The organism is Nostoc sp. 'Peltigera membranacea cyanobiont' 232, from assembly GCF_002245985.1.
Lineage (GTDB): Bacteria > Cyanobacteriota > Cyanobacteriia > Cyanobacteriales > Nostocaceae > Nostoc.
Window position 1 is genome coordinate 1 of record NZ_NOLK01000065.1, and the last position, 42806, is coordinate 42806.

Here is a 42806-nt window from a genome sequence, read left to right on the forward strand (position 1 = left end):
CCAGTTCTTTGACCAGAATCAATGATTTCCAATACCTCAATGATGTGCGGCATTACTTTTGTGGTTGTGGCTGTTCACCTGCTGCCGGCTGCTGCACTAGATAGCCAAGAATAGCCGTAGCAATGCCCCCAATAGTGCCAGCAGTGGAGTGATTGAGAATACCAGCGCTACCGAGCAAACTCGAACCACCTGCAATCAAGCCAAAAATTGTGCTTAAAGTGTTCAAAGTAGATTTAGACATTTTATTCTTCCTCTGTGTTTTCTTCGTATTCTCGAATTGTGAAATTCCCGCCTTTCTGTAGAAAGCGCTGAATATCCCTTGTATAAAAGAGCAGCCTTTTGAACTTATGATTAATCTTTTGATCAAGCTGTCCGAGTACCATTTGAACTACATCTTTTCGGTTTACATATTCCTGAATATGTAAATCCAAAGTCCGGTCAAGTCGGGCAATCTTTTCAGTATTGCTCGCCTGCTCTTTAAGCGCTTTCTCAATTTGGGTAATTGAAGATGAAATAGTGTTCATCTTACTGATGACTCGGATAGCTACCCCAGACAAGATGGATATACTAACAAGAGTTGCTAAGAATATCTCTGTAGTTTCTAGGGTTATAACTATCCCTTGCTGTGGATTAGCGGTAACTGCAATAGTGCTTTTTGGAGTGTTCATCATTGTATCCAAACTCCAACGGATACAGTTTTAAAGTAAGTGGGAAAACTAATATCTATTGAGTAGTTAGAAATCACTTGAGGGAAAACGATGATGTTTCCCCCAAGCCCAATCTTTTTAGAGAAAGTAATCCACGGAGTTGAGCCATCTAGCCCGGTCAAGACTTTCTGATCCAGCCATGCCCCGGTGTACCAAGTCGGTTTAGCATTCTCTGTCGAAATCTTAATTGCGACAACTTGGGCATTTAGAAGGCTTGGTACACCGGGGCATGCGGGAATGTAGCCACTAGAAGAGGTAAAATCACCATTGCCCACAGAAGTCCAGCCACTAGATAAATCCATACTTACTAGCAGATTTTATTTAATGAACTTAATCAACAATCATTTTCCTAGTTTCGATTACTGCTCCAACTGGTTTACCATTGAATTTACCAGTGCCTTTCCAACCTAAGCCAACAATTCCACCATCAGCTTTCTTTTCTTCAACAGTTGACGATTTAGATGCGGCATAGCGAACTCTTTTGATTGCGACAACTTTTCCGTTATCAGAATCTTTAAGTTCAACTTCGGCAGTTCTGACAATCTCATGTAAAATCAAGTCGCCTATATCAGTAAGTACAACTTGTCCACGATGAGTTTCAGAAACATCGGTAATGCCTGTAGCGGTTTTCCAGTCAGGATCTTCATAAAGCTTTTTGGCACCCCGAAAATAAAAGGTAAATGGTTTTTCAGTTCCATCAAGTGCAAGTTGAGTACCAGTAACCGCTAACGTTGCGTAAAGTCCAGGTGTATCAGCCATATTAATTACTCCTATTAACTGCGATAGATTTTATACAAAATTACGATGCGTTTTCACGCTTGCAGATTTGACATAAAGGTTGCCAATCTGCTTGCCAATCATGTTTTTGAAAGGTTTAGTGGCAGGGCACATTACTATCTTGCGTTTTGTGATTTTCTCGGTTGCTGTTGTTGCAAGACCAACACTAATTTTGTGTGCAAGACCATTTTTTTCTAGTTCGGCAATTGAACTTTGACGTAAGCTAGCTGGGGCAGGGCTTGGCATATCACTCAACCCAACCATGTCTTTAATGCCTTCATAGACATTGCTGTCAAGATGCAAAGCATAATTAATTGAATCTATTGTCAGCAAATAAGATTTAAGAATTACTGCCATATACTAAGTTTCCGTTGTTGCACACTTATTACGTTGTCGCGGTTATTACATTGCATTCTAAGTTGCACAACGACTGCTCAACGGATTAGGAACCCTTAAGGGTTCCTATAGCTACGACTGCATAACGGAGCATGTCAGTGTCAGTCGTGTTGAGTGAGAGCGACAAACTGACCGTTCTTGAGCCGTCCTACTAACTCATACACTTTGTTTTCTGTCCCCCAAACAGTCATGTATGCCTTGTATGCTTTAACAGTTATATTTGGCCGCCATACAGGAGCATCTTGTTGTTTACCAAGAATGGTTATTTGTTCGGGTGTGACCAAGTTATTGCGTTTAGGTGTGGTGGTTTTAAATAAATTATCATTCCACGTTTTATCAATAGCTTGTACTACGTATTTAGCTACTCTTTCAGCTTCAGTAGAATCAATGCAATAAAGTTGCAGATGTAGCCCGTCAGTTGGGGAGTTATACCAACCAATAACTTTCCCCTTATTAAAATTAAATATATTATTTTGAAAAAACTTTTGAAAAACTAGTGTGGCTGCATTATTGATTTTTGTAAAAGTCAAGGATTGACTGGTTTCACCCATTAATCGCCAACTAATACGTGCATCTTTAGGCTGTTTCCCTCTAGGAGTTGCAATGAAATCTTGGCGAAACTCTATTGAGATTTCTGGGTGATAAGTAACCTCTGAATCATAAGTAGTTTTCGGCTGTCCAATAATAATTGGTTTGTTTTGAATTTTCAGAACTTGATAATAAAAGAATGATTGTCGTTGTGTAGCAACTTGCATTGAGTCTTGAGAGGTTATCAGACAAATATTTTTTGCAGCGTTACGCCCAGAATCAGCAGAAGTGTCCCCGAAGTGTGCATTAACTTCTGCATTATAAGAAGTGCCATTAATTAGACCCTGGCGAATTAATGCCCAGTTTCTAACACCACTCACGCTAAATCCTCCCAGGTGAAATTAGGGGTGGTTAATTGATTAATTTCCTGTGTTCGTTGAGTTGTCGCTTCAGTTATTGCTGTTTGGATAGCAGTATTGAGATTTGATGTCTCTGTATTAATTTGTTGTGATAAGGCTGTTCCTGTTTGAGGTGTTTCGGTAGCAACAGTTGCAGAAGCATCTAAGATGCTACCAGTAACTAGTTGAGCAATAATTCCTGATTTTAGAGATACATTGGGAGGGAAGTATTGCCAATTACCTTCTGACAAGATGCCATCATCCTGTAAGGCATTAAATCCCTTCCCGACAACGTTAATTGTTTGCTCTGTGGCATTCATCAGGCTTGATGCAATATCACGAACTTCATTCAAAAGGTTAGCGAAGCCACTTCCAGAGCCAATTTTGCAGGTAGCTCCATCAGCAATTGCAGCTTGTTCAAACTTTAATCTTTCAGCTTCTTCTGTTCCTTGAATTACTGAAACTGTTCTCGTGCTATATGTCGGGCTATTATTAGCATCACAGCCTGTAAATACTTGAACGGTTATTGTTGATGTTTGCACTGGTTTGTCTGGTTTATTTTCAATTTCATTTTGCAAATCAGTAACTGACTTTGCAAGGGCATTAATATTAGCATTACTCTGAATTTCATTTCCAAGTAATTGGCCTATTAATCCTTGATCGACGATGCTAGCTGTAGTCAGTGCGGCAAGAGTAGAAATTAATGCCGGATTAGTAGCAGATGTTGCCCCTACTGTTTTAAGCTCAGTTTCTGCCAGCTTTGCAGATGTTTCAAGCTCGGTTTGTGCAAGTCTGGTAGCTGTTGATAGTTCAGTTTCTGCAAGGCGAGTGGCTGCTTCAATCTCAGCTTTAGCAGAGGATTGAATACTATCGGCAGTTGCTCTAATCTCATCCTTTACTAAGTTACCCACACCTTCAAGTTCAGATTTCTCAGAATCAGCTACTGATTTAACTTCATCCTTTACTAAGTTACCCACACCTTCAAGTTCAGATTTCTCAGAATCAGCTACTGATTTAACTTCACTTTTGGCAGTATCAGCAACTCCTTTGAGTTCAGTTTCTGCCGATTCAGCAGTTGCTTTCACTTCACTTTTGGCAGTATCAGCAACTCCTTTAAGTTCAGTTTCTGCCGATTCAGCCGTTGCTTTCACTTCACTTTTGGCAGTATCAGCGACTCCTTTAAGTTCAGTTTCTGCCGATTCAGCAGTTGCTCTTACCTCACTTTTGGCAGTATCAGCAACTCCTTTGAGTTCAGTTTCTGCCGATTCAGCCGTTGCTTTCACTTCACTTTTGGCAGTATCAGCAACTCCTTTAAGTTCAGTTTCAGCCGATTCAGCAGTTGCTTTCACTTCACTTTTGGCAGTATCAGCAACTCCTTTAAGTTCAGTTTCAGCCGATTCAGCAGTTGCTCTTACCTCACTTTTGGCAGTATCGGCTGCTGCCTCAACCTCACTTTTAGCTGAATTAGCTGCTGCTTCAATTTCGGATTTAACAGAACTACCTATCCCTTCTACCTCAGATTTAACAGAACTACCGACTCCTTCAACTCCAGATTTAACAGAGCTACCGACTCCTTCAATTTCGCCTTTAGCTGAACTACCGACTCCTTCAATTTCTCTAACACCTATTCCTACTACCTCCCCAATTTCTTTTAGTGCAGCTAAAACAGCCGCAGCTATCGCTGCTGGCACGGCACTCTCTATTATTCCTGCTATTACAGGTGTCGCTGCGGCTAAAAGTTCTGGAAGAACGATCGCAAATAATGCCGCAGCTAAATCGGCAATAATTAATCCATCTATTTCCTGCTGTAATATTTCAATTCTTCTCAAAAGTTCGCCATCATTTATTTCAATTGCTCCACATCGCTCATTTACAAGATGTATTTGTGCTTGTAAGTTGGTGATTTTAGCTTCTAATTCAGCGCAACAATTACATTGATGCCCGGAGCAATTGCTGATATTTGAAAGTGAGGTAATTAAGGATTGACCAGCACTAGACATCTAACAAACCTCACTACCAATTTTAGAAATCAGGGCTTCAACTGAATCAAATTCGCCTTGGTCAATACATACCTTACCGTCAGGACAAAATGTTGTCGGGTCAACGCATTTTTTCCCGCTAGCGCAAGCACCACCGTTTGCACAAACGGCTTGGCAATCACTCAATGATTGATACAAACCCGGTGTATTGTAAGTTGTTTTTGGCGTACAAGTACCGTTGATACAGTCATAGGAAATGCTTGCAGTTGGTGATGAGCAATTTGGATCTGTTTTTGTAAACTATTTCGATTTCGTGTAAATCCGTGCCGAAGGCTGTCCATAAAGTCCAGGTGTTGATAATAAAATTCTTCCATCTGTTCCTGTTGCTTTTAAGTCAGCTGCACCACCTCCAAGCTGTATCCAAGTAGGATTGTCTAATTCATAGCCACTAACAATATCTGTGCCGTCAGAGGATGGGCTGCCAGACCACCCATCATCTAAGTACCAAGTACCGGCACAACCTCTAGGATCTGTTGCATTAGCCATTAATTTTAAACAGCGTTAGGGTCAAAGGTTGGAGCGGTATAAATCCCATAAAAGCGTTCAGAATATTGAAATTGAGTTCTAGCAACGCCATTTTTTGTAATCGGTGAAGAAATGGTTAACGCACTGTCAACTAAAACTGATTGGTCAGTATTTGCAGAAATCCAAGCATGAGCAAAACTAACGATCGCTGCATACAGTTCCAAAGCGGTTGGATTTGCACTAGTCAAAGCCGGTAATGATGTCAAAGGAATTTCTAATATTTTGGGAGTCCCAGAGAAAGTAGCGGTCGCACCAAACAAATCAGTGATTCCAGGTTGCATACAACAAATTTTTTTGAAGTGAATAAATCCGTTGTATGCGTTAATCAAATCCGTGTAAATGTTCCAGTTTTATGTAAAACAAGCACAATCACCGAGGACGTGTAAGCCTTGCTGTTAATAGGATTGAACCGAATATTTCTATTACTCAAAATTAGAAATATTCCGGTTTAACCACTCTCAATGGTTAAACCGGAACAGGCAGAAGTTAAAAATAATATGAAAAATAATCGAAATGGACAAGCCGCAGTTTTGACCGACGCGGATTATTCCAAAATTCGTAAGCAGATCCGCTCTCAAAAGTATAAGTTGCTTTTGGATCTTGCTTGGTACACCGGGGAACGCTGGGGGGCACTGGTAAAGTTAAAACTTCTTGATGTCTACAACGTTGATGGTACACCCAGGGATTATATNAACTTCCGGGCCAGGACTCGCAAGGCTACCCCGAATGGAAAGCGCCAAACTCGCCAAGTGCCGGTTCACGATACTTTGACTGAGTTGCTAGCAGCGTATAAGCCTGTACCTGGCTCCGTTTGGTTATTTCCATCCAGGGAACCAGATAAAGCTATGGGTCTGAGGGCTGCTGACCAAATTTTGCGTACANCTGTTGAAAGAGCCGGGCTTGGAGCTAAAGGCATATCGACTCATTCCACCCGCCGGAGTTTTATTACCAAGCTGGCGAACCGAGGCGTAAGTCTGGCAACTATCAAAAAAGCAACGGGTCACACCGATTTGAAAGTGCTTGCACGTTACATCGAGGTGAGTGACGACGATGTTAGAAACGCGATCGCAACTCTATGATCAGCAAACTCCTATTCCTGCAAATCGAAATCTTTCTTGAGTCCTTTGAGGCTGGCAAGTATGACCATCCACTCTTTCTAGCTATGACTCTGGAGTGTTTGGCGAATCATGCATGGGATGAAGTTGACCGAATTTACCCCAATCTGTGACAAAGTTTCTATGAGCAGGTAAGCTCAAATCACAAATTAGTCACAGCGCGATCGCACTTTAATCTCTTGATAAGTGCGCTCGCATTTATTAAATCGGAGAACAATATGCCTACTGCAATCAAAGAAACGACTGTCCAAGAACTGATTCAAGAATTGCAAAACTTTCCAAATGATGCACAAGTCCGCCTCAAAGATGGTGAGGATCTTGCATATCTCATCGTTGGCTTTCAAGCTGGCTCTGAATGCGTGACTATCATCCTTGCTGACGACGATAGCAACGAGGACGACGGCGACGGTGAGGAATAAACCCAAATACACAGGGGTTCCGCTACGCTAACAATGATGTAGTCTCATGCAAGCAACTGCTAACATGAGCTTTTTTATACTTGTCGATCGCACTCTACCGGATTATAATTAGCCGCTCAATTTTCTGAGTTGACTCGACTGGTAGGGGCCATAAGAGTCTGTGCCTGTCCTGGTTTTCCCCTCAATCCAGATACCACCTGGGTAAACAGCGCTAATTGTGAATACTCTGTCAATGAATTTCTTGTGTTCGCTCAGAACTGCGACCTCATCGCCAACCTTGAACTCTGGCAGGGGGTAAAGTTCAGACAACTTGACCCGAATTTTATCTGTAGGATTCCCAGCCTGGTAGACTTCGGCTTCTGGCAGGGATTTAAAAAGCTTCCGCACCATTACTTGGTTATTCAGCCTCGGCGACCAGTAAATACCCTTTTCCTGAAAATCTGCTTGTTTCAGGGGAGAGGGTGGCAGAGGATCACCCCCCGGATCACTCTGGAGAAAACTGCCAGAGTCCTTGGTTGGCAATGCTTTAACGGCTATTTGGCTAGTATGTATATTTTCGCACAGGATCACCAAAGGATCACCCACTGGATCACCTCCAAGATTGTTATCTGGTAAAGGGTTCAGCCAAAGGTGATCCTTGACCCCCCCCTTGTGTTCAGAAATTTCTGTGCTGGGAATTTTTTCGCTATTTTCACCACTCCGAGGATCACCTTCGGCTGTATCGCTTACCGTGTCTACATTTTTAGGGTGATCCGAGGGGTGATCCTGGGGTGATCCTCTCTTTTTTATACCAACTCCTAAATCGTTCTGTAAGCTAGTTTCAGCAAGACTTACAGGATGTGAAGAGGGGTGATCCGAGGGGTGATCCTTTGGTGATCCTTCGTAGGACAGGAAATAAACGTTCGCTTTCCCCGGCTGGCGAAAGACGCTGATTAACCCATCAGCCGATAATTCTCCAAGATAGCGACGAGCATAAGCTTTGGAAATGCCTAGCCGATGGGCTATCTCTTCACTGGTGAATTTGATATTTCTGTGAGATGACAATAGTTCTAAGGTGCTTTCTTTGGCAGATTGACCGGGCCCGCCGAGTTCGTCTCCCTCTTCACCTAGGAAGGTAAAGCTTAGGTCTTCGGAGTTGAACATGAGGCGATATTTCTTGCCGCTTGAGCGCGATCGTGATTTGTCGATCTCTAAAATGCGATCGTAAGCTGTGGCAGTCTGGCTCTTGTCCTTGGATAACGTCCAAACCTCACTTACTGCATTTCTAATTGCTGTTGTTCCACGAACACCACCTTCCTTATTCGTGTGGTGAACGATTACAAAGGTGACTTTGTACTGGTTGGCCAACCCGGTCATCTCCAAAATGGGGCGGGCATATTCCATTTCTGACTCGCGGTAAATAGAGAAGCGGTTGGCAGTTGATAGCGAGTCGATGAAAACAAGCTCTGGCTGGAACTCCTTTAAATCCTGGATGAGTGTTGGCATGTTTTCAGTACTCCAGCCAAAACGCACCCGCACATATTTACTGATGTCGTCTTCTGAGTAACCAAGTGTTTCGAGCGCTTGCAGCATGTCGCCCTCGCTTTCGTCACCTTGGTAGTAGAGAATGCGGCGCTTTTCTCCAGTTGCCTGAAACGGGCCGAACTTGGAACCTTGGATCAAAATCTTGCCAATTCCATAAGCAAGTTTTGTTTTGCCAACTCCACCATCTGAAGCTAATAAGATAGTTGTGCTTTTGGGGACTAAGCCATTAAGTAGCCATTCTCGAACTGTCGAGCCTGCCAACTCTTTTAGTTCTTCGTAAGTGAGTAATTTACTACATTGGTCAGTCAAACTTTTGAGATAAAAGCGCTCTAAGAAGTTTATAGAAACTTTGCATTCATTAGCTAAATGGTGGAGTCTGAAAAATCTAAAAGATGGCTCAACACAGGTTGTATAAATAGAGTACAACTCATTAAGTAATCTGCTGTGTTGTGCGCGTAAATTCTCTTCCTTTGTCTGAAAAGATGGAGTATCAGTTATTGACTTTAGTCTATCAGTAACTGAGGAAATAATTTCTGGTAGTCCTAGTTCTGTTGAATATCCTAATGTTGATATGTCATATCCCATTCGGATGATATCGCGTAGAACTGCCTTCTCTATAACCAATGCGGCTAGGTGATCTATGTTTAGAGCAGTTGGAATCACTAGGCTAGCAAGTTTGTTTCTTCCACCAATCTTACCAAGAATACCGTGGTCATTCAACCAGCTAGTAACAGTCAATAAATCTATTTCTTTAGACTTATTAGATAGCTTTAAACAAGCTTGATAAATGTCTCTATGGGCACTGAGATAGAAGTGTTCGGGCTTTAATCTATCCTTGATGCGATGCATAGCTTCAGGGTCTAATAATATACCACTTAACACTGCTTCTTCAGCTTCTATATTGCAAGGTGGTAATTTGTCTGAATTGTGGCTGAAGCTTATGCGTTCTTGGGGGAATGGGTAGATACCTTGTGTCATTTCTCTACCGCCCAATTAGCTAGCTTTGAATTATTTGATGTGATAGAATATGCAAAAGTGAAGGCTATTCTATCGCCTAATCTTTCTAAGTATTTGTTCATTTTTTACTAATGTTTTACTAGGTTTGATTCACCAATCTCTAAGTTGGTGAGTTTTTTTTGCGTGTGATAAATTGCTTAGTTCCTATTGAAACCTTGTCAATAATTGCAATCTAATCAATCGGAAAGTTGCAGGTAAAGAAGAAAATCGTCTAATTCTTGTTCAGTCAACAGCGAGCGCGATCGCACTCCGTAATATCTCACTAAATGCTCTCGACCCTGGTCAACCGTCCAGCCCAATCGCTGCATCTCGGCATCCGTCTTGTTCATTAGGTCGCGGAAGTTTGGGTAAGTTGGTTCATTGTCATTGGTCATTAGTCATTGGGGATTAGATATTCCGTCTTTTGCGCTTTATCTCTGCTCCTGCCTCCCTAAATCGATCTACTAGCGAGGCGTTCTCTCGGAATAGCTCTGGCAAGCTATGTAATGTAATTGCTGCTAAAAATGTGGCTTCATCGGGTTTTAAGTCTGGGTCAACAGTGCGGATGTAGTCGATTAGCGCTCTTTTATGACTCTCGTCGGATAAAAATCATCCACCCTTATTTTTAAGGACTTTGATGAATTTAGGCGTAGGTTGGGTTGAGGAACGAAACCCAACACCAACAATCTCTGGTTTTGTTGGGTTTCACTTCGTTCAACCCAACCTACGAATATTTTATTTTTTCGGAGTAATAAAAGAGCGTTAGTTGGTCTAACGCATAAATGGCTAGAATTCTTGCGTCAACCGCCTTTGCCGAGACTTTGTATTTTCTAGTCATTAGTAAATTGCGATCGCACTTAAACAGCAGTGAAGTCAACGTAATAGTCGGTGTCCACAGCAAATTGAGCAAATGCCGCAGGATTACAGATTTGGAGTTCAATGTGACCGGCTGGTGTGTACTTCCAAAAGGTCAGGTTTTCTTCACTGGCTGAGTTGGTTACTGGGGTGAGAACTACTGTTGCTGTTTGGGTTTCGTGGTTGAGAGTATTTGAAAGGCAGGTGAATTTAGCTCTGATCATTGGTTTTATTCCTTGGTGGTCTGGGAAAGATTAGGGAAGGCGGATCGAGTTGGCGCTTGATCCGCCATTTTGTTTACCGAAAGAGAACATCTAAATGAAAAATGCAATCATCTTGAGTGGCAATGAAGTAATCGGCATTGCTAAAGAAATGAGCTTTGTGAATGCCAATCTTTTAAAGTTTGAGGAGATAGACAGACACATCGGAGAAGCTATAAAGTCGAATTTTCCTAATTACAGGGTTTGGACTGCTGAACTTCAGGGATGCGATGGCGTTGGTGCTGAGGTTCTCCAACCGGGAAAAGATTGGCAGAAGGGGAGGCTCAAACTAGTGATCAGCTATCGTGTGGAATTTACTCCTGACAAAGTGCCTGGGACAGAATCTCCTTTAGACGGTCTCCGATCGCAACTCAACCCCGAATAATCACAGATGCGTCGCCGACTAAGGGAAGTAGGCGACATATTCCTGAGAAAGCCGTCCTTCCCAGAGCAGGCAGGGCGGCTTATTAGCTATTAGTTATCAAGTGTTGGCTCAGTCATTGGGGTTGGCGGCCCGAAGTGATCAGGTAATTCATCGGATGTAATTTCCAGTTTTTTGAGCAAGGTCTTGTACTGAAAAGGAGTAAGTTTTGGTATGGATCTTCCGCTCTCCCAGTTGCTTACGGTATTTACTGTTACTCCCAGAGCATCGGCAAGTTCTTTTTGAGTGACAAATCGAAGCGTTCTGAGTCTCATGAGTGCTGACAAGGGCTTTTTCGCCATCTTAACTTAAATCAATTGGTATGAACAGGTTGATATTTTTTCCAAATTGATTTAGAGTTGACGAGAGTCTTACCTAAATCAATTTGGATAAGAAATACAAAAAAATGCAGGCACAACATAGGTTGAGTGCCTAGAAATACCTGCATTTTTCCCTAGTCTCTCACTCGGAATGCAACCAAGTAGAGATAGCAGCCTACCGCCATTGACGCATTAAAAGACCTGCTAGCGCTGAGTAAGTATCAAAGACCTGCTAGGGGAAATTGACAAATGACAACTGCATTCACCCATAAGTCGTAGCGTCGCGGGGTTAGCAGTCTGAACACGTAGCTCTCATCCATGCTGAATGTATAAAACCAACAATCAACTACTAGTGACCAATGGAGGAACTGACACCAAACCAATTAAATGAAGCGAGAAATTGGATAAAAGATTGCTGCCCCTGGGGCGATCTAGAAGAACACCAAGTTGACGAGTTAACAGATGAGGAGGTAACAGCAGGCATTGAAAGACATTTTTCTGGTGGAATCAGCGAATTTAAAAAGTCTTTACCACCAGAGGGAGAGTGAAAAGGCGATCGCGCTCAGGGTATGAGGACTGCGATCGCCAAGTGCAAACAAAAAATTTGAAATGCGATTAAGGAGATTTTACCAATGTCTAGACCGTTAGGCTACTACACAAATTACAGCCCAGGAGATGATTCCCTCCTGGAGCGAGTGCAGGAAAAATACGGTAGCGGTTTCGAGAAAATGTCCAAGCGAGAAAAGCTCTCTATATTGATGATTCTTGCATCCAGCATTGGATGCCAATTGGAGGGCGGCGTTAGGGGTGAGATTTACGCTGTTGCAAGAGAGATGACAGATCAGCTTTCACTTTCCGACCAGGCAGGAATTATGGAAGCGATTATTTCCCAATTCAGATGGGGGCAGAATGCAGAACCTGTACACCACTCCTGATGCTGCCAGACTGACTGGCATCCCCGAAAGCACAATTCGCAGTTGGTTACGCCGACATCCTGGGGTATTCCAGTTTGAAGTTCACGTTGTCGCCGATGAGCATGGGGTCAAGCTGTGGACTGAATCGGGAATTGAACTGCTGCACAGCCGACGTGCAACGAAAACTGCAACGGATGACGATGCAGAAACTGATGCAGAAACTGATGCACCCGATTTACTTGAGTCACTCCTGGAAGAAGATGCACAGCGACTCGCCAACGAATATTGGCGACTGCTGCCCGGTCGAACATTGCAACGGATTAAACAGATGCGGGACAATCCCACACCTGAACAACGCCAAATAGTGCAATTATCAGTCCGCGCCGCAATCAACGCCGGAACAGAGCATCTACTCTTACCCACATATCAGCCGATGTTGCTAGAGGGAGGAGATGAAACAGACTAAACGGCAAGTCACCAGTAAAGTTGTCCCGTTCACTGGGGAGTTTTACCCAGATGTAACAGAACCCGCACCAGCAGGAAATAACCTAGCTGCATTTTTAGTCATCATTGCAGCTGCACTGGTTGCCGGCTTGAGCATGGGTGCAATCTCCACATACCAGAGCGCGGATCAAGTGCAACTGCGCCAGATGAAAGCTCAAAGCCAACAGCTTGAGAAGGTCAAAAGTCAGGTTTGTAATAGATAGGAGTAAACAATGGGAATCCTCGCACGCATTACCAACGCTGCAAAGTCCAGCAACAAGAGTAATGAATCATCCCTCTCTACAGGGGGCCACGGAATTGATAAAAATCGGGTGCTTGCCCCAACAGATCCAGATGTGGTAAACCCAGTGAACGCGGGAACCTGGGAGACTGTGAGGACAGCACCAGTAAATCATACACCACGGTACTTTAACAAAGCTGAGGCTGATGCACTCAAACAAATTGCAACTCAGAAGAGAGAGGAAGCGCGTCAGGCTAAACGCGCCTACAAATCTCTCAAAAAGCTCGAACAATCTGATGCACAGGTACACACTGCTCATCGCAACTACATTAAAGGAGTTGCCGACAGCGAACTGACTAAAAAACGGTCTGACGCTTCCACTGCAAGACATTTGCACACGCTCAGACCTGAGTATGCAAAGTTAGGTTTTGGTCTAGACCGCGCTGAGAACAAAGCCCAGCAACGCATTGAAGAGTTAAAAGCCAAAGTCAAGGACAAATACTAATGGCAAAGGCGGTACACCTGGGGGCTTGGTTCCTTCTGGGGTGTATCGCCTCTAGCTCTGTGGCTTGGCTAGGGGCGCTGCATCCTGCTTTGTTTCGAGTGATGTGGGTAGTGTACATCATGTGTTGCGCTGGACTGGTTATCGCTCTACTCACAGATGATGCTGTTAGGCCCTTTCTTAAACTGTCTGAACCGGATTATTACGCCCTGCTGATTGCGATCGCAGTTTCGATTGTTTTGGGAGGGATGCTGTCATGGCTGATAGGTGGGTGAAAACCAACTGTTTGTTAGCTAGTGCGACAGCTTTTTGGCTAACTGCACTTTCTCCAGTTCCAGCGATCGCAAAGGGAGTTAGCTACAGTTTGGCGCTTGTTGCATCAGTGCAACTCGTCCAGGAGTCGCGGCGGCTGATAGTCCAGGATGCTCGACGTGCAGCACTAGCGGCTATGAACCAAGAGCTAGAGCAAACCGAATTCGCACTGCATACCCAGCAGCAAGAGCAAGCGCTTTACGAAGTCTATGGCGATGCACCGACTTACCCGCCGGAAGTCGATCGGGAATTAAAAACCAGCCTAGAACACTTGTACAAAGAGCCGAGCGCAGATCGTAGCGGTGAAACTTCCACTTCCACTTCCCAGGAAAAAGCGTTCTATCTGGCGATTAAGTCACTTTTGGAAGTCAAAGGTAAAACCCATGTTATTGAGGAAATTTTCAAAATGGGTGGTCGTCAGTGGAACGAAGCAGAACGTCTGTTGCAGCAAATTTTAGAGGAGGGACAGAGGAATGGATGGTAAATATCGTGTGGAATTAACTTACAAAAATGGGGATGCAGATGTAAATAGGTCTTTTGAGATGAGCAAGGAGGAATTGGCAGTACATTTCCCAAAAGAAATAGCGATTCTAGAAAACTCCCCATGCAGCGCTGTTAGCCTGCCCGATCAGTATGGAGGAATCACCCTAGAAAAAGTGAAAAGCTAGTTAATTCAATTGCGATCGCGCTTTTTGGGAGTGCGATCGCAATTTCATCTACCAGTGTCAAAAATATCACACAACTGTTATGGGAGCTATTGACCGAGGAAAGGAAATTATCAAGGAGGCGATTCGAGCGACTCAAGCAGGTTTAGTGGCTCGAATCCCGGTTGCAGATGAACCAAATTTAGTTGTATTTGAACGAGCATTGAGAGCGGCAGATGTTCAGCGAATGCTTATCCAGAAAGGGGTTAGGGTTGAATTTTATTTTCCTGAAGCACCAGTGGAGCAAGCCAAAAAATCTATGTTGCAAGTTATCAGGAGTGCATCGGCTGAAATTCAAGAGATTATATTTCCTTATTTGGCTGAAGATTACGCAGATGCGGAGATAGCTTTAGCTAGTCCAGAAGTGCAACGAGCGCTCAATCGACGTGGTATTACTGCATCACTGAGGCTGGAATCTCAACCGCAAATAGTTATCGCTACTATCGACCAAGCCATTAGTAGTGAGTTTAATAGATATTTTCGTGAACGGGAATGAATATGACAGATAATTCATCATTCAATCAAGAGGAATCTGATAAATATAAAGCTGCTTTTAAACAGCTTAGTAATACAAATACCATTCCTCTACTAATTTCTGAACTAGCTGCTTTTATGCTAATTGCTCAACTTCAATTAGCATTTCGGCATCCAAACAATATTGGTGAAAGCAGGGATGTAGTAAGAAAATCAATTGAACCAATAGTTGATTATTTTACTGGTGATGTTAGAGAAATCTTAGAAAGAGGTTTTCATCCAGAATTTGACATAGACACTACACCACAACCAGATCCATCATGGGATTATTGCGAAACCTGGCAATTATTACACACTATCAAAAATAAAATTGATGCCGGAATAAAGTTTATATCTGGTGAAGAACTAGCAGACAACACAAGTGATGAAAAGCTTAAGCAAATACTTGAGCCAGCTTTAGAACAGCTAGAAGAGGTTATCGAAAATCACTTAACAAATTATTCAGATGACGATGAGTAAGCCATCAATGGATGAGTCCGTTACTATTCCCAAGGATTTGTATGTACTAAACACTTTAGCTATGGGAGTAGCTATACAAATTATTGCCAAACTAACTGGGGAAACTATAGAAGACTGGAAAGAATATGTAGGGGCAAAAGCTGGCGAACAATACCGCGAGCTATCTGCTGAAAAAATTCAAGAAATTGTTGAGTCTCTGGATAACGAAAGAACCGCCTGATGAATCGCAATTGCGATCGCGCTAACCATAGCGCGGGCTACCTGACACAGTAGCCGAAACGGTGGAATCAACCACCGTCGCGGGTTGTGTCCAAAGCACCCGCCCCACTGTTTTTATAGGGAGTGGGGCGTTAAACCAAGATTGCACCTCCATTTATGGGGTGTTGACAGTTTCAAGCGCACCCTCCCTAAAACTACCGGGTTAAACCCAGCGTTAAGAGTGAATCGCGCCCCTCGTGTGTGGGGTGTTAGGGGATTCAAGCGTACAAACTGGGCTTTGAAATGATTCGTGGTAGCAACACGAATGTCAAAAAAAACCCCGATTAATCAGCCGAACCATGACAATTAAATCTATTAGATCCTTGGGAGTTGATGTTAGTAAGTCAAGCGTAACTTGTCATATTTTAACACAATACCCCATAGGTGGATTGAAGACCTATTGGCAAAAAAATAGGACTAAAGCTAATACTTTATTCCCTAGTTTTTACTCCAGTCCGAAGCGTAAAAGCAAGCAGAAATCAGTTTTTGATTTTGCTGATTATGTAATAGAGAATAAGCCTGATGTGGCAATACTTGAGCCAACAGGGAATCATTACTCAAGGCTTTGGGCCAGAATCCTGGAAAGCTTAGAAATTAAGATCCTTTGGGTTGGTCATATTGAACTGAGGCGTTATCGCGGTGGTAAAAACTTACCCAATAAATCTGACGAGGCTGACGCTTTAGCTATGGCTGCTTACGGTGTGGATCAAGAAAATTATCTAGAATCTGGTGAACTTAACCCACGCCAGTTTCTAATGCACCGTCCGCAGATCATTGATGATCTGCGCGAACTGGTACAGCAACTCGAACATCTTGCCCGTGTTCAATCACCGATCGTTAACTACACTCGCCAGGTTTTAGCATGGCAATTTCCAGAAAAGGCACACAGCGAAAGTCGAAGCACCAAATTAGGTAACGTTCCGCCGTTATGGGGTTGGTTAGCAGAAAGGGAGCTAGAGGTACACCCACAGAGTTACAAATCCATATCAAAGATTTACCGGGAATCGGCGGCGGTGCAATTTGAGCTAGGCATAGATCCATCTGTCAGGCTTCATGCTGACTGGCTTTGCGATATCGACATCGAGGAGCAGCGACTAGAAACTAAACTCAAGTCGCTGGTCAATGATGAACAGTTCAAAACCTATAACCAGATTTTCGATCAGTTCAGTTTTGGTTTGAGAATTCGGGCCAGGCTGCTGAGTCGAATCTATCCGTTTGAAGCGTTTCTCAGCAATGGGAAACAGTTGATTGAGCGGGAAGTAAGGGAGGTGAAGAAAAAACAAGTCACCCGCGAGAATGGTAAATCTGTGGTGAAATTCCTACCAGGCGACGTGAAAAGGGTTAAGCGCAACCGTTCGCGTGACGCTTTTAAGCTCAGGCTGGGTATGGGAACTGTCTTAGAGCAGTCTGGTGACAAATTAGTTGAAAAAGGAGCCGGCAGCGCCCTTTGTCGAATGAACTTCTGGCAGCACGTAATCACCAAAATTGAAGTTGATGGGCGGCTGCCTGATAATGCCATCGGTAATGAGATTGCTGTTTACAAGGAAACGCTCAAAAAGAATGTTGACGGTTCTGGCAAGCAGCTGCTCAACGGCAAGCACTTGCAAAATAAGCTGATGTCTAAAGTTGCAAATCTTCTGTTTCGGGAATTGTCGAGAGCGATCGCGGTTCACGAGCAAAACTAGTTAAGCATCCAGTGGACGCGATCGCAGTGTTCACTGGACTAATAAAATGTGACAAAAACGGAATTATGCCTAAAGAAAAATTTACCTGTAGTGACTGTTCTGGCGAAGGCGAAGTCTCGCTTTCAAGCCGAAGCGGACAAGTAACTGTTCGATTCCCTCCTAACTGCCATGCTGACTGCTCGCTTGCAAAACTTTTACTGAATAAAAAGTGACGTTTTAGGAATTATGACCAATGCGATTTAAAAAATTTGATAATCCCTACCATGCAGCTATTGACCGGGTATCGCGTATTTTGTCGCCCAAGACAATCTATAGAATTTTAACAGAGGGTTATTTCTTAGGTTTTCAGAAATTACCCCCAGATGTTTTTGTAGCGGCTTGTATTATTGTTTGTTTACACAGGATTTGTCATAGTTTACATGCTTTGTTTAGTTTTGCGAATTCTGAATTATGAATTGGTACTACAGACTAGAAGGGCATACACCTGTTGCTGTTGATTTAAGGGAGGAGTGGAATTTATGGCTGGCATCAAGTAACACAACAGTTATGCTAAATGAAATCAAAGATTGTATGATTTCAACTGTTTTTGTTGGCATGGACTTGAATCTTGGTTGTGGTGAGCCGATGTTTTTTGAAACTTTAGTCATGGGCGGCGCACTCAATGGAAAAAGGAATCGCTACTCAGCTTGGGACGAAGCAATACAAGGGCATCTGAAAATATGCACTGAAGTTTTTAAGCTTTCTCCCTAAATTACTAGAGTGAATAAGATTAAACTCGAAGATATTACCCTAAACCACATCAAAATTTTAAAAGCAGTAGATGACTGTGGTAGCTTCTCTAAAGCAGCCCAAAAATTAGGGTATAGTCAAGCATTAATTAGTAAAAAAGTCAAACAAATAGAGGATTATTTCGGAGTAATTCTCCTAAATCGCTCTCCTGGCTCTATATGCTTGACTAATAAAGGCAAAAAATTGATTTCCCAGACATTTAATGTAGTATAAACTGTAGAAAATCTGCAAGAAGAATTTCAGACAACATTTAGCGCTGAAGGCGAAGATTTGATATTGGGGGCTACTAGTTTAATTTTAGAAGTTTGGCTCAAACAATATTTGCAGCGATTCCAGCTTTGTTTTCCAGGTAGAAATATTAAAGAAATTGCGGTTAAAGATAGCAGATTTTTTTCCAATTCTCAACTCTTAGAAATTGATCTCCTGCTCAACAATTACTCTGGATATAAGGAAGAACACCACTGCACTAGATTAACAACTCATAAAATGCTATTGGTTGCTTTTGGGGCTAGTAAATATCTTAATGAGCATAGCTTAGTTAAAATAAATGATATTAATTGGGCTGATATTGTGCTTTTAGATGAGGTTCATCAAGAACTATCTAAAAATGCGTGTTTGAGGAATAAATTAAGTGGCGTACATGTAATACATAATTATCAAGATGTACTCAAATATGCTTCAAAAAATCAGAAGCTAACGATTTTGCCTGACTTTTGTCGAGCAGAAATAATATCTCAATACCAAGTTTTAACTCTTCCTATTCAAGATGTTAATGAATATGGTATTTATCTGCATGTTCCTCGCTTTAGTGAGTTGTTAATATCCGCAGAGGGTTTGGTGAGAAGTTTTAGACTCGATCGAGACAATTTGGAAAGCTTACCTAATATAAACCTAATTTCAGGTAGCTATTCTCCCAAAGAGGAAAATATTCTTAGGATAGGTATTCAGAGAGATTCCATAGGACAGTTTATTGCTGGGTATGGGACTAAGTATATTTCTGATTTACAGAGAGCATCCTCATCACTGGAACAGCCTATTTTCAAAAACATTGAAATTAATCGAAATTTCGAGTTACAAATTCTGCCCTTTGACTCTGGCGAACAAATGAACCGACAGATGAAGCGGGGAGAACTAGATATTTGTATTTTAGATGATATTTCTCTCTTGAATAATGGTAGCCAATTCTTTGATGATTTAAGTTTTGGTTCTAAATTAATTGGAATTGCTTCATATAATATTTTAGGTCAAGATATAAATATTGTTCTACATAAAGATTCTTCTATAAACACTGTTCAGGATCTGAAAGGGAAACGAATTTCCACCTTATTTGGTTCTAATGCTCATAGGTATATCATCACTCTTTTTGACCTCTATAATATGGATGTCAGTAAAGATTGCAGATTAGTGAATGAAGATCCTCGTAAAGCAAGTAAGAGTTTGGCAAATAAAACTATAGATGCTTACGTGTGTTGTCACACGTTCGCCTCAATTCTAGAAACTTACGCTTTTGTGAGAAAGCTGCCTTTATCTCAAACAATTGGTTTAAGTATTCCATCAATCAGAGGAATTGTTTGTCGCTCACAGTTCATTAAAGAAAACCCTAAAATTTTAGTCGCTTATTTACACGATCTAGTAGTTGCTAACTATTGGTTTAATTCATCTCCAATCAAAGCAGCAGATTTACTAACTAAAGTGATTGATGTGAGAACGACTCAAGTAAATCAGTTTTTTAATCCGGTATTTGGGAACCGCGTCGATCCCACCCTCAAACCTCAATGGTCTTGGTTACTCAAAACCTTAAATCGCAGATTGGAAGGAAAATATGGTATTTCACTATTTGATGTAGATTTCTGGATCGATGATTATTTTTTAAGGCTTGTCTACAATCTACTAAATCTAGATTATCATTTTCATCAGGTTTCTTTTGCAAGTGAATTTTCTAGCAGCTATTTTGTCGAGGAACAGTTTAGCCGACATATAAAAGTTCTCTATGATAAATACGATTTACCCTTACAAAATGAAGATAGCAACTACACAGCAATATCCTTGTAGCAACTGGCGCAGCGCAGACAATAAAGTAGAGATGTTATAAGCTGCGTTGAAAGGGCTAGTACCGCAAGGCGGAATTCAAAATTCAAAATTCAAAATTCAAAATGAATACAGCGTAAGCCTTTCGTTGATTTGAAATGGTAGCTTTATTTACGCCGTGGTGTACTAGTCCTATAACTGGTTTCCGGTGCGAAACTGCCGAACAAATCAGATATAAAACTTTGTTAATGATGAACAGGAATCTATCTTAACGATAGGTGATGGAGATTAAATAACAACTAATCGATTAAAAGCGTTTATTGTTCTGAACAGGTAGCCAAAAATCTATGGTCATGCCACAAACCTGATTTTTGAGCCTTTTAACTCAAATTAAGTAGAACGACTTGAAAAAAACAAACTATGTAAAGTAATGTAACTTTAGCGAAAATCAGTTCGTAGTAAGGACTTTAGTCCTGATTTGAGAACTAAAGTTCTCACTACAAACCTTTAATTATTTATCCTGTTCTACTTAAGTTAAGTAATAGGGTATTAGCACGCACAGTTTTAGGAGGATTTTTGTAACAAGATTGTTAAATTTAGTTACATAAACCATAAATTGAGGGGCAATCTCCCTATGCTTGCTTTTACCAATCCAAAGCAGTCACAGGGCTATTGCCCCTAAATATTTTGAGCGTTAATCGCTCTTTCTCCAGAAACACCTATTAATTATCTTTCATTAGGCTATCTGGGCTTAGATTCCACACACCATACTCCGCAATCTCAACACAGTTACTAATTACTCAGCAGTGACGAGTTCAGTGCTGCCGCGTGTCCGTCGCCGTGTGAGGCTGTTGTACAACATTACCCCGATCGCCTTAATCAAATTGCCTTCCAATTCCTGGAACAGCTTCATGTTCGTGCCAAAAGCGGCGTTAGCTTCATCAACGATGCGATCGCTTGTCGCTTCGTCAAGGGGTAATTCATCCAAATTTTGACGATATTTCGCTTTGAATGCCTTCTCATCAGGAATTTCTGGAAACTCATAAAAAGCTGTTCCTTGCCCATCAGACAAATTCATCGCCGTTACAGCAATGTTTTTGAGAATTTGTCCCCCAGATAAGTCACCCAAGTAACGAGTATATGAATGAGCTATTAACAGTTCTGGTTCTGTTGCAGATATTTCCCGAATGCGCTGTACATAAGCTTCACCTGCGGGAGATAGTTTGATTTGCTCTCTCCAGTTAGCACCAAAGTAATAACCCAGGTCTTGCTCTAAGGTATACTTACGGTTTAGCTGGGGAAAGTTAATTTTAGAAAGAATTGGGTGCTGGCTATGCTTTTCCATTTCTTCTTCCATCGCTGAGTAGACGAAGTAGAAGTTAGCAACTAGTTTCCGGTAAGAGTTTTTCTCGACTACTCCTCTTAAAAAGCACTTGACAAAACCTACATTTTCTGCCATCGTGTGGGCTTTTTTAGTGCCTACACGTAATTTGGTTGCTAAATTGCTGCTCATGCTAAATTTCTCAACTTTAAAAAGGTAATTGCCGGAGTTTTAATTTCCGAACGGCTAAAAAAGCCATTAAAACGTTACCTTAAAACTATTTGATGAGAATTTATATTAAAATTTTTTAAGCCGCGATTATTTTGTAGTTTTTTACACAGCAGCAAGACTATGAAAATATAACTTTACATTTCGGCATTTTGATTTTTTTGTTGTTATTAGCTAACTTCTGCTTTCATTCTCAGCTTTCCTGAAAAACACTAGTGATAAAATAAAGTAATATTTGTTACAATTTGTTTTTTATTAATAGCATTGCAAAGTGTGAACTAATACAGATAATCAAAACTCAAGTTGATGGCATAAAACGAATAATTAGCTAAAATGTGGAGACTTTACTAATAATGTAAAAACTAATACTGACTTCATGGAATACTTACAATTCCAAAGGCAGTAATTCAGTACAACTACGTAAAGATAGTTTGACTAGAATGAATTTCTAAAGAGAAAAAGCATGTCAAAATTGCTGAATCAAAGTCTTAAGTGCTATTTTTCAGTGTGATTGTGTGGAGTGTTTAAATATATGGTTTCATCTATAACTCGGACACCGGGCATTCCTGGGGGTTCTGCTTCCGAACCTGAAGGATTAGGCAAAGGGATTGAGAGCAGTTTTGGGCTAAATTTAATCCCACTACCAGCGAATCCCTTATTTGGTACAGATGGGATTCGCGGACGAGTCGGAGAATTACTAAGTGCGCCTTTAGCATTACAAGTTGGTTTTTGGACGGGGATTGTTTTACGTAACCATGCGACTCAAATAGGGCCAGTCATTCTCGGACAGGACTCTAGAAACTCCAGCGATATGCTAGCAATGGCTTTGAGTGCAGGGTTAACAGCAGCAGGATTAGAGGTTTGGTATTTGGGATTATGTCCCACTCCTTGCGTTGCCTATCTCACCAGCATCAGTGATGCCATCGGCGGAGTGATGATTTCTGCCAGCCACAATCCCCCAGAGGACAATGGAATTAAGGTTTTTGGTGCTGATGGTGGAAAGTTACCGCAAATATTGCAGGCAGAAATAGAAGCGGGACTGCGTGGGAAAATATCACCGATCGCTAGAGTCAATAATTGCGGACGGCATTACTCACGTTTCGAGTTAGTGGGGCATTATAGCGAGGCGTTGAAAAAACCCTTGAACAGTGCCCTAAATCTTCAGGGAATGAAGATTGTTTTAGACTTGGCGTGGGGTGCAGCAGTCGGGTTAGCACCATCAGTATTTACGGAAATGGGGGCAGAGGTAATCTGCTTGCATAATGAAGCAGATGGCGATCGCATTAATGTTAACTGCGGTTCCACCCACCTAGATATTCTTGCGGCCACAGTTCAAGAACACAACGCCGATATCGGCTTTGCTTTCGATGGTGATGCCGATCGCGTCTTAGCAGTAGACAATACTGGCAGACAAGTTAACGGCGATTACATTCTTTACCTGTGGGGACGGCATTTACAACAAAACCAACAACTGCCAGACAACCTGATTGTATCTACAGTCATGGCCAACTTAGGCTTTGAAAAAGCTTGGCAACAAATTGGTGGTAACTTGATTCGTACCGCAGTCGGCGATCAATACGTGCAAGCCGAAATGTTGCGGACTGGGGGAATGTTAGGCGGCGAACAATCAGGTCATATTCTTTGCCGTCATTATGCTGTGACTGGAGATGGCTTGCTAACAGCCTTGCATATAGCAGCTTTGGTGAAAGAAGCGGGTGTTTCTCTTGGCGAATTAGTAGATCAAAGCTTCCAGACATATCCGCAAATATTACGGAACGTGCGAGTTGTAGATCGCGATCGCCGTTTAGGATGGCAAGATTGCGAACCGGTGCAACAAGCGATCGCTCTTGCTGAAGCAGCAATGGGTAATTCCGGCAGAATCTTGGTTCGCGCCTCTGGTACAGAACCAGTAATTAGAGTCATGGTAGAAGCCGCCAATGCCGAACTTACCAACTACTGGACAAATGAATTAGTTTCAAAAGTCCAGCAACATCTGATGGACTAAATTAGCTATTATCTCAGCTTTTAACAAGCGTCAATTTTTCGTCACAGCTTCTACAAATTAACCAGCCTTGGTTATCTGGAGAAGCTGTGACGTTTGTATTTTTATTGTTACCGCAGAGACGCTGAGAAGCCAGTGCGTTGCGGGGGTTCCCCCCGTTGAAGCAACTGGTGCGGCGCAGAGGGAGAGTAAAAAAGAATACTTTCAAGAAAAACGGATTTTACTATATTATATTATGTCCGGCTAATTACTTATCTACAAAATTTACCAGGTCAGCATAATTATTCTTGGCATCAGTCTGAGCGTGTTATTATTTACTTCGAGATTCTTAGCTATAAAACTCATATTTTATTTCTGAAAAAGTTCAGTATAATCCCAAAATACTTCTTGCCAGTTGCCTATTGATTGTTAAGCAAAGTAATTCCAGAAACCAAAGCTGATTCCTATATTTATTTTAAGGATAATATCATGCTTGTTTTTGTTATCCCACTTAAAAGTGCAAAAGTTTCCAATTCCTGGGAACGTGTTACACAATTATTTGAAAGATGCATTAAATCAGTTTGCAATCAAACGTCACCTAACTTTCACGTTATTGTTGTTTGTCACGAAAAGCCAAAAATAGAATTCACCAATTCTCATATCACATACGTTACAGTTGATTTCTCTCCTCCCAACGAGACTGACCCTGTAGCTAAAGGAGATACAGATAAAGGGCGTAAAATCATGAAAGGACTGATTTATGCTAGACAATTTTCTCCTACTCACACTATCGCAATTGATGCTGATGATTGTGTTAGCAAAAACTTAGCCAAATTTATTCAACAACATCCTAAATCTGATGGATGGGTTATCAATAAAGGTTATAAATATCAGGAAGGTAGTGAATATATATATATTAAAAGAAGAAACTTTTATAAAATGTGCGGTAGTTGTAACATTCTTCGCTATGATTTGAACTATTTACCCGAAAGCGCTGAATATAATCGGGGCTACGGATACTATAGATATTATATAGATCACGGCAAAGTTAGGGATGTTTTAAGGGACAAAGGAAAAGCTATTAAATCATTACCATTCGCAGGAGCAGTTTATATTCTGGATACAGGAGAAAACCTTTTTGATAATTCAAAAAGATTGAGATTTAGCATTTTTAATCGCAAATTATTAAATCAATCAGTTAAGGACGAATTTGGATTGTACAACTTACAGCCATCCCAAAAGATTTGTCAAGTATAATGTATTACCCCGATGCTGATAGGCTACAGCGCTACTATGCCGAAAATAAAGTCAAAATCCAAGACATCTAAAAAGTCGAAAAAAAAGGGTTCCAAGGAAACTTCTACCCTTAGCCTCAAAGAACAGTTAGCCCAAAAACGCAAAGCAGCCCTAGCACGTAAAGAACTCATTAGTTTACTGACCACCGCCACTTCTTGCGGTGTCTTCGTTGGGATTGTACTTTTTTTCGTAGGTGGAATTAAAGCAGCACTTCCTGGTGTTTTAGGGATAATCATCATGTCCCTTTCTTACAAATACCCGCGCCAAGCGCTATATGCCTTCATCATTTATGTACCTGTTGGGGGTACTATCACTTACTACTTGGGCAGTAGTCCCATACTCCAATTAGCTAAAGATGCCTTTTATGTTCCAGCGCTAGTTGGACTTTGGCAAACTTGTCGAAAGCAGGGATTACCCTTAATTATTCCCCAAGGCATTAAAATCCCACTTTATATTGTCTTGGGTTGCAGCATACTAACACTAATATTTGTCAATGGTGGACAGCAGTTTAACCCGCCTAGCGTGGGACTATTGGAAAAAGCAGAGAAAGAAATACCTTTGGGTATGGGAATTCTGGGACTGAAAGTATTTTTAGGCTATGTCCCCCTGCTTGGTTGTGCTTACTATCTAATTCGGGATAAGCGGGATTTTCTCTTTTTATCGCGCCTCCAGATTGTCCTCATACTGGTTTGTTGTGTGCTGGGATTTATCCAATACCTGTTACTACTAACTGGTATATGTAAAGGCACTAGAGGTCTTGAAGGAAATGCCCTATTTGTCACATCACTAGAAGCCCGGTGTTATTTTGGTGGAGCGCTCTTATATAGTCCCGAAGAAGGAGTGATTCGTCTACCAGGAACATTTGTAGCCCCTTGGCAATGGGCGTGGTTCCTAATTTCCAGCACCTTTTTTAGCTTTGCGACTGGCTTCGCCGACTCTTCCCCATTATGGCGGGTGTTAGGTTTAGGTTCTTTGGTGGCAGTCTTTATCAATGCTGTAATTTCTGGACAAAGAATCGCCTTAGCCTTAGTACCCATCTGCTTCGGGATTTTGCTATTGCTGACTGGTCAAATTGGCAACCTTAAACGGTTTATTCCCATAGGAATAGGACTTGCCTTTATTTTGGGAATAGCAATGGTGACTAACCCCACTGTCGTCCAAGAGAGAACTGAGAGTTTTACCAGTCGCTGGGACGCTTCACCACCTCAAGATTTTATTGTCCAGCAATTTGAAGAGAATTGGAAAAACGTAGATGGGCCTTTGGGAAGTGGCTTAGGTAGAGCAACTAACTCTGCTCGCGCAATGGGTAAAACTAAACTCGTGGAAACCTACTACCCTAAAGTCCTTTTTGAAGTTGGAATTGTTGGAGTACTAGCTTTTCTAAGTTTGGTAACAACTTTAACAATTATTGGCTTTAAAACCTATCGTTCCATAAAGAACCGTAATTTCCGCAGTTACGGAGCAGCTTTGTGGGTGTTTATATTGTTTATTAGCTACAACACCTACTACTATCCTCTGGATGTCGATCCTGTTGCTGTCTATTATTGGTTTTTTGCGGGAGTTCTTTTTAAATTGCCAGAACTGGAGAAACAAGATAAAGAAGATGCTAATCCTCAGCACAAAAACCAGAAAAAACGTCTAAAAACAATTTAAATGAAAGAAAAATGGCAAAAGTTGTCATAGGAGGTCAAAAACACCTCAGCATTCCTAACCTACCTCGAAATTCTCAGCATACACTCATCCGCCCCAAGCCTTTCCCCGCAGGTAGATATCCTATAGAAAAAATTTGGTATCCTTTAGGCAGCTTTATGGCTTGGCAACCTGTATGGGAGAGATACCAAGCTATTCATTCTTTCAACAGAATTTTATATACAAATAAACCTTGGTTTCTCACCTTTGAGGATCATCGTGTTTTATTTAGAAATCCTCACAATCAAGGTGAAGCGGCAATTTATGAAATCTTAAATAATCGATTAGCACTAGATAATTGTCAAAAAATTATCGCTATCTCTGATTATGCTAAGTTGAGATTAATTAAGCGGATAGTAGGTTGGAAAATAGAAGAAAAAGTAAGTAAAAAATTGCAGGTTATTCATCCCAACTTCCCAGTCAGAGTTAGCAAATCGAAATTTTATCAGGAACAGCAAAATCTCCAGCTTATATTTATCGGAAACCATATTGCCCGTAAAGGTGGAATTGTTGCTTTAAGACTCGCTAAGAAAGCTGAAAAATTAGGTTTACCGATTACTGTACATATAGTTTCAGAACTAGGACATGGTTCAGGAGTTCCGACTGATTTTCCCGATCGCAGTAAATATGTAGAGGATTTAAAGTTACTGAAGTTAAATAACGTTGTCTTTCATAAAAATATTCCTAATGACAAAGTTATTGAGTTATTATCGCAAAGTCATTTTCAATTAATGGCGACATTACATGATACTTATGGCTATAGTATCATTGAAGGCTTTTCTGTTGCAACCCCTGCAATTACGACAAATGTATGCGCTTTACCAGAGTTAGTTCGTCATGGCGAAAATGGTTATGTTTTAGAGTTACCAATTAACGAAATTAGGCACTGGAGTAATTGGCTGCATGGGGATAAAACTAAAAGCGATGAATATTGGGAAACTCTCAATGGCACCTATGATTATTTAGCAGAGCAAGCATTACAACAAATCATTCAATTTCTTGATAGAAGTGATAAACGAGAACATTATGAATTTTTAAGTGCAGGAGCCTTAGCTCAAGCGCAAATTGTACATAACTCCGAAAAGCAAAATGAGTTATTTGATAATCTCTATGCAACTGCGGCGGGAGTATAAAGAATTAAAAGCAATCTTAACCAGTTTTTGCTGAATGTAACTTCAGGCAATAGTAGCTTAGTAAAGTTAATGAAAATTAATTTTTATAAGGTTATTATCAAAGTAGAAAAATTACTTAATAAAAATCATGGATAATTATCCTTTAATTACTGTTGTTATCCCGACTTATGGTCGAGAAGAAGCGCTACGGGATAGTATTGTAGATGTCCTGAAACAGGACTATCCAAATTTTGAAGTTTTAGTAGTAGACCAAACCCAAACCCACCAATCAGAAATTCAAGCCTATCTGGAAGAGATGGTAGGGGCAGGTAAAATTAAATGGTTGCGCTTAGATTGGGCAAGTTTACCAGGGGCGCGAAATTATGCTATCCGGCGAGCTTCTGGTGAAATAATATTATTTATTGATGATGATGTTCAACTAACCGCTGGATTGTTAGCAGCCCATGCGAAAAATTATTTGCAAAATCCAGAAGTGGGGGCTGTGGCTGGACGGGTATTTGACAGAATGAAATTAGGTGATTCTGGAGGAGATTTACAGATTGAATATCTGCCTCCCGAAGCTATGGATCCAGGAATTGCTTGGTATCATATTGATTTAGTACATACGATAAAACCCCAGCAAGTGCTGACAGCTAGGGGTTGTAATATGTCATTTCGCCGCGAAATCTTTACTAAGTATGGGCTAAGGTTTGATGAGAGGTTTCGCGGTAGTGCAGTACGCGAAGAGTCAGATTTTTGTTTGCGGGTGCGAAAGACGGGATATAAGATTTGGTACGACCCAGAAGCCCATTTAGTGCATTTAGGCGAAGAAACAGGCGGTTGTCATGATATTAGTATGCGATCGCTAAAATATCAACTGACCTTCTACCACAATCATTTCCTACTAGGGCTGAAAAACCTGACTGTGACTCAATCTTTGCGTTTATACGGTCGTTTATTTGACTGTCACGTTCTGGGACGACCACCTTGCCATAAAAGTGGTTCCCCTATCAAAATTGCCACTCGCGCTATTTTCTACATTTTGGGTTTTTTCAAAGCCTTGGGTAGTGTCATCCAATCATTATGGAACGATGGTCAAATTTACAGTCGATTGGATGAGCAAGTTTAGTTAGGAGTTAAGAGTTATAAATCAGGAGTTAGTGAATGACAAATGACAAATGACAAATGACAAATGACAAATGACAAATAATAAATATCAATGAAAATCTTAGTTGCTAGTCACACTTATATCGTAGACCTCAACTGTGAGAAATTACGCGCTTTATCTCAACTAGAACCGGGAGTTGAAGTGACAGTTGTAGTCCCAAAGCGCTGGAAACCAGGCGGCGTACAAAACAGAATTATTCAAACTGAATACCGTGATGAAGGCACATTTAGAATAGTTCCCGTTTCTAACTTTAGTCAAAATCATCAGGGACTCCTTACCTTTGGCGCTGATTTGATATCTTTATTAAAACAATTCCGTCCCCAAATCATTCAAGTAGAACAAGGATCTAGGGGACTAGCTTATACTCAGATGATTGCCTTAAATCAGCTATTAAGACTCAATGCAAAAAACGTATTTTTTACCTGGTGGAATTTACCATATAATCTGAAATTACCAATTGCTTTGTTAGAAAAATATAACCTCGATCGCAGCCACGGCATTATTTCTGGCAATCAAGACGGTGCAGAAGTTTTGCGACAACGAGGATATAAAGGGGCAATTAAAGTTATGCCGCAACTGGGTGTAGATGAAAGTTTATTTACTCCCAAAGCTCAACCAGAGTTAGCAGCTAAGTTTGGTATTAACAAGGAAGATTTTGTTGTAGGTTTTGTTGGTAGATTTGTGCAAGAAAAGGGTTTATTAACGCTTTTACAAGCCTTAATTGCATTGAAAAATAAACCTTGGAAATTATTACTGCTGGGACGGGGAGAGTTACAAACTGAATTAATCAAAGTTGCAGCAGAAAACAATATTAAAGAACGGCTAATTTTGATAGAAAGCGTCCCCCATGATGAGGTTGCAAACTATATCAATTTAATGAGTACTTTAGTACTGCCTTCAGAAACAACTTATAAGTTTAAAACTTTAACTTCTGCTGGCTGGAAAGAGCAATTTGGTCATGTGCTAATTGAAGCGATGGCTTGCCAAGTACCTGTGATTGGTTCTAACTCTGGTGAAATTCCCTATGTAATTGGCGATGCTGGTTTAGTATTTCCTGAAGGTGATGCTCAAGCCCTTGCTAATTGCTTAGTTCAATTAATGGATAAACCAGATTTTGCTCACAGCCTGGGTGAAATGGGTTATCAGAAAGCAATGGTTAAATATACAAATAAAGCTTTGGCTAAACAGCAATTAGAGTTTTATCAGGATTTAGTCATTAGTCATTAATAAATAACAAATGACAAAAAAATGAAGATATTACAAATTGTCCCCTCTATTTCTCTGATTTACGGCGGGCCTAGTCAAATGGTACTAGGATTAGCTCCAGCGTTGGTAAAAGAGGGAGTGGAAGTTACAATTCTCACAACTGATAGTAATGGCGATAATGGCCAAACACCTCTGGATGTTCCTTTAAATCGCCCAATTAAACAAGATGGCTATGAAATAATTTACTTTCGTTGTGCGCCGTTTCGTCGCTACAAATTTTCCCTAGATTTATTAAATTGGCTAAAACGTCACGCTCATGAGTTTGACATAGCACATATTCATGCTCTATTCTCCCCAATAATTAGCGCTGCTGCTATTGTGTGTCGTCAGCAAAAGCTACCTTATATTTTCCGTCCTTTGGGTACTCTCGATCCGGCTGATTTACGCAAGAAGAAGCAATTAAAACAGCTTTATGTTGCAATGATAGAACGCAAAAATTTAGCTGGTGCCGCAGCAATTCATTTTACCAGCGACCAAGAAGCGAAAATATCAGAACGATTTGGAGTATCTACGCCAGATTTGGTGATTCCCTTGGGTGTGATTCCCCGTCAATCTTCTATGAAAAATGTATGCAGTCAGTTAGAAATACCAAAGGATGTGCCTTTAATACTGTTTATGTCACGAATTGACCCAAAAAAGGGGTTGAATTTGTTAATTCCAGCACTAGAGAAGCTGTTGGCGGTTGGTTATAAGTTTCATTTTGTCTTAGCTGGGACAAATCCTCAAGATCCAGATTACGAACAAAAGATAATATCTCAAATTCAAAATTCACCACTGCGATCGCACGCTACAATTACAGGCTTTGTCACTGGTGAACTCAAAGTTAGTTTACTACAAGCTGCTGATTTATTTGTCTTGCCTTCCTACTACGAAAATTTTGGGATTGCTGTAGCTGAAGCAATGGTTGCAGGTGTACCCGTATTAATATCTGACCAAGTGCATATTTGTCAACAGATACGTGATAGCGAGTCCGGTTGGGTAGGTGTAACAGATGTCCAAGTACTGGTAGAGTTACTGCAAGAAGCTTTGCAAAATCCCGCAGAACGCCAACGACGCGGATTAAACGCCCAAAAATATGCCTTGGAGAATTTTAGCTGGGATGCGATCGCAAGGCAAACAATCCAAGCCTATCAAAAAATCCTGGTAAACAAATGAATTTAACCCAACGCAGACAACAGCAATAGATTTAGCCCAATTTGAAGATAACCGTAAAAACCAAAATATTATAATTAAGGTGAGTTTATTGACAATAAACTGTTGTCTGCAATGCGGTATAGTTTGGTGGATGTCTTGAAGAATATGCGGAGATTTTATCATGACGGCTGCCACCACGCCCCAGGTTCCTGTTGAACCCTCAATCCATTCAGCAAAACCCTGTGCGATCGTTATCTTTGGAGCAGCAGGAGATTTAACCAAGCGTCTGTTGCTTCCCGCTCTCTACAACCTAAAAGTTAACAATTTGCTGCCACAGGAATTTGCGATTATTGGAGTTGCACACACTTCAATGAGCCAAGACGATTTTCGCCGCAAACTCTCTCAAGATATCCATGAGTTCGCAACAGTTCCTGTAGAGGATCGTCTCTGGCAACCGCTTGAGCAACGATTGTACTATCTTGCAGGTGAATTTCAATCAGCTGACACTTACCATCAGTTGCAAGACTTACTCACTCAAGTCGATCGAGAATGTGGCACTCAAGGAAACTATTTGTTCTATTTGGCAACTGCCTCTAACTTCTTTTGCGATATCGTTACACAACTGGGTGCGTCAGGATTGGTGCGTGAAGACAATAATCAATGGCGGCGAGTCATTATTGAGAAACCCTTTGGACACGACTTGGATTCGGCTCGTACCCTGAACAAATCCATTAGTGCTGTCCTTGAAGAAAAACAGATATACCGCATCGATCACTATCTGGGAAAAGAGACTGTACAAAACATTTTGGTATTTCGGTTTGGTAATGGCTTGTTTGAACCGATTTGGAATCGCGAACATATCGATCGCGTACAGATTACCGTTGCCGAAACTGTTGGAGTCGAAGGCAGAGGCAATTTCTATGAAGGCACTGGGGCATTGCGGGACATGGTGCAAAACCATCTGTTTCAACTGCTGGCAATGACGGCGATGGAACCGCCAATCTCGTTTTCAGCCGATGAGGTGCGTGATGAAAAGTCAAAACTATTGAAGTCCATTATTCCGTTCACTGCTGAAACTGTGCAAACTCATACTGTAAGGGGACAGTATGGTGCGGGAACGATGAAGGATACTCAAGTACCTGCTTATCGCTCGGAGTCACGAGTTGCATCAGACTCTACCACTGAAACTTATGCTGCCTTGAAGCTGAACATCGACAACTGGCGCTGGGCAGGGGTACCGTTTTATCTCCGAACCGGCAAGCGTCTGGCTCAACGGGTAACTGAAATTGCAATTCAATTTAAGCAAGTACCGTCATTATTGTTTCGCAATACCTCGATCGATCGCCTCACACCTAATTTTTTGACCATCCGCATTCAACCAAAGGAGGGAATTCACCTCCAATTTGGTGCAAAAGTGCCTGGCCCCGCGATGACAATGGATGCGGTGGAAATGAACTTTTGCTACAACGATCGCTTTGGCAAGATCCCAAGTACTGGCTATGAAACCTTGCTCTACGACTGTATGATTGGTGATGCGACTTTGTTTCAGCGATCTGACAACGTAGAATTGGGCTGGAAGGTCGTCAGCCCCATTCTGGAGGCTTGGGCAACTTCGTCTGAAAATTTGACAACCTACACAGCAGGCTCATTCGGGCCATTGGCAGCAGATGATTTGTTGATCCGCGATGGTTGGCAATGGCTGCCGATTCATCCATGATTCTTACTAGAGATATTGACTTTCTTTGAAGTGGAACGGATATTCCATTGCTTCTCTCTCATTTACCCACTTGGATATTGGCTCATTCTATAGTCATCTTTTATTTGAAACTTGTGTAAAGGTGTAAGAGAATGAAGAGTTAAATTCTCTTCTACTAATTAGTTCTGAGTTCTTACAAGCCCATTGTCAATATGCCTTCAATTAACTACAACCGCACCGATAGCCAACAGCCACAAAGCATAACTGTTAAAGGTTATGTTGTCCGTCCCGGATTACACATTCTCACCTACGAGCAAATCAGGTTACTGCGAGAAGAAACACAGCATCATTCTCAGCTTGAACATTTGGTAAATCAAGGTGTCATCAAGTTGACTGGTTAATGGTTGCCAACAGAAAAATCTTAACTCGCTACATCTAATTACATAGTTACTGGCTGTTCTGACTCCCTCATAGCATCCAGTTTCTCAATGAAATTAGTCAATTGCCTCGGTTGCCTAGTTTTAATTGAGAAAGGACGCTTGAGTAGCGATCGCGCACAACTGACACTATACGCAAAGCACGGTATTAGCGATAACATTGTATGGGAATTGAACGCTATCAATAAAATGCTAGATATGAAATGCCAATTCTTACCAAACGCTTTGTTCGCACAGATGAAAGTAGGTCATTGGTGGATAAGTGCCTTATTGTGGATGGCTTTAGCTACTCCAAGCAAAGCATCTGTAATCTTGCGAATTGCAATTGAGAGGGGAGTTAATCAGGTAACAGTTGGCAGTTCTACAACTGCATTGGTTAAAGATAGTACTGGTAAGACTCTCGGAAAATTACCAGCAATGAGTTCATTTTATGCCCAAGCGGTTCCAGGGGGTGTGGCTTTAGATAAGTGGCAGTCTGGTCTATTTTGGATTGAACCCACAGGTAAGGGATTCGTTTACATTGGCGAACACTGGTATCGAGGCAGAACTCTCGTTGTCCCAACAGACAAAGGACTAACGGCTGTTAACTGGGTTGATGATGAAGAATATCTCTATAGTGTTGTTGGTGGCGAAATGGATACTGAGTGGCCTGCTGAAGCTTTGAAAGCGCAAGCAGTTGCTGCCCGAACTTTTGCTCTCTATGAGCGAGAAAAACGGCGTAATAATCCTGTTTACGATTTAGGTGATAGTCCAGATCATTGGCAGAATTATAAAGGAGTAATCAATGAAACTCCTAGTACTTATGCTGCCGTCGATGCGACTGATAAACAAGTACTAACTTATAAAGACAGTATTATTCTTTCAGTTTTTCATGATTGTTCTGGAGGACATACTGAAAATGTCGAAGATGTTTGGGGAAGCCACGAACCTTACCTGCGGGCTGTTGAAGATTACGATCAAAATGTTAGCGAGTGCAAATGGGTGAAAACTTTCTCCCCTACAGAAATTAGTGCCAGAATTTCTGGTGTAGGTAATGTTTTAGATATGATTGCACAAACCTACTCACCTTTTGGTAGTGTTAAAGTCTTAAAAATTGTTGGTGATAAAGGAACCAAATTACTGCAAGGTGAAGAAGTACGTACAGCCCTTAAGATTAAAAGTACCCATTTTATCCTTACCAAAGCAGCAAATGGTAGTTTTGTACTTCAAGGACTTGGCTACGGTCATGCTTTAGGCATGAGTCAATGGGGCGCGTACAATTTAGCTAAAAGAGGAGTAAACTACCTGCAAATTTTAGGGCATTATTATCAGGGTGTAGCTCTAAGCACAATTAACCCAAAGTAAAATTAAACTAATACTCTTGGGATAATTTGGGTTGATCTAAATACTGATAAACTATCCGCGAAACTTGACGGACAAACTCCCTTCCTCGCTCATCGTCATGGGGTCTAATCACAAAAATCCCTGCCAAGTAATGCTTACCATTTGGCAAACTAATAATTCCTGCATCCCCAACCAAAAATCCAATATCTCCAGTTTTATGAGCAATACTTCCACCCTTACCCACACCAGCCGCTAGCAACTTATTATTATGACAATGACGCAAGACATCTAAAACTTGGAACTGACTACTTTCTGAAATCAACTTATGTTGGTCAACCAAGGCTGACAACCTGACTAAATCTGCTGGGCTAGTGGTATTAGTACCTTTAAAGTCTCCTAACATATTGCGGATTACTGTGTTTTTTAGCCCCCAAGTGTGGAAACGCTGATTGAGTTTTGCTTTCCCGCCTAGACGATCGATAATCATGTTACTAGCAGTATTATCACTGATCGTAATCATTTTGTTAACAGTTTCCATTACACTCAGCTTGATTCCTGCTCGTTTATACTGCAAGTCACCGGAACCACTCGCTACTAAGTCACGCCGCATCACTAGCTTTTCATCGAGTTTGATATTCCCAGCATCTACTTGTTCAAATAAAGCAATTAAAATCGGATATTTAATAGTACTAGCTGCCGGAAATACTTTTTCGCCATCAATATTCAAATAGTTTCCTGTTTCTATATCTAAGAAAAACATTCCCGGTTTGAGAAAACTGTAATGAGCCATTAATGCTTTCACTTGAGACTTTAACTCTGGGATTTCTTTACCTAATGGGATAATTCCACCAAATAAAGAAGGATTATTTACATTCGTGAATATATCTGGTTGATTGAGTTGAGGAATCAAACTTTTCTGTATAGTGACTCTACTTGGAAAGTTAGTCAATAAAAACTTAAAATCTCTTGCTGACTCTAAATGACTCCGATTAGAATCAAATGTTTGAGATTTTATGCTAGCTGCTAAACTTGGTGATGTTAGTAAGAAAGTACTAATAATAGTTAGTAAAAATCCGCGTAATTTCATAGAGTTATTTTCATTAGGAATTTATTTTCTTCTTCGACAGCTTTTTTGGAATGATTTATGCAGAGCAATTATAATGTGCTAACAGCATAGTTATATTTGTTTACAACGTCAATACAGCACTTCCTTTCTTTGGAACTCAAATATAATTACTACGTTCTTTATTTGGGAGTTTAGTAATTGACAGCTAATCTGGATTGAGGATTAAAAGATTATTACATACTTAATAGAGGAAAATATTACAAAACTATGACGAACGTGTGTTTTATTTACATGATTGCATTGAAGCCTATCTAAACCTGTTCTATAAAGTAAGTAGAACAGGGTAAATAATTAAAGGTTTGTAGTGAGAACTTTAGTTCTCAAATCAGGACTAAAGTCCTTACTAAGAACTGATTTTCGCTAAAGTTACATTACTTTACATAGTTTGTTTTTTTCAAGTCGTTCTACTTACAAGTTTTCTGAATATGAACAAGATAACCTGACATGAATAGGAGACTGAGCAAAACAGGGTTTTCAAGGGACTCCTCAACAAAATAAATCTTAACCAACTAAATCGGGCGGTAAGCAATCGCACTCTTGGCAATACATGAATACATAGCTATACTTTCTCTGAAGGTAAGTAGATACAAAGTCTAACTTCCGATCGGTATGGTGACTGATTATTTTGACTATTAAAGGGAACTTCACGTGATCGATAATAAGCCGAGTCTTTCGACTTCAGGAAAATTAGTTGGGTTGCTTATCTTATGTGGTAGTTTTAGTCTGATTTTAATCATCTTGAACAAAATAAATCTTTTTAAATTTCAATCAAAACAGACTCTAAATGTAAATAATATAGCGGCAGATGTAGGAACTCAACAGCGAGTTCAAGAATTCAAGACAACGATCCTGAAAAGTTGGCAGCAAGAAGCACAAGTAAAAGGTTTTTCTGACTCTATTCCATCAAGTTTCCAAGGTGCGATAATTGACGCGGCAAAACTCTCTCCGCCTCAAAAAATAATTGCTCTCACCTTTGATGATGGCCCTTGGCCTGAAAGTACAGCAGAAGTGTTAGATATCCTGAAAAAAAACCAGATCAAAGGGACGTTTTTTGTGGTTGGGCAGAACGTCAAAAATTATCCCAACTTACTCAAGCAGGAGATTGCTGAAGGTCATGTCATTGGCAACCACACTTGGCATCACTGGTATCAATTCTTGAACCCACAAGCCGCCGCTTATGAAATTGACCACACTTCCGATCTGATTTTTCAAACTACAGGCTTAAAAACAAATTTATTTCGACCACCTGGAGGAGTGATGCATAATGGCGTTGTTGACTATGCTAGAAATAGTAAATATGCGATTATTTTGTGGTCATCTGACTCTGTAGACTATTCCCGTCCTCCTGTACCCAAATTAATCGGTAATGTATTCAGAGAGGCAAAACCTGGCGGAATTGTGTTGATGCATGATGGTGGTGGTAATCGTTCTAAGACTGTAGAAGCTTTACCAGAAATTATTGCCAACTTTCGCAATCAGGGCTATCGATTTGTTACCATTCCTGAACTATTACAAATTCAAGATAAAAGCCAAAAGTTGATCGTTAAACAAAAGTAACCCCGATTCTTTTCTGAAATTGTGTAATTGCTCCTCATGCTAACACGACTTAAAGCAAAATTAGAGTTTTAATCACGTGGTTAGCGTCGTCTTGTTTATGTAAACAGTTTATCAGTTATGACACCTTGCTATTTTATTTCTTGTATAGTTTGTCAATACGTAAGTTATAAGAAGTGATGTTGCAGCGATCGCCATAGCCATAAGCTGTTGCGTATTTAATTTGTATATGCGATGCGGGCAAGATGCCCGCACTACAATAATTTTACGTTTTCGTACTATACAATTTAGCTGCACATCAGCTTATAATCATAGGGGCACAATATTAATATTGCACCCCTACGCATCTGGTCTATTGAATTGAAAAATGTTCCTAAATCTTAGGGATAAAGACCTCTGTCAGTCAACGCCTGGGCAACTCTACCTACTCCTAAAGTGTAAGCTGCTAACCGCAGAGAAATTTGCAGCGCCTCTGACTGGTGAATTACCTTGCGGTAGGCTTGCACCATCAAATGTTCCATTTCGCGGTTGACGCGCTCCTCATCCCAAAATACGTAGGAAAGACCCTGCACCCATTCCAAATAACTGACTACCACACCGCCAGCATTCGCCAATATATCCGGTAGAACTATCACACCCCGCGCCTCTAATGCCAAGTTAGCCTCAAGAGTAACCGGCCCGTTAGCTGCTTCTGCGACAATTTGCGCTTGCACCTGATTCACATTTTCTTGTGTAATCTGGTTTTCTAAAGCGGCTGGTATTAATACATCGCAAGGTAAAGTTAATAAATCTGCATTGCTAATTGGTACAGATTGTGGGAAACCTATAATACTCTTACCATTTTCAGCAGCATAGATTTTCAACGCGGGAATATCAAGACCAGCTTCGGAAAATATTCCCCCAGCACCAGTTGAAACGGCGATAATTTTCGCGCCTGCTTCATATAGTAATTCGGCTGCGGCACCACCGACATTACCAAAACCCTGAATAGCTACTCGCACTCCTACTAAGGATTTACCTCGATCTGCTAGCGCCTCACGGACAATAATCATCGTGCCACGTCCGGTTGCCATTTCTCGCCCCAGCGAACCACCAATCGAAAGGGGTTTTCCAGTTACAACTCCTGGTACAGCATGACCGACATTTACAGAGTAAGTGTCCATCATCCAAGCCATTTCACGGGCAGAAGTACCCATATCTGGCGCAGGAATATCTACGGAAGGCCCAATATCTTTTATCAACTCGCTGATATAACGGCGGCTGATTCGCTCTAATTCGCCAACACTGTAATGTTTGGGATCTATAGCAATGCCACCCTTCCCACCACCATAAGGAATACCTAACAAGGCACATTTCCAAGTCATCAACATTGCTAAAGCCGATACTTCCCGCAATGTTACAGCCGGATGGAAACGAATTCCACCCTTGTATGGGCCTAAAACATCAGAGTGCTGTACCCGATGTCCAGCGAGAACCTGTATTTCCCCATCATCTAGTTTCACGGGAATGGAAACTGTGACAACTTTACGCGGATGGCTGAGGATTTCCAGCAAACCCTGATTTAAATTTAATTCTTTAGCTGCTGCTTCTAAGTAGCTACAGGCTTGATCGAATGGACATATATGCGCTGGAGAAGCAGGTTCTAGCGGTAGTAATGACTTTGAAATCATAAAACTTTCTCCTCATCACGGTATCTTTACGAACCGGATTTTATTCTGTAACTAGCTTATCCTTTTTTTGTTTGAGAAATAAGAATTTTGTAGTTTTTGTTACAGTTTTATATTTTATATTCTGCTAGATAGATTTAGCTACCGCGATCGCTGTATTCTGCCCACCAAAGCCAAAACTCAAACATAATACTTGCCTAATTTTACTTAGACGGGCTGCTGTAACGATTTCTAAATCAAATTCTGGCTGCTGCAATCCTACACAAGGTGGTAATATTTGATGCTTTAATGCCATGAGAGAAAAAGCTACACCTAAAGCTCCCGATGCTCCTAATGTATGACCTGTGCTTCCTTTAGTAGAACTAACTGCCACACCTTGAGGAAACAAACGCTGGATTACCATGCTCTCCATCTGGTCATTTAACTGAGTAGCTGTGCCATGAGCATGAATATAATCAATATCATTTGGTGTCAAACAACTACGTTCTAGACATTGTTTGATAGCTGCGATCGCACTTTTCCCTTCAGGTTCTGGTGAATTACTATGATATGCGTCGTTAGTTAAGCCGAAACCGAGAATTTCACCATACACTTTTGCTTGACGCTGCTTTGCCAACTCTCCTGATTCTAAGACAAATACAGCTGCGCCTTCGCCTAAAACTAAGCCTTCTCGGTGCAAATCAAAGGGATAAGCCCCAGTTTTCGCCAAAGCACCCATCTGCTGAAACCCAGCTAAAGTTAAGGGTGTAATTGGTGCTTCCACTGCGCCTGCGATCGCCTGTTGACATTGCCCAGTTTGGATAAGTAAAGCTGCTTGGGCAATAGACCAAATTCCAGTCGCACAAGCTGCCATCGGTGCTAAAACTATACCTGATGCACCGATTTGTCTTGCAGCTGCGATCGCATTGATATGAGGTAATGTCTCTAGCCAATTTCCCAAATCAGAAACGGGGAAATTCTTCGCGTCACCACTATACATTTGCCGCGCCAGCCTCTCCCAAGATGCTTGATAAGAGCGACTCGATCCAATAACTACAGCACAATTAGCTAAAGGTGGAACTAACCCAGCATCTTGCAAAGCAGAAGCAACAACCATCTGAGTTAACATTGTCAACTCAGATGGTTGTTGAGAAATCAAACCTAGAGGAAGTGGTTTTAGTTCTGGAAATGGTTGATGTAACCTAATTCCAGATTTACCTGCTAGCAAATGTTGCCAACTATCCTCTAAGCTTCCACCCAAGGCAGAAATCAAACCAATACCAGTAACACAAACCTTAACCAATTTGGAAATTAGGGGTTAGGAGTTGGTGTTTTCAGGTTTTCAGCCCCTTGGGTGACTTTCGCGGATTCAATGCGATCGCCTTGCTGAATTTTGTTCACGACATCAAAGCCTTGAGTGACATTGCCAAACACGGCGTAGTTACCATCCAAAAAGGCTAGATCCGCCAAAGCAAAGTAAAACTGAGCAGAAGCGGAGTCTGGTGCTTGCGATCGCGCCATTGCTACTGCACCCTGTTTATGGGGCAATACGACGGGTTGAGCAGTAGCATCAAATGGTTTATTGTAAATCGGAGTATCGGAACCTTTCGGCTTAACTTCTAAAGGTATATAGCGAGCATTTCCCGTTTTTGGGTCAATATAGCTACCGGTTCCTAGTTGATCGGCTGGAACTTTCGGGTCTTTGCTTTTGGGATCGCCCCCTTGAACTACAAACGGTTGGGGATCGCGCACAACTCGATGGAAAGCTAAACCATCGTAAACACCCTTTTGCACTAAATCTACGAAGTTGCCAGCTGTGATGGGGGCATCAGTGCCGTCTACTTCGATAGTAATGGGCGAACCTTTAACTGTTATTACCACAGTAGCCTTGCCTTCAAGACGTGGTAAACCAGCGATTCCAGGAACACTCTCACTACTAGTTTGAGATACGGATGTTGCTTCAGTAGTCGTCTGGGTAGTCGAGGTAGCTGTCGAGGTTGGAGAAGACGTATTAGAAGCTACCTGCTGTGTTGAACATCCTCCGAGCATCACAGCACTGATAAGCACAAGAGAAAGCAAAAATTGTGAAATTTTTAACCGCATTGCCAGTTACTGATTTAACCAGAGTATCTTATCGTTTTCAGGGGAACTGGGGATTGGGGATTAGGGACTGGGTAATGGCTAATGGGGGGATGAGGAAGATGTCCAAGAGTTCTATTGATTATTACCCAATTCCCAATCCCCAGTCCCCAGTCGCCAATCCCTTACAATCCTTCTAGTGACACTTCCAAAAAGCGGGCTAACTTTGCACCTTCTGTTTCCAACTCTGTTAAAGATAACGGTTGTCCAACCCGTGTTAAGGGGATATCACGCCGCCCTTTAATGCGTAGATACAGGGCGCGACGGGGATTCAGACCTTCTTTTACGGCTATTCGCACAGATTGTACATCTTCTATGCGGCTATCTATCTCAATTCGGCGGTTTTTGCCGGGAAAACCCCAACGAAAGATTTTGATTGTGCCAGTTTCCCGATCGAATTCGTTGTAACCGCCACCTACATCCAATAAAATCACTAGCCATAGGTATGTGGCTAATAGCAAGCCAGCAGAGCCATATAACCCCATTACCAATCCTTGGGGGACAAATACCAGTTGAGTTGGATCGGAAACTATGAGTAAATTAACTTTTAAATAGCTGGATATCCCAGCCAATAAAAAGCCGCTTGCTCCCAAGGTAACGATAGTTGCCCACCAGTAGTTACTGAACCGACGAGAACCGAGAACATTTTGATGCAGGAGGCGATCGCCTTTGTTAATCGTTGTTGATGTCGTCATTGAACTACCATTGCCTGTGAGATACTCGCTGTGACATACTCGCACACTAAATGCTGCTAGACAGAACTTGACTAAATTGAAGGCTAGTCATTCAACTAAAGAACACTTTAGAGTGTCTGCTGCTTGATTATTTTACCAAACATTGTTGACAAAAACTCAGATGCGCTCCTCCCTGCTGCTACCCATATAATTTGTTTGTTAGGGCACGTTTATAATTTTTTTACTCATTGTCCGATCAAAATTCTCTCTCTCCAGCCCCCTGACTCTTTTTGACATCTTGGGAAGGAGTTACCTACTTACGTCCATCTAGACTAAATTTTCTTACATTTCTGAGAAAACTTGTGTCAAATTGTAAAATTTCTGATATTCATATTATTTATAAGGTTCGTGTTTCATGCCTAATTTGCTTGGTGTCTATCAGGCAAAAACCCTGAGTAGTGTGATAAGTTAAGAATCATTAAGTTACCACAAGCTAGATTACTAGCCGATGGTGGGTGTAATGGCATAAAGAAAGAGAAATACTGATTTCACAGGTCAGTAAATTCTCAGAATCTCAATCGTTTTTAAGCTTTTGAGATTGTCAAAAAAACGTTAATTCCTCACGGCAGTCGGTTACATTGGCTCTCCGTACTGCCTTAGAAACGTTGCAATTTTAGTAAAAAAAGAGGATTTTAGTCCGATGACCATCGCAGTTGGACGTGCGCCCAGTAGAGGGTGGTTTGACGTTCTAGACGACTGGCTCAAGCGCGATCGCTTCGTATTCGTAGGTTGGTCAGGGATACTATTGTTCCCCTGCGCCTTCCTAG

At 41.3% G+C, this 42806-nt stretch carries 50 protein-coding genes and 1 pseudogene; 31 read left to right on the top strand and 20 right to left on the bottom strand.

All coding sequences use genetic code 11. The annotated features are described in order from the left end of the window. Nucleotides 1-52: 52 nt before the first annotated feature. The 10 genes from CDG79_RS21020 to CDG79_RS21060 all read right to left on the bottom strand — a co-directional run bounded on the left by CDG79_RS21020 (nt 53) and on the right by CDG79_RS21060 (nt 5651). On the bottom strand, nt 53-241 hold the full coding sequence (locus tag CDG79_RS21020; protein ID WP_094343854.1) for a hypothetical protein: 189 nt from the start codon (nt 239-241) through the stop codon (nt 53-55). A 1-nt stretch (nt 242) separates the two neighbouring features. Further along, complete coding sequence (locus CDG79_RS21025) at nt 243-671, bottom strand: hypothetical protein (protein WP_094343855.1); 429 nt, start codon at nt 669-671, stop codon at nt 243-245. Beyond that, the gene (locus CDG79_RS21030; RefSeq protein ID WP_094343856.1) at nt 668-1009 is read right to left on the bottom strand and encodes a hypothetical protein; all 342 of its coding nucleotides are present in this window, start codon (nt 1007-1009) and stop codon (nt 668-670) included. Before CDG79_RS21030 ends, CDG79_RS21025 begins: the two co-directional genes overlap by 4 nt. A 28-nt stretch (nt 1010-1037) precedes the next feature. Next, nucleotides 1038-1466 (bottom strand): hypothetical protein, encoded by a 429-nt coding sequence (locus CDG79_RS21035; protein ID WP_094343857.1) that lies wholly within the window; start codon nt 1464-1466, stop codon nt 1038-1040. Nucleotides 1467-1496: 30 nt separating this feature from the next. Next, nucleotides 1497-1841: a hypothetical protein gene (locus tag CDG79_RS21040; RefSeq protein WP_094343858.1), complete on the bottom strand. Its 345-nt coding sequence runs from the start codon at nt 1839-1841 to the stop codon at nt 1497-1499. 140 nt (nt 1842-1981) lie between these two features. Continuing rightward, a complete protein-coding gene (locus CDG79_RS21045; protein ID WP_094343859.1) occupies nt 1982-2788 on the bottom strand; it encodes a hypothetical protein in 807 nt (268 codons plus the stop codon). Beyond that, nucleotides 2785-4806: a hypothetical protein gene (locus tag CDG79_RS21050; RefSeq protein WP_094343860.1), complete on the bottom strand. Its 2022-nt coding sequence runs from the start codon at nt 4804-4806 to the stop codon at nt 2785-2787. Before CDG79_RS21050 ends, CDG79_RS21045 begins: the two co-directional genes overlap by 4 nt. Continuing rightward, nucleotides 4807-4971, bottom strand: a complete 165-nt coding sequence (locus CDG79_RS42560) for a hypothetical protein (protein WP_223278236.1) — start codon at nt 4969-4971, stop codon at nt 4807-4809. 114 nt (nt 4972-5085) lie between these two features. Further along, nucleotides 5086-5331, bottom strand: a complete 246-nt coding sequence (locus CDG79_RS21055) for a hypothetical protein (protein WP_094343861.1) — start codon at nt 5329-5331, stop codon at nt 5086-5088. A 5-nt stretch (nt 5332-5336) separates the two neighbouring features. Next, entirely contained in the window at nt 5337-5651 is a 315-nt protein-coding gene (locus tag CDG79_RS21060; protein WP_094343862.1) for a hypothetical protein, read from the bottom strand. A 216-nt stretch (nt 5652-5867) separates the two neighbouring features. Between CDG79_RS21060 and CDG79_RS21065 the strand changes: the two genes are divergently transcribed. The 3 genes from CDG79_RS21065 (at nt 5868) to CDG79_RS21070 (ending at nt 6904) form a co-directional block, all read left to right on the top strand. Beyond that, entirely contained in the window at nt 5868-6449 is a 582-nt protein-coding gene (locus CDG79_RS21065) for a tyrosine-type recombinase/integrase (protein ID WP_094343896.1), read from the top strand. Further along, nucleotides 6446-6598 carry a hypothetical protein gene (locus tag CDG79_RS42565; RefSeq protein ID WP_189525071.1) on the top strand — a complete coding sequence of 51 codons (153 nt, stop codon included), beginning with the start codon at nt 6446-6448 and terminating at the stop codon, nt 6596-6598. Before CDG79_RS21065 ends, CDG79_RS42565 begins: the two co-directional genes overlap by 4 nt. A 105-nt stretch (nt 6599-6703) precedes the next feature. Further along, nucleotides 6704-6904: a hypothetical protein gene (locus CDG79_RS21070; RefSeq protein ID WP_094343863.1), complete on the top strand. Its 201-nt coding sequence runs from the start codon at nt 6704-6706 to the stop codon at nt 6902-6904. Nucleotides 6905-7012: 108 nt separating this feature from the next. Here CDG79_RS21070 and CDG79_RS21075 read toward each other — a convergent pair whose 3' ends face one another. The 3 genes from CDG79_RS21075 to CDG79_RS21085 form a co-directional block, all read right to left on the bottom strand. Then, nucleotides 7013-9406, bottom strand: coding sequence for a DnaB-like helicase N-terminal domain-containing protein (locus tag CDG79_RS21075; protein WP_094343864.1), 2394 nt, complete (start codon nt 9404-9406; stop codon nt 7013-7015). A 215-nt stretch (nt 9407-9621) separates the two neighbouring features. After that, entirely contained in the window at nt 9622-9819 is a 198-nt protein-coding gene (locus CDG79_RS21080) for a hypothetical protein (protein WP_094343865.1), read from the bottom strand. A 462-nt stretch (nt 9820-10281) separates the two neighbouring features. Further along, on the bottom strand, nt 10282-10503 hold the full coding sequence (locus tag CDG79_RS21085; protein WP_094343866.1) for a hypothetical protein: 222 nt from the start codon (nt 10501-10503) through the stop codon (nt 10282-10284). 94 nt (nt 10504-10597) lie between these two features. Between CDG79_RS21085 and CDG79_RS21090 the strand changes: the two genes are divergently transcribed. Further along, nucleotides 10598-10924 (top strand): KGK domain-containing protein, encoded by a 327-nt coding sequence (locus tag CDG79_RS21090; protein WP_094343867.1) that lies wholly within the window; start codon nt 10598-10600, stop codon nt 10922-10924. An 89-nt stretch (nt 10925-11013) separates the two neighbouring features. Here the strand turns inward: CDG79_RS21090 and CDG79_RS21095 are convergent, their stop codons facing one another. Continuing rightward, nucleotides 11014-11262, bottom strand: coding sequence for a helix-turn-helix transcriptional regulator (locus CDG79_RS21095; RefSeq protein WP_094343868.1), 249 nt, complete (start codon nt 11260-11262; stop codon nt 11014-11016). Nucleotides 11263-11639: 377 nt separating this feature from the next. Between CDG79_RS21095 and CDG79_RS21100 the strand changes: the two genes are divergently transcribed. From CDG79_RS21100 to CDG79_RS21170, 15 genes are all read left to right on the top strand, one after another. Continuing rightward, entirely contained in the window at nt 11640-11828 is a 189-nt protein-coding gene (locus CDG79_RS21100) for a hypothetical protein (protein ID WP_094343869.1), read from the top strand. 84 nt (nt 11829-11912) lie between these two features. Beyond that, nucleotides 11913-12215 carry a hypothetical protein gene (locus CDG79_RS21105; protein WP_094343870.1) on the top strand — a complete coding sequence of 101 codons (303 nt, stop codon included), beginning with the start codon at nt 11913-11915 and terminating at the stop codon, nt 12213-12215. After that, nucleotides 12190-12660: a helix-turn-helix domain-containing protein gene (locus tag CDG79_RS21110; RefSeq protein WP_094343871.1), complete on the top strand. Its 471-nt coding sequence runs from the start codon at nt 12190-12192 to the stop codon at nt 12658-12660. The genes CDG79_RS21105 and CDG79_RS21110 overlap by 26 nt, the downstream gene beginning before the upstream one ends. After that, nucleotides 12647-12901 (top strand): hypothetical protein, encoded by a 255-nt coding sequence (locus tag CDG79_RS21115; protein WP_094343872.1) that lies wholly within the window; start codon nt 12647-12649, stop codon nt 12899-12901. The genes CDG79_RS21110 and CDG79_RS21115 overlap by 14 nt, the downstream gene beginning before the upstream one ends. 9 nt (nt 12902-12910) lie before the next feature. Next, nucleotides 12911-13423: a hypothetical protein gene (locus CDG79_RS21120; protein ID WP_094343873.1), complete on the top strand. Its 513-nt coding sequence runs from the start codon at nt 12911-12913 to the stop codon at nt 13421-13423. Next, nucleotides 13423-13695 (top strand): hypothetical protein, encoded by a 273-nt coding sequence (locus tag CDG79_RS21125; protein WP_094343874.1) that lies wholly within the window; start codon nt 13423-13425, stop codon nt 13693-13695. Before CDG79_RS21120 ends, CDG79_RS21125 begins: the two co-directional genes overlap by 1 nt. Then, a complete protein-coding gene (locus tag CDG79_RS21130) occupies nt 13677-14216 on the top strand; it encodes a hypothetical protein (RefSeq protein ID WP_094343875.1) in 540 nt (179 codons plus the stop codon). Before CDG79_RS21125 ends, CDG79_RS21130 begins: the two co-directional genes overlap by 19 nt. Continuing rightward, the gene (locus tag CDG79_RS21135) at nt 14206-14400 is read left to right on the top strand and encodes a hypothetical protein (RefSeq protein ID WP_094343876.1); all 195 of its coding nucleotides are present in this window, start codon (nt 14206-14208) and stop codon (nt 14398-14400) included. The genes CDG79_RS21130 and CDG79_RS21135 overlap by 11 nt, the downstream gene beginning before the upstream one ends. Nucleotides 14401-14479: 79 nt before the next feature. Then, complete coding sequence (locus CDG79_RS21140) at nt 14480-14932, top strand: hypothetical protein (protein WP_094343877.1); 453 nt, start codon at nt 14480-14482, stop codon at nt 14930-14932. A gap of 2 nt (nt 14933-14934) precedes the next feature. Further along, complete coding sequence (locus tag CDG79_RS21145; RefSeq protein ID WP_094343878.1) at nt 14935-15429, top strand: hypothetical protein; 495 nt, start codon at nt 14935-14937, stop codon at nt 15427-15429. Continuing rightward, entirely contained in the window at nt 15422-15649 is a 228-nt protein-coding gene (locus CDG79_RS21150; RefSeq protein WP_094343879.1) for a hypothetical protein, read from the top strand. Before CDG79_RS21145 ends, CDG79_RS21150 begins: the two co-directional genes overlap by 8 nt. Nucleotides 15650-15986: 337 nt before the next feature. Then, nucleotides 15987-17372, top strand: coding sequence for an IS110 family transposase (locus CDG79_RS21155; RefSeq protein WP_094343880.1), 1386 nt, complete (start codon nt 15987-15989; stop codon nt 17370-17372). 450 nt (nt 17373-17822) lie between these two features. Further along, nucleotides 17823-18122, top strand: coding sequence for a hypothetical protein (locus tag CDG79_RS21165; protein ID WP_094343882.1), 300 nt, complete (start codon nt 17823-17825; stop codon nt 18120-18122). Between the two features lie 9 nt (nt 18123-18131). Further along, nucleotides 18132-18374 (top strand): helix-turn-helix domain-containing protein, encoded by a 243-nt coding sequence (locus CDG79_RS43900; RefSeq protein WP_223278237.1) that lies wholly within the window; start codon nt 18132-18134, stop codon nt 18372-18374. 63 nt (nt 18375-18437) lie between these two features. Continuing rightward, complete coding sequence (locus tag CDG79_RS21170; RefSeq protein ID WP_223278238.1) at nt 18438-20213, top strand: ABC transporter substrate-binding protein; 1776 nt, start codon at nt 18438-18440, stop codon at nt 20211-20213. A 772-nt stretch (nt 20214-20985) separates the two neighbouring features. Here CDG79_RS21170 and CDG79_RS21175 read toward each other — a convergent pair. Then, nucleotides 20986-21702, bottom strand: coding sequence for a biliverdin-producing heme oxygenase (locus tag CDG79_RS21175; protein ID WP_094343883.1), 717 nt, complete (start codon nt 21700-21702; stop codon nt 20986-20988). Between the two features lie 568 nt (nt 21703-22270). Between CDG79_RS21175 and glmM the strand changes: the two genes are divergently transcribed. The 10 genes from glmM (at nt 22271) to CDG79_RS21225 (ending at nt 34861) form a co-directional block, all read left to right on the top strand. Beyond that, on the top strand, nt 22271-23743 hold the full coding sequence (gene glmM, locus CDG79_RS21180; protein WP_094343884.1) for a phosphoglucosamine mutase: 1473 nt from the start codon (nt 22271-22273) through the stop codon (nt 23741-23743). A gap of 402 nt (nt 23744-24145) precedes the next feature. Next, a complete protein-coding gene (locus CDG79_RS21185) occupies nt 24146-24976 on the top strand; it encodes a glycosyltransferase family A protein (RefSeq protein ID WP_223278239.1) in 831 nt (276 codons plus the stop codon). 36 nt (nt 24977-25012) lie between these two features. Next, complete coding sequence (gene hpsL, locus CDG79_RS21190) at nt 25013-26668, top strand: hormogonium polysaccharide biosynthesis protein HpsL (RefSeq protein WP_094343898.1); 1656 nt, start codon at nt 25013-25015, stop codon at nt 26666-26668. A gap of 11 nt (nt 26669-26679) precedes the next feature. After that, nucleotides 26680-27837 carry a glycosyltransferase family 4 protein gene (locus tag CDG79_RS21195; RefSeq protein WP_094343885.1) on the top strand — a complete coding sequence of 386 codons (1158 nt, stop codon included), beginning with the start codon at nt 26680-26682 and terminating at the stop codon, nt 27835-27837. A 127-nt stretch (nt 27838-27964) separates the two neighbouring features. Continuing rightward, entirely contained in the window at nt 27965-28945 is a 981-nt protein-coding gene (gene hpsN, locus CDG79_RS21200; protein WP_094343886.1) for a hormogonium polysaccharide biosynthesis glycosyltransferase HpsN, read from the top strand. Nucleotides 28946-29035: 90 nt separating this feature from the next. Then, a complete protein-coding gene (hpsO, locus tag CDG79_RS21205) occupies nt 29036-30211 on the top strand; it encodes a hormogonium polysaccharide biosynthesis glycosyltransferase HpsO (protein ID WP_094343887.1) in 1176 nt (391 codons plus the stop codon). A 21-nt stretch (nt 30212-30232) separates the two neighbouring features. Continuing rightward, nucleotides 30233-31405 carry a hormogonium polysaccharide biosynthesis glycosyltransferase HpsP gene (gene hpsP, locus CDG79_RS21210; RefSeq protein WP_094343888.1) on the top strand — a complete coding sequence of 391 codons (1173 nt, stop codon included), beginning with the start codon at nt 30233-30235 and terminating at the stop codon, nt 31403-31405. Nucleotides 31406-31565: 160 nt separating this feature from the next. Further along, nucleotides 31566-33101, top strand: a complete 1536-nt coding sequence (zwf, locus tag CDG79_RS21215; RefSeq protein WP_094343889.1) for a glucose-6-phosphate dehydrogenase — start codon at nt 31566-31568, stop codon at nt 33099-33101. Nucleotides 33102-33292: 191 nt separating this feature from the next. Then, entirely contained in the window at nt 33293-33481 is a 189-nt protein-coding gene (locus CDG79_RS21220; RefSeq protein ID WP_094343890.1) for a hypothetical protein, read from the top strand. Nucleotides 33482-33706: 225 nt separating this feature from the next. Beyond that, complete coding sequence (locus CDG79_RS21225; RefSeq protein ID WP_442937503.1) at nt 33707-34861, top strand: SpoIID/LytB domain-containing protein; 1155 nt, start codon at nt 33707-33709, stop codon at nt 34859-34861. Nucleotides 34862-34868: 7 nt separating this feature from the next. On the opposite strand, the gene CDG79_RS21230 is transcribed toward CDG79_RS21225, so the two are convergent. Continuing rightward, nucleotides 34869-35927, bottom strand: a complete 1059-nt coding sequence (locus CDG79_RS21230) for a serine hydrolase (RefSeq protein ID WP_094343891.1) — start codon at nt 35925-35927, stop codon at nt 34869-34871. A 687-nt stretch (nt 35928-36614) separates the two neighbouring features. On the opposite strand from CDG79_RS21230, the gene CDG79_RS21235 reads away from it, so the two are divergent. Beyond that, a complete protein-coding gene (locus CDG79_RS21235) occupies nt 36615-37523 on the top strand; it encodes a polysaccharide deacetylase family protein (RefSeq protein ID WP_094343892.1) in 909 nt (302 codons plus the stop codon). A 377-nt stretch (nt 37524-37900) separates the two neighbouring features. On the opposite strand, the gene CDG79_RS21240 is transcribed toward CDG79_RS21235, so the two are convergent. The 4 genes from CDG79_RS21240 to CDG79_RS21255 form a co-directional block, all read right to left on the bottom strand. Then, complete coding sequence (locus CDG79_RS21240; protein ID WP_094343893.1) at nt 37901-39190, bottom strand: Glu/Leu/Phe/Val family dehydrogenase; 1290 nt, start codon at nt 39188-39190, stop codon at nt 37901-37903. Between the two features lie 124 nt (nt 39191-39314). Next, nucleotides 39315-40469: a beta-ketoacyl-ACP synthase gene (locus CDG79_RS21245; protein WP_094343894.1), complete on the bottom strand. Its 1155-nt coding sequence runs from the start codon at nt 40467-40469 to the stop codon at nt 39315-39317. Nucleotides 40470-40477: 8 nt separating this feature from the next. Next, the gene (locus CDG79_RS21250; RefSeq protein ID WP_094343895.1) at nt 40478-41269 is read right to left on the bottom strand and encodes a peptidylprolyl isomerase; all 792 of its coding nucleotides are present in this window, start codon (nt 41267-41269) and stop codon (nt 40478-40480) included. 161 nt (nt 41270-41430) lie between these two features. After that, nucleotides 41431-42000, bottom strand: a complete 570-nt coding sequence (locus tag CDG79_RS21255; protein WP_094331449.1) for a photosystem I assembly protein Ycf4 — start codon at nt 41998-42000, stop codon at nt 41431-41433. Between the two features lie 679 nt (nt 42001-42679). Between CDG79_RS21255 and CDG79_RS41215 the strand changes: the two are divergent. Next, nucleotides 42680-42806, top strand: a pseudogene (locus CDG79_RS41215) (photosystem II D2 protein (photosystem q(a) protein)); the annotation flags it as partial.

Excerpts from the sequence above, each read along its gene's own strand:
- CDG79_RS21020 (WP_094343854.1), bottom strand. The coding sequence starts at position 241 with ATGTCTAAATCTACTTTGAACACTTTAAGCACAATTTTTGGCTTGATT.
- CDG79_RS21025 (WP_094343855.1), bottom strand. The coding sequence starts at position 671 with ATGATGAACACTCCAAAAAGCACTATTGCAGTTACCGCTAATCCACAG.
- CDG79_RS21030 (WP_094343856.1), bottom strand. The coding sequence starts at position 1,009 with ATGGATTTATCTAGTGGCTGGACTTCTGTGGGCAATGGTGATTTTACC.
- CDG79_RS21035 (WP_094343857.1), bottom strand. The coding sequence starts at position 1,466 with ATGGCTGATACACCTGGACTTTACGCAACGTTAGCGGTTACTGGTACT.
- CDG79_RS21040 (WP_094343858.1), bottom strand. The coding sequence starts at position 1,841 with ATGGCAGTAATTCTTAAATCTTATTTGCTGACAATAGATTCAATTAAT.
- CDG79_RS21050 (WP_094343860.1), bottom strand. The coding sequence starts at position 4,806 with ATGTCTAGTGCTGGTCAATCCTTAATTACCTCACTTTCAAATATCAGC.
- CDG79_RS21055 (WP_094343861.1), bottom strand. The coding sequence starts at position 5,331 with ATGGCTAATGCAACAGATCCTAGAGGTTGTGCCGGTACTTGGTACTTA.
- CDG79_RS21060 (WP_094343862.1), bottom strand. The coding sequence starts at position 5,651 with ATGCAACCTGGAATCACTGATTTGTTTGGTGCGACCGCTACTTTCTCT.
- CDG79_RS42565 (WP_189525071.1), top strand. The coding sequence starts at position 6,446 with ATGATCAGCAAACTCCTATTCCTGCAAATCGAAATCTTTCTTGAGTCC.
- CDG79_RS21070 (WP_094343863.1), top strand. The coding sequence starts at position 6,704 with ATGCCTACTGCAATCAAAGAAACGACTGTCCAAGAACTGATTCAAGAA.
- CDG79_RS21075 (WP_094343864.1), bottom strand. The coding sequence starts at position 9,406 with ATGACACAAGGTATCTACCCATTCCCCCAAGAACGCATAAGCTTCAGC.
- CDG79_RS21080 (WP_094343865.1), bottom strand. The coding sequence starts at position 9,819 with ATGACCAATGACAATGAACCAACTTACCCAAACTTCCGCGACCTAATG.
- CDG79_RS21085 (WP_094343866.1), bottom strand. The coding sequence starts at position 10,503 with ATGATCAGAGCTAAATTCACCTGCCTTTCAAATACTCTCAACCACGAA.
- CDG79_RS21090 (WP_094343867.1), top strand. The coding sequence starts at position 10,598 with ATGAAAAATGCAATCATCTTGAGTGGCAATGAAGTAATCGGCATTGCT.
- CDG79_RS21095 (WP_094343868.1), bottom strand. The coding sequence starts at position 11,262 with ATGGCGAAAAAGCCCTTGTCAGCACTCATGAGACTCAGAACGCTTCGA.
- CDG79_RS21100 (WP_094343869.1), top strand. The coding sequence starts at position 11,640 with ATGGAGGAACTGACACCAAACCAATTAAATGAAGCGAGAAATTGGATA.
- CDG79_RS21105 (WP_094343870.1), top strand. The coding sequence starts at position 11,913 with ATGTCTAGACCGTTAGGCTACTACACAAATTACAGCCCAGGAGATGAT.
- CDG79_RS21110 (WP_094343871.1), top strand. The coding sequence starts at position 12,190 with ATGCAGAACCTGTACACCACTCCTGATGCTGCCAGACTGACTGGCATC.
- CDG79_RS21115 (WP_094343872.1), top strand. The coding sequence starts at position 12,647 with ATGAAACAGACTAAACGGCAAGTCACCAGTAAAGTTGTCCCGTTCACT.
- CDG79_RS21120 (WP_094343873.1), top strand. The coding sequence starts at position 12,911 with ATGGGAATCCTCGCACGCATTACCAACGCTGCAAAGTCCAGCAACAAG.
- CDG79_RS21125 (WP_094343874.1), top strand. The coding sequence starts at position 13,423 with ATGGCAAAGGCGGTACACCTGGGGGCTTGGTTCCTTCTGGGGTGTATC.
- CDG79_RS21130 (WP_094343875.1), top strand. The coding sequence starts at position 13,677 with ATGGCTGATAGGTGGGTGAAAACCAACTGTTTGTTAGCTAGTGCGACA.
- CDG79_RS21135 (WP_094343876.1), top strand. The coding sequence starts at position 14,206 with ATGGATGGTAAATATCGTGTGGAATTAACTTACAAAAATGGGGATGCA.
- CDG79_RS21140 (WP_094343877.1), top strand. The coding sequence starts at position 14,480 with ATGGGAGCTATTGACCGAGGAAAGGAAATTATCAAGGAGGCGATTCGA.
- CDG79_RS21145 (WP_094343878.1), top strand. The coding sequence starts at position 14,935 with ATGACAGATAATTCATCATTCAATCAAGAGGAATCTGATAAATATAAA.
- CDG79_RS21150 (WP_094343879.1), top strand. The coding sequence starts at position 15,422 with ATGAGTAAGCCATCAATGGATGAGTCCGTTACTATTCCCAAGGATTTG.
- CDG79_RS21155 (WP_094343880.1), top strand. The coding sequence starts at position 15,987 with ATGACAATTAAATCTATTAGATCCTTGGGAGTTGATGTTAGTAAGTCA.
- CDG79_RS21165 (WP_094343882.1), top strand. The coding sequence starts at position 17,823 with ATGAATTGGTACTACAGACTAGAAGGGCATACACCTGTTGCTGTTGAT.
- CDG79_RS21175 (WP_094343883.1), bottom strand. The coding sequence starts at position 21,702 with ATGAGCAGCAATTTAGCAACCAAATTACGTGTAGGCACTAAAAAAGCC.
- glmM (WP_094343884.1), top strand. The coding sequence starts at position 22,271 with ATGGTTTCATCTATAACTCGGACACCGGGCATTCCTGGGGGTTCTGCT.
- hpsL (WP_094343898.1), top strand. The coding sequence starts at position 25,013 with ATGCCGAAAATAAAGTCAAAATCCAAGACATCTAAAAAGTCGAAAAAA.
- CDG79_RS21195 (WP_094343885.1), top strand. The coding sequence starts at position 26,680 with ATGGCAAAAGTTGTCATAGGAGGTCAAAAACACCTCAGCATTCCTAAC.
- hpsN (WP_094343886.1), top strand. The coding sequence starts at position 27,965 with ATGGATAATTATCCTTTAATTACTGTTGTTATCCCGACTTATGGTCGA.
- hpsO (WP_094343887.1), top strand. The coding sequence starts at position 29,036 with ATGAAAATCTTAGTTGCTAGTCACACTTATATCGTAGACCTCAACTGT.
- hpsP (WP_094343888.1), top strand. The coding sequence starts at position 30,233 with ATGAAGATATTACAAATTGTCCCCTCTATTTCTCTGATTTACGGCGGG.
- zwf (WP_094343889.1), top strand. The coding sequence starts at position 31,566 with ATGACGGCTGCCACCACGCCCCAGGTTCCTGTTGAACCCTCAATCCAT.
- CDG79_RS21220 (WP_094343890.1), top strand. The coding sequence starts at position 33,293 with ATGCCTTCAATTAACTACAACCGCACCGATAGCCAACAGCCACAAAGC.
- CDG79_RS21225 (WP_442937503.1), top strand. The coding sequence starts at position 33,707 with ATGCTAGATATGAAATGCCAATTCTTACCAAACGCTTTGTTCGCACAG.
- CDG79_RS21230 (WP_094343891.1), bottom strand. The coding sequence starts at position 35,927 with ATGAAATTACGCGGATTTTTACTAACTATTATTAGTACTTTCTTACTA.
- CDG79_RS21240 (WP_094343893.1), bottom strand. The coding sequence starts at position 39,190 with ATGATTTCAAAGTCATTACTACCGCTAGAACCTGCTTCTCCAGCGCAT.
- CDG79_RS21250 (WP_094343895.1), bottom strand. The coding sequence starts at position 41,269 with ATGCGGTTAAAAATTTCACAATTTTTGCTTTCTCTTGTGCTTATCAGT.
- CDG79_RS21255 (WP_094331449.1), bottom strand. The coding sequence starts at position 42,000 with ATGACGACATCAACAACGATTAACAAAGGCGATCGCCTCCTGCATCAA.